Source organism: Cellulosimicrobium sp. NPDC055967, from assembly GCF_042269845.1.
Taxonomy (GTDB): Bacteria; Actinomycetota; Actinomycetes; order Actinomycetales; family Cellulomonadaceae; genus Cellulosimicrobium.
In genome coordinates, this window is record NZ_JBHJYJ010000002.1 from 381009 (window position 1) to 438679 (window position 57671).

Sequence of the window (57671 nt, forward strand, 5' to 3'; positions counted from 1 at the left end):
CGAGGCGCACGACCCCGTCCGCCCCGCGCCACGGCGCGCGCCACGCGAGCACGGCGGCACCGCGCAGCGCCACGACCAGCTCGGCCCCGGACGGGTGGTGCAGGCGCACCGCGGGGACGGCCGCAGCCTCGTCACCCGCCGCGCTGAAAGCGTTGCTGCAAACCGTTGCAGAAGTCACGAGGAGCGATCCTCCCGGTCGGCGCACGAAAAGACAACTCCGGCACGACGACGGGCGGGCCGGGACCCCCGAAGGTGTCCCGACCCGCCCGTCGTGCGTCGCGCCGGCGCGAGGGCCTCGTCAGCCCGCCGACGACTCGGTGTCGAGCGACTGCTCCGCGGCGAGCGCCGCCTCGAGCGCCTGCTGCAGCCGGTCCTGCGCCTCGCCGTACGCGGCGAAGTCGCCCTCCGCGAGCGCCGCCTGACCGTCCTCGATGGCCTGCTGCGCCTGGCGCAGCGCCTGGTCGAGCTCGGCGCGCGCACCGCCGTCGACCGTGCCGCCGTCGGCCGGCGGCGCCGGCTCCTCGGTCGCGGGAGGCTCCGTGCCCGGGTCGGTCGTCCCCGGGTCGGCGCTCTCGCCGTCGGCCGGCTGGTCCGGGACCTCGGTCTCGACCCCGCCGTCGGCGTCTCCCGCGTTCGCACCCGAGTCGCCGCCGAACACCTGGTCCAGCGCCTCGTCGAGCGTGTCGGCGAACCCGATCTCGTCGCCGAAGGACACGAGGACCTTGCGCAGCAGCGGGAACCGCGTGCCCTCGGTCGACTGCACGTAGACCGGCTGGACGTACAGCAGACCGCCGCCCACGGGGAGCGTGAGGAGGTTGCCGTTGATGACCGTCGAGTCACCGCGCCGCAGCGCCAGCAGGCCGTCGGCGGCCGTCGGGTCGGTGTTGAAGTTGTTCTGCACCTGGCCCGGTCCGGGCACCGTCGCGTTGCGCGGCAGCTCGAGGAGACGCAGCGTGCCGTAGTCCTCCGACCGCACCCCCGCCTCGTTGCCCGGCTCGGCGTCCACCGCGAGGAAGCCCGTGAGGATGTTGCGGTCCGAGCCACCACCCGGGATGTACGTCGACATGAGCGAGAACGTCGGGGCGTCCTGGCTCGGCATCTGGAGCGTGAGGTAGTACGGCGGCTGCAGCGGCTTGACCTGGCCGCTCGCCGTCGGGTCCTCCGGGCTGCGCCAGAAGTCCTGGCCCGAGAAGAACTCGTTGGCGTCGTCCACGTGGTAGCTCGCGAGCAGCGTGCGCTGCACCTTGAACAGGTCCTCGGGGTAGCGCAGGTGGCTCATGAGGTCGCCGGAGATCTCCGAGATCGGCTGGACCGAGGTCGGGAAGACCTGGGTCCACGCCTGGAGCACCGGGTCCTCCGCATCCCACGCGTACAGGTCGACGGACCCGTCGTACGCGTCCACGGTCGCCTTGACCGAGTTGCGGATGTAGTTCACCTGCTGCGGCGCGAGCGCCTCCACGGAGTTCGCCGCGACGAGCGAGTCGCGCGTGGAGTCCTCGAGCGACTCGGACGTCGAGTACGGGTACGCGTTCGACGTCGTGTAGCCGTCCACGATCCACTTGACCCGGCCGTCCACGACCGCCGGGTACACGCGCCCGTCGAGCGTGAGGTACGGGGCGACCTTCGCGACACGGTCGCGCGGGCTGCGGTCGTAGAGGATCTGCGACTCCTCCGTGACGCGGTCGGAGAACAGGATCTGCTCGGAGCCGAACTTCAGCGCGTACAGCACCTTGTTCATGAACGACCCGACGCTCGGGCCCGCCTCGATGTCCTGCGTCGGGAAGGTGTTGTTGACCTGGCCGCCCTCGTCGTCGACGGGGTAGTCGAGCTCCCACGCGTCGCGGCCCTCGGGGGCACCGACGATCGAGTACTGCGGCGCCTCCGGCGAGAAGTAGATGCGCGGCTCGTAGCCGCCCGCGTCGGTGAACGCGCCCGTCGACGGGATCGAGCCCTCGTAGAACGCGGGGCGGCCGTCGGGGCCGATCTGGTTGCCGTACGCGGCGACGACGCCGAAGCCGTGCGTGTACACCGTGTGGTCGTTGACCCAGTTGCGCTGGTCGGCGCCCAGGCCGTCCTGGTTGAGCTCGCGCACCGCGATGACCGTGTCGCGGCTCTCGTCGTCGATCGTGTACCGGTCGACCGACAGCGAGCTCGAGAACTGGTAGTACTGCTTGTTCTGCTGGAGCTGGCTGAACGACGGGCTGACGATCTCCGGGTCGAGCAGGCGGATCGACGCCGTGGTGTCGGCGTCCTCGCGCAGCGCGCCCGCCTCCGCCTCGGTCTTCGCGTTGTACTGCTCGGTCTCGACCTGGTCGATCCCGTACGCAGCCTTGGTCGCGTCGATGTTGCGCTGGATGTACTCCTCCTCGAAGTCCTGCGCGTTCGGCGTGACCTGGAAGCGCTGGACGACGCTCGGGTAGATGCCGCCGATGGCGATGGCCGACACGACCATCAGACCGACGCCGATCGCCGGGAGGCGCCAGTTGCCCCGCACCGCGGTCACGACGAACAGCGCCGCGACGAACAGGGCGACGACCGTGAGGATCGCCTTCGAGGGGATCACCGCGTGCACGTCCGCGTACGACGCACCGTCGAACTTGGCGCCGCCCGAGGTGAGGATCGAGTACCGGTCGAGCCAGTAGTTGGCCCCGATGAGGACCAGGAGGAGCGCGGCGGTCACCGAGAGCTGGACGCGCGCGGCCGTCGTCGTGCGCGGGCCCGCGTCGGAGCCGCCGCCGATGCGCAGCCCGCCGTACAGGTAGTGCGTCGCGACCGCCGCGATGCCCGCGATGATGACGACCGCCATGAGGAAGCTCACGACGAACCGGAGCGCGGGCAGCGTGAAGACGTAGAACGACAGGTCGATGCCCCACTGCGGGTCCGTCGTGCCGAACGGCACCGAGTTCAGCGCCAGCAGGACGGTCTGCCACTGCGACGCCGCCGCCGCGCCGGCGAAGAAGCCGACGAGCGCGGGCGCGACGATCATGACGACCTTGCGCAGCGGCTCGATCGCCTCGCGGTACTGGTCGAGCGTCGCCTGCTCGGGCGTCGAGGGCGCGTAGATCGGCCGCGACCGGTACGCGATCGAGAACGACAGGAAGACGAGACCGCCCATCACGAGGAACCCGCCGACGAAGAGGGCGATGCGCGCGCCCCACTGCGTCCACAGGACGTTCGCGAAGTCGAGCTGCCGGAACCACAGCACCTCGGTCCAGAACTGGGCGAGCAGGAGCAGGAGGACCACGAGGGCGCCGACGACGGCGATCGCGATCCCGATCGGGCTCCGGCGCCGGGCGGGCCGCCCCCCGGAGGACGGCCGGCGGGGCGCTGCGGCGAATGACACGGTGGGTATACCTCTTCGGTCGTGGCTCGGGCGTGCACCGGGGTCAACGCCCGGTCCTCCCCCAAGGTTCCCACGGTCCGCGGCCCCGTGGGGCACGGCACGGTCGGTGGCCGCCGTCCACCGCCCGTCGGCGCGCGATGGGGGACGATGGGGGCATGCCCCAGCCTGACGACGCAGCCCCCTCCGCCCTCCCCGCACCCGGCCCCGACCCGGTCGCGCCCGGCGGCCCGACGCCGCAGCACGCCCTCGCGCTCGCCGTCCACGAGATCGAGGTGCACGCGGCGGACGCCGGCTGGGACGCCTCGCCGCGGCTCTTCGCGCTCGTCGCGACGGCCGGCGCGCTCGCGGCGGACCCGACGCTCGCGGACCGCCTGCCGCCCGACGTCGTCGCCGCGGCCACCGCGGACCCGCACCACCTGCTCTCGATCGAGCAGGAGGGCTTCGCCGTGAACGGCGACCTCGAGGACGGGCTCGCGCGCGTGGCCTGGCCCGCGACGGTCGACGGCGCCGCGCTCGTCGTCGAGCGGATCGTCCTGCCCCCGGCCGCCGAGGAGGGCGTGCCCGAGGACCCGGACGCGGCGCTCGCCTACCTCACGTCGCACCCGGACCGGCAGGACGTGCGCCTCGCCGTCGGGGTGCTGCGGGACGGTCCGGCCTGGTGCGCCGTCCGGTCGCGCGCGCACGACTCGGCCACGGACGTCGCGGGCGGCCCCGACCTCGTCCCGGGCCTCGTCACCGCGCTGCGCGCGACGCTCGAGGACTGACGCGAGCGGTCGTCGTCAACGCGCCTCGCACGTCGCGAGCGAGTCGCCCTCGCCCGCGCCGATCGCCTCCATGGCCGCGCGGGCGTCGGCCAGCGTCGAGACCGCCGCGACGTGCAGGCCGTCGGGCACGTTGCCCACGACCTCCGGGCAGTTGGCCTGCGGCGCGAGGAACCACGTCGCGCCGTCGCGCAGGGCGCCGTACAGCTTCTGCTGGATGCCGCCGATCGGCCCGACGTCGCCCTCGACGCTCATGGTGCCGGTCCCCGCGATGACGACGCCGTTCGCCTCGTCCTCGGGCGTGAGCTGGTCGACGATGCCGAGCGCGAACATCGTCCCGGCGCTCGGGCCGCCGATGTCCTCGATCTGGATCGACACGTCGACGGGGAAGTCGAACGTCGGGTCGATGAACACGCCGAGCAGCGCGGTGTCGCCGCCGTCGGTCGTCGTCACCGTGAGGTCGGTCTCCGCGCCGTCGCGCAGGACGCCGAGCGTCACGTCGGCGCCCGGGTCGACGGCGGCCAGCCCGTCGATGAGGTCCTGGTACGTCGGGACCGGTGCGCCGTCGAGCGCGACGATGACGTCGCCCGGCTCGACGACCCCGTCCGACCCGCTGTCCGGGACCGCCGCCTCGACCGTGAGCGTCGCCGGCACCTCGTACCCGAGCTCGGTGAGCGCCGCGACCGTCGCGTTCTCCTGCGAGGAGATCATCTCGGCCTGCCCCTGCTGCTCCGTCTCCTCCTTGGTGCGCCCGGTCGGGAAGACCTCCTCGACGGGGCGCACGCTGCGCGACCGGTCGAACCAGCCCTGCACGACCTGGCCGAGGTTCACCGGATAACCGGGGCCGCCCGCGACGGAGACCGTCGTCAGGCGCAGCTCCCCCGTCGAGTCGAACGTCTCGGCACCCGTGATGGAGATGAGCGGCGTGCCGTCCTGCTCGCCGAGCGTGTCCTCCGTGGGCCCTGGCGACCGCACCGCGTAGGGCGCGGGCAGGATCGCGAGGCCCGCGACGAGCAGCGTCGTCGCGAGCAGGGAGATGCCGAACGTCAGGGACCGCCGGGTCACCGGCGGCGGGACGTGCTCGTCCTCCGTGAGGAGGGCGTCGAAGGAGGGGGCGTCGCTCACCGGGACATCATCCCCGAGGATGCTGGGATCTCCCTGCCGACCGCGCCCGCGCGCCGCAGGGGCCCCCGACCGCGGCCCGACGGCGGACGGTCAGGGACGGCGCGACCGCGCCTGCCGCCAGACCGCCGCGGTCCCCAGGACCGCGACCGCCGCGCCCGCGGCGCCGAGGGCCGCCGCGTCACGACCTCCGAACCGGAGCCCCGCGACGCCCACCCGGCCGCGCACCTCCGCGAGCAGCACCTCCAGCGCCGCCGCGCCCGACCAGGCCGGCGACCACCCGGCGTCGTGCAGGCGCCCGGCCGCGACCGACCAGGGGTGCACGACGAACGCGAGGTCGCTCGCCGGCGACGGCAGCACCCCCACCCGGTGCAGCCGCTCCGCGGCGCCGAACGCGGTCGCGGGCGGGAGCTGCACCGTGCGCAGCCCGGCCGCGGCCGCCACCGTCTCGGAGTCCAGCGCGTCGGGCAGCCCGTCCCGCAGCGGGCCGGCCGTCAGCCCGCCGACGAGGCCGCCGTCGAGCGCGACGCGGACCGCCGCGACGACGTCCTCGACGTGCACGAGGTGCCACGTGCGCTCCCCGCCGCGGACCGTGAGCAGGCGCGGGGCCTCGAAGTGCCGCGTCAGGAGCGTGTCGATCCCCGGCCCGACGACGACGGTCGGCCGCACGAGCCCCAACGGCACCCCGCCCAGCGCCTCGCGCAGCGCGTCCTCGAACGCGGCCACGTCCCCCGCGAAGCCGGGCCCGTCGTCGACGGCGACCGGGTCGTCGTCCTCGATCACCGCCCGGCCGGGCGCGGCCCCGTGCACCGCGGCCGACGTCACGGCGACGACGTGCTCGATCCCCGCGGAGACCGCGGCCTCGCCCGCGCGCCGCCCGAGGAGCGCCAGCCGGGCGCGCTGCTCGGCGTCGGTCTTCGCGCGCGGCGCCCCGAACTCCCCCGCCGGGGCGACCACGACGAGCCGGCGTGCGCCGGCGGGCCACCCCTCGGCGTCCACGGGCGACGCGTCCGCCGCGCCCAGCCCGCGACGCACCGCGCCGGCGACCTGCCCGACGCCGACGACCACGACGGGGTCTCCCGGCGGCCTCACGGGCTCGGACCGGGGGGCCTCCCCCGGGTCGCCCGGGGGCTGCCCCCCGGCGGGGACCGCGTCGCTGCGCCGTGAGCGAACCCGGCCCTCGGACATGGCCCAGCCCCCGTTCTCGGCGGTCGATCGTGGTTACGGTGATCACCGACGCTACCGTGAGGAGTCGCGATGAGCAGCCTTCCCCCCGACCGCACGCCCGGACCGGGCGACGACGACACGCCCTTCGACCCGCGGTTCGAGGAGCTGCTCCGCTCGATGCTCGGACCCGACGCGGACGAGGCGCTGCGCGAGCTGCGCGCCCGCGGCCTCGACCCCCAGGCGCTCGCCGCCGGGGGCGCGGCGGACCCCCAGCTGTTCCAGCACGTCCTCGCGCAGGTCCAGCGCCTGCTGTCGACGCCGAGCGACGGCCCGGTGAACACGGACGTCTCGCACGACGTCGCGCGCCAGGTCGCCGTGGCCGAGGGCGACCCCTCCGTCACGGCGGCGCAGCAGCGCGCCGTGACGGAGTCGCTGTCCGTCGCCGAGCTGTGGCTCGACGCCGTCACCGACCTCCCGCCGTCCGGCGGACGCGCCCAGGCCTGGAGCCGGTCCGAGTGGGTCGAGCACACGCTCCCCGCGTGGAACGAGCTCGTCGCGCCCGTCGCGGCGTCCGTCGCCGACGCGCTCGCGACGGTCCTGCGCGACCAGCTCCCGGAGGGACTCGGCGACGACCCGTCGGCGCTGCCCGGCGTCGGCTTCACGCTCCCGGGCCAGGTGCCCGGGCTCCCCGCCGGCGCGCTCGGGATGCCGGGCGACCCCGCGGCGCTCATGCAGCGCCTCGGTGCAGCCGTCTTCGGCATGCAGGTGGGCCAGGCGGCGGGGACGCTGTCGCGCGAGGTCTTCGGGGCCACCGACGTCGGGCTGCCGCTGCTCGACCAGCCCGGGACGGTCCTCCTGCCGACGAACGTCGAGGCGTTCGCCGCGGGGCTGGACGCCCCCGCGGACGAGGTCCGCCTGTTCCTCGCGCTCCGCGAGGCGGCCCACGCGCGCCTCTTCACGCACGTCTCGTGGCTGCGCGGCCACCTGCGCAGCCTGGTCGACGCGTACGCGCGCGGCATCACCATCGACCTGTCCGCGCTCGAGTCGCAGCTCTCCGACGTCGACCTCACCGACACGGACGCCCTCCAGCGCGCCCTGTCCGGCGGCGTCTTCGGGCTCCAGAACACGCCCGAGCAGCAGGCCACCCTCCTGCGGCTCGAGACGACGCTCGCGCTCGTCGAGGGCTGGGTCGACGAGGTGACGGCCGCCGCTGCCCTCCCCCACCTGCCGCACGCGGTCCCGCTGCGCGAGATGCTGCGACGCCGGCGCGCGGCGGGCGGCCCCGCCGAGCACACGTTCGCGACCCTGGTCGGCCTGGAGCTGCGCCCCCGGCGCTCGCGCGACGCGGCGGCCCTGTGGGCGCTCATCGCCGCGCAGTCCGGGGCGAGCGCGCGCGACGGCGTCTGGGACCACCCCGACCTCCTGCCCGACGCGACGGACCTCGACGACCCCGCGGGCTACGAGAGCCGGCGGGCCGTCACCCGCATCGAGGAGGCCGACGTCGACCGCGCGCTCGAGGAGATCTTCCGCGCCGCCGAGGGGACGGGCGGCGCCCAGCCCTCGACCGGCACGGCGGACGACGCGACGACGGACGACGCGACCGACGACGGGCCGACCGACGCGGGCGGCGGCACGCGCTGAGCCTCGGCGCCGTCCGTCAGGAGGCGCCCGACGACCCTCCGGCCGCGAGCCCGGCATCCTCCCCGGGGGCGTCGGACTCGTCGCCACCGGGCTCGAGCTCCGCGTCCCGCGCGAACGAGAAGCCCTCCAGGAAGCCGCGCGCCCGGTCGGTCCGCGGGTACGACTCGAGCAGCTTCCAGAACCCCGGGCCGTGGCCGGCGTGGAGCAGGTGCGCGAGCTCGTGCAGCAGCACGTAGTCGAGCACCCACGAGGGCATCCCCCGCACGCGGGTCGAGATACGGATCGTCCCGTCGATGAGGGTGCACGACCCCCACCGCCGGTCCTGGTTCCCGGACCAGCGCACGCTCGTCGGGCGCGCGCGGCCGTCGAGGTACTTCTCGGACAGCTCGACGGCGCGACGCTCGAGCTCGTCGTCGGAGGGGCGTCGCCGCCGCTCGGAGTCGGCCAGGCGGTCGAGCATGCGCTGGACCCACTCCCGCTCCTGCGCGCGGGTGAAGCGCGCCGGGATCGCGACGATGGTGCGCTCGCCGTCGCGGTAGGCGCTCACCGTGCTCTTGCGTCGGCGGCTGCGCCGAACCTCCACGATCGTCTCCCGGACCACGCTCAGACCGTAGTGGTTCTCGCCACGAAAAGGCAGGGGCCCACGCCGCGCGGCGCGGATTTCCGCGCCGACGGGTCGGGCAGACGTCGCGAGCAGCTGTGCTCCCGGTCAAGGAACCGCCTCGGAACCGCCGTCGAGGTCTTCCTGTGGACAACTCGGGTCGGGGGTCGCTCCCGTGCCACGCTGACCGGCGGGCGGCCGACCGCGCCGCCGGCCCCACGACCCGCGGAGGACACGTGCAGCGACGACGCGTGCTACGGCCCGAGGCCCCGCTGCTGCGGCGCGCCCCGGGCGAGGTGCAGGTCGGCACCGACCCACGGTGGTCGGTCCGGCTCGCCGGGCTCGAGCCCGGCGAGGAGGAGTGGCTGCGCGCGCTCGCGTCGCCAGCCGCCCGGCAGGGCGACGGGCACGAGGCCGGGCCGCCCGCGCCGCCCGCCCGCCGGGCCGCGCTCGTCCGGCTCCTCGAGGATGCGCACCTGCTCGTCCCTGCCCGCCGGCGACGGCCCGTCTCGCCCGCCCCGGCGAACGGCGCGGCGGACGTGGGCGTGCTCTCGGCGCTGCGGCCCGACGGCGCGGGTCACCGGGTCCTCGCGTCCCGCGCCCGCGCGACCGTCGCCGTCGTCGGGCTGGGACGGGTCGGTGCCGCGCTCGCCGTGCACCTCGCGACGGCCGGGGTCGGCACGGTCGTCCTGGAGGACCACGGCACGGTCCTCGCCACGGACGTCGGGGTGGGCGCGTACCGGCTGCGCGACGTCGGGACGCCCCGCGAGACCGCGGTGCGGCGGCTCGTCGAGGACGTGGCGCCCGGGGTCGTGGTCACCGCGGGCACCGGCGCGGGCGCGCGCCCGGGCACGGGTGCAGGTGTCCTGGCGGACGACCGGGCGGCCGGAGCACCGGGCCGGGTGCCGGACGTCGTGGTCGTGGTCGAGCACGGCGCGGCGGACCCGGAACGGGTCGGGCGGCTCGTGGGAGAGGGGGTGGCGCACCTGTCGGTCGTGGTGCGCGAGGCCGACGTCGTCGTCGGACCGTTCGTCCGGCCGGGGCTCGACCCGTGCCTGACGTGCGTGGACCTGCACCACGCCGATGCCGACCCGTGCTGGCCGCAGCTCGCGCGGCAGCTGCGCGAGCGGGGCGTGCGCTCGGCCGAGGAGTCGTCGCTCGCGGCGTCGGCGGCCGCGGTCGCGCTCGGTCAGGTCCTGGCAGCCCTGGACGGGCTGGTGCCCCGCGCAGCCACGGCCTGCATCGAGATCCCTGCTCCCGATGCGGTGCCGCGGCTGCGCGAGACGGGTCGCCACCCGCGCTGCGGGTGCGACGAGCTGGCGCGCACGCCCCCGGACGGGGCGTCGCTCACCATGTCAGGCCGCCGTCGAGGCGCCGACTGACGCCCCGGCCTCGACGCGCGACGCCTCCTGCGCCTGGCGCTCCGCCTCGCGGGCGAGCACCTCGGCCTTGCTCGGGCGGCCGCGGCCGCGCTTGCGCGCGACGACGACGCCGTCCACGAAGACCTCGCCGCCCCAGACGCCCCAGGGCTCGCGGCGCTCGATCGCGCCGGCGAGGCAGCCCTCGACGAGGGGGCACGTGCGGCACAGGGCCTTGGCCTCCTCGACCTCGGCGGACCGCTCGGCGAACCAGAGCTCCGGGTCGTTGGTGCGGCAGGGCAGCAGGCCCGCGAGCAGACGGTCGAACTCCGCGGAGTCCTGCTCGCCGAGCGGCGTGGCCAGCGGTTGGTGGGGGACCCAGGGGCCGGATCCGCCCTGGGCAGTGATGTTGTCGAGCAGCGCGGTGAGCCGCACGATGTCCTCCAGTGATGTCCTGTCGTGGGTGTGAACGTCGTCGTCACAGGACCTGAGGACAGCGGTCCCCGTCCGTAGGAAGGACGGGAGAGACCGGTGATCCTCATCGGCAGACGTGCTCTGGAGAACACGAAGGCCACGGGTCCGAGACGGACTCCGCGGCCTGGAAGGTTCTGGTCGGTCAGACCAGAGGTGTCCTGGAGGCGGAGTCGGGAGCGGGGCGGGTGACGAAGGTGCCGCCGCGGTGCGCGGCTGCACGCGGACGGAGCCCTCCTGGCGTGCCCGTGTAGACGGACGCGTTATCCAGCAGGTTCGCCATGGCGATCTGGTTCTTCATCAGCTTTCCCACCCCCTCTCTCCGTTCGAGGCCCGCCTCCCGGCGCGCCCCTCTCCATCAGGACTCGTCGACCATATGTCGCGCGTCGCAGGACGCACAACTTATTTACGAGAGTTTCTTCGACGAGTTTTCCCGGCCCTCCTCGCGGCCCAGGAACGGCTCGTCGTCACCGCTCCGCGCGGCCCACGATCTCCAGGATCGTCGCGCCGTACCGCTCGATCTTCGCCGGCCCGAGCCCGTTGATGCGGGCCAGGGCGGCGGTGCTGGTGGGCCGGGACTCCGCGATCGCCGCGAGCGCCGAGTCCACCAGCACGGTGAACGCGGGTTTGTCCGTCTCCTGCGCGACCTGGCGTCGCCACTCGCGCAGGTTCTCGAACAGCTCGCGGTCGTACTCCCCGGTGAGCCGCAGCTTCGCCTGCCCGGAGCGCGGACGACGCGTGCCGTGGGCGCCCGGCTCGTCGGGCCACAGCCCGTCGAGGAACCGGGTCCGGCGCCGCGTCGCGCGACCGCCGGGGTTCCGCGACCGGGCGAAGGACAGCTCCAGGTGCTCGCGGGCACGGGTGATGCCCACGTAGAGCAGCCGCCGTTCCTCCGCGATCGCCTCGTCCGTCTCGGCGAGGGAGATCGGCATGAGTCCCTCGCTCGTGCCCGCGAGGAACACCGCGTCCCACTCGAGGCCCTTGGCCGCGTGGAGCGACGCGAGCGTCACGCCCTCCACCGTCGGTGCGTGCTGTGCGGCGGCGCGCTCGTCGAGCTCGGCCACGAACGTCGCGACCGTCGGTGCCGGCCCCTCGGCCGCCTCCGCGAGCGCCGCGACGTCGTCGGCGAGCGCGACGAGCGCCTGCGTGGACTCCCACCGCTCGCGCGCCGCCCCCCGCGCGGCGGGAGGTGCCGGGGCCCACCCGGCGGCGGCGAGGACGTCCCGCACCGTCTCGGGCATCGCGACGTCGGGATCGGCCGACCGGGCCGCCCCGCGCAGGAGCACGATCGCGTCGCGCACCTCCTTGCGCTGGAAGAAGCGCTCGCCGCCCCGGACCAGGTAGCCGATCCCCGCGTCCGCGAGCGCCGACTCGAACGCCTCCGACTGCGCGTTGGTCCGGTACAGGACCGCGATCTCGCTCGCGCGCGTCCCCGCGGCGAGGAGCCGTGAGATCCGCTGCGCGATGCCGGCGGCCTCCGCCTCGTCGTCGTCGTACGTGGTGAACGCGACCGGCGGGCCGGCGGGCCGCTGGGCGACGAGCTCGAGCGCCTGGTGCGCGCCGCCCGCGCGCCCGGCGCGCGCGAGGAGCTGGTTCGCGAGGTTCACGACCTGCGGCGTCGAGCGGTAGTCGCGCACGAGCCGGATGACCTGGGCGTCCGGGTGCGTGCGCGAGAACGTGAGGAGGTGGTGCGGCGTCGCGCCCGTGAACGAGTAGATCGTCTGCGACGGGTCCCCGACGACGCACAGCTCCTCGCGTCCCCCGAGCCACTGGTCGAGGACGAACTGCTGGAGCGGCGAGACGTCCTGGTACTCGTCGACGACGAAGTGCCGGTACTGACGGCGCACCTCGTCCGCGACCCCGCCCTGCGTCGAGAGCATGTCGCCGAGCATGAGGAGCACGTCCTCGAAGTCGATGACGGAGCGCTCGGTCTTCACGTCCTCGTACGCCGTGATGAGGCGCGCGACCGTCTGGTGGTCGTACCCGGCGGGGGGCTCGCGGTCGATCGCCTCGCACGCCCGGACGTAGTCGTCCGCGGTGACGAGCGAGACCTTGGCCCACTCGACCTCGGACGACAGGTCGCGCACGGCGACGCGGTCGACGCCGACGCCGAGCCTGCGCGCCGACTCGGCGATGACCGGGGCCTTGTGCTCGAGGATGCGCGGCGGCGCCCCGCCGACGACCTGGGGCCAGAAGTAGCCGAGCTGCCGCAGCGCCGCGGCGTGGAACGTCCGCGCCTGGACGCCCGTCGCGCCGAGCTCGCGCAGCCGCGTGCGCATCTCTCCCGCGGCCCGCGCGGTGAACGTCACGGCGAGCACGCTCGTCGGGGCGTAGACGCCGGTGCGGACGCCGTAGGCGATGCGGTGCGTGATCGCCCGCGTCTTGCCGGTCCCCGCGCCCGCGAGCACGCAGACCGGGCCGCGCAGCGCGACCGCGACGTCGCGCTGGTCGGGGTCGAGCGCGTCGAGGATCTCGTCGGCGGTGCGCAGGGACGGCGGGCGTGAGACCGGTGGCGTGGACATCACCCGCGATTCTCGCAGGCGTCGCCGACACGCGGGAGCCGGCTCGCTCGGACGCCGGCCGGACGCTTGCCGGGGCCCGGGGCGGCCTCACGGCGGGAACAGCGCGCGGGCCGCCGGTGTTACCGTCACGACCGATCGCCCGCGGCACGCGCCGCCCGGACCAGCACCTGGAGAGCCCTCGATGAGCACCGCCCCGACCCTTCCCGACCCCGGCTCGATCGTCATGTACTCGACGAGCTGGTGCGGGTACTGCCGCCGCCTGAAGACGCAGCTCGACTCCGAGGGCATCGGCTACACCGAGGTGAACATCGAGGAGACGCCCGGCACGGCGGAGTTCGTGGAGTCGGTGAACGGCGGCAACCAGACGGTCCCGACCGTCGTCTTCCCCGACGGCTCGGCCGCCACCAACCCGTCGCTCGCGGAGGTCAAGGAGCGCCTCGCCGCCTGACCCCACCCCGTTGTGGGCATGAGATGGGCCCGGTTCGGACGTCCGGACCGGGCCCTTTTCATGCCCACAACGGCTGGGGCGCTCAGGCGTCGGGGAGGCGGTCGCCGAACCAGTCCTCGACCAGCGAGCGCGCGATCGACGCGCGGCCCGGGAGCAGCACCTCCTCCGCGCGCACCGCGGCGGCGAGCTCGGCGCGCGTGAACCACCGCGCGTCGGTGAGCTCGACGCCGTCGACGTGCAGGTCGGTCGTCAGCGCCCGGGCGGCGAACCCGAGCATGAGCGACGCCGGGAACGGCCAGGGCTGGCTCCCGCGGTAGGCGACCTCGCCGACGACGACGCCCGCCTCCTCCGCGACCTCCCGTCGCACCGCGCTCTCGAGCGACTCGCCGGGCTCGACGTACCCGGCGAGCGTCGAGAAGCGCCGCTCGGGCCAGTGCGCCGCGTGGCCCAGCAGCAGCCGCTCGTCGTCGCCCTCCCCGTGCACGACCGTCATGATGACGGCCGGGTCCGTGCGCGGGTACAGCTCCACGCCCTGCGCCACGCAGCGCCGCGTCCACCCGCCGTTCTCGACCGTCGTCCGGCCGCCGCAGCGCGGGCACCGGGTGTGGTTCGCGTGCCACGCCGCGAGCGCGACCGCCTCCGTCGCGAGACCCGCGAGCGGCGCGCCGAGCCCGCCGACGAGCTCGCGCAGCCCCGACCACGACCGCTCGCGCGCGAGCACGGCGAACGGGTCGGAGGCGTCGACGCCCTCGATGTCGACCTCCTCCGCGTCGGCGTCGTCGGGCAGGACGAGCGCCAGGTATGTCGTGCCGTCCCCCTCGCCGAGGAAGAGCCAGCGCGCCTGGTCCTCGTCGGCGGCGGCACCGACGTCGGCCAGGTCTGCCGGGTCGAGCAGCGCGACGCCGTCCGTCGGTCCCGGGCCGGCGAGCGCGAGGCGGCCCCGGTGGACGAGCACGACGCGCGTCGAGGCCTCGCCGCGCAGCACGCGCACGAGGTCCGGCTCGCCGCGGCGGTGGGCCGCGCGGTCCAGGACCGCGCCGTCGAGCGGGAGCGGGAGGTCGCGGAGGGTCGTCACGGGCAGCGTGCCCGACGACGGCGGGGTGGCGGGGGTGGTCACCCTCCGACCGTAGGCCACGCGACCGGCGTGGGTGCCCCGGGCGGCGGGCGGGGAGCGACTACCGTGGTCGGGTGCCTCGCTCTCCGCTGACCCTCGCCGCGCTCGCGACCGCCGCCGTGCCGGGTCTCGACGCCCGCAGCGCGCTGGCCGTCGAGGACCCTGGCGACTACGACACCGCCGTCGTGACCGACGCCGACGGCGCCCGGTGGACCGTGCGCGCCCCGCGCAGCCTCCAGGCCGGGGCCGCCCTCGAGGCGGAGGCGGAGCTGCTCACCTCGCTCCAGCTCTACGCCGACACCGGCGTGCTGTCCTTCTCGGTGCCCCGCATCAGCGGGACCGCGCTCCTGCCGGAGGGTGGTCGCGCGATCGTGCACCCGGCGCTCGACGGGACGACGCTCGACGTCGACGCGCTGCGCCCCGGACCCGGGCTCGCCGCCGACCTCGGTCGCGTCCTCGCGTCGATCCACGAGCTGCCCCGCACGATCGTCGACGACGCGGGGCTGCCCGGGTACGACGTCGAGGAGTACCGCGCCCGGCGGATGGCGGAGCTCGACGAGGCTGCCGCGACCGGCAAGGTGCCGACGACCCTCCTGCGCCGTTGGGAGACGGCGCTCGAGGACGTGTCGCTGTGGCGGTTCCAGCCGGTCGTCGTGCACGGGGACCTCGGCCCGGAGCAGGTCCTCGTCGCGCGCGGCCGCGTCGTCGCCGTGACGGACTGGGCGAGCGCGCGCGTCGCGGACCCCGCGGACGACCTCGCGTGGCTGCTCGTCTCCGCGCCGCCCGAGGCGATCGACTCGATCATGGAGGCGTACCAGCTGCGCCGCACCGAGCTCACCGACAAGAACCTCGTGGACCGCGCGCTCCTCGTCGGCGAGCTCGCGCTCGCCCGCTGGCTCCTGCACGGCGTCCGGCACGGGCTCGACGACGTCGTCGCCGACGCGCTGGACATGCTCGCCGACCTCGACGACGCCACGCAGGACACCGACGACTGACGCGTCGTCCTGGCGCTGGTCGGCCCCGGCCGGACCACGCCCACGTCCGCGCGGGCCGGTCCCACCGGTCAGCCCGCCAGCAGCGCCTCGATCTCCGCCTCGCCCAGGAGCCGGCGCGGGCGCACCGTCTCGTCGGACGCGACGTAGTAGAACGCGGCGTTCACCTTCTCCAGCGGCAGCCCTGTCCACCGCGACCACGCGAGCCGGTAGACGGCGAGCTGCACCTCGCGCACGCTGCGCGCGGCGGCGTCCGACGGTGCCCGTCCCGTCTTCCAGTCGACGACCACGACGGCGTCGCGCGCCCCGCCGGCGTGCTCCGGCCGTTCGGGGAACACCGCGTCGATGCGCGAGCGCAGCACCGTGCCGCCGACCGGGGTCTCGACGTCGACCTCGACCGCGACCGGGGTCCGGCTCGCCCACTCCGACGCGAGGAACGTCCGCTGCAGGGTCTCGAGGTCCGCGTCCGGGTCCAGGTCGTCGTCGTCCGCGCCGGGGAGGTCCTCGACGTCCAGGAGCGACGACGTCGTGAAGTAGCGCTCGGCCCACAGGTGGAACCGCGTGCCGCGGCGCGCGTGCACCGTGGGCTCGACCGGGACCGGGCGCCGCAGGTGCAGCGCGTACTCGTCGCGGTCGGCCGCGAGCCGCACGAGGCTCGACGCCGAGACGTGCGCGGGCAGCTCGACCTCCCGGCCCGAGCGCTCGGCCCGCTCCGCGAGCAGGACCCGGGCGAGCGCGACGAGGTCGCGCCCCTCGGCGTCGACGAGCACGCCCGCAGGCGCGGTGAGCCCCGCGGGACCGCTCCCGCCCGCGCGGACGAAGGCTGCGCGCTCGACCGCGGCCGCGGTGTCGCGCAGGAGGGCGCGGGCCGACCCGTCGGGGGCGTCGTCGGGCGCGGGCCACTCCCCCGTGACCTCGACGTCCTCCAGAGGGTTCGTGTCGTCGGGCCCGGGCGGGGCCGACCACCCGTCCGCCGCCACGACCCCGGACTCCACGAGCTCGAGGAGGAACGGCGAGAGCACGCGCGGGCGGGAGCCCGTCTGCCACCACGAGGCCATGAGGTACAGCTCGCGGCGCGCCCGGGTGAACGCGACGTAGGCGAGCCGGCGCTCCTCCGCGAGCTGGTGCTCGCCGCTCGCCGCGCGGAACTCGTCGCGCCGCACCACGAGCTCCTTGGTGTCGGACGCGAGGTCGAAGCGGAACTCCGGGAGGTCGGCGGCGTCGCCGCGCAGCGGGTACGGGAGCTGGCTCACGTCGGTGAGCCAGCCGCTGTCCGCGCGCACCCCCGAGGACGACTGCGCCGTCGTCGGGAACACGCCGTCGACGAGCCCCGGGACGACGACGACGTCCCACTCGAGCCCCTTCGCGGCGTGCGCGGTGATGACCTGCACGGCGTCCGGGTCGGGCTCGCGCACCGGCAGGTCCAGCCCGTTCTCGCGCGTCGACGCGACCCCGAGCCACGCCAGGAACGCACCCAGCGTCACGACGTCCGCCGTCTGGGTGAACGTCGCGGCCACGTCGCGGAACGCGTCGAGGTGCTCCCGCGCGCGGTCGCTCACGGCCTCCGGGTCCGCGAGCCGGCGCGACGCGAGCAGCGCCTCGTTCGTCACGGCCTCGACGTCGAGACCGAGCGCGCGCTCCGCCTCGACGACGAGCTCCGGCAGCGACAGGTACGTGAGCCCGCGCAGCGCGCGCAGGGTGCGGGCCAGCGCCGACAGGCGGGCGTGACCCTGCGGCGTGAGCGTGCGGCCGTCGGCGGCGGGCTCGCCCGGTTCCGGAAGGTCGTCGAGGGCGTCGACGATCGAGCGGTGGTCGGCCACGTCGCCCTCCACGACCACGAGCTCGGCACCGTCCGTCGGTCCCACCGCGCGACGGCGCGACCCGAGCGCGCCCTCGTGCCGCGCGAGGTCCGCGGCGCGGCTGCCCAGGGCGTGCAGGTCCGCCGACCCGAGGTTGAGCCGGGGACCCGTGAGGAGGCGGACGAGCGCGTCGCCGCGCGACGGGTCGTGCACCGCCTCGAGGAGCGCGACGACGTCGACGACCTCCGGCGTCGTCAGGAGACCGCCGAGGCCCACGACCTCCACCGGCAGGCCGCGGCGCCGCAGCGCCACCTCGACCGCGGCGAACTGGCTGCGCTTGCGGCACAGGACCGCGGCCGTGACGCGCCCACCGGGGGCGCTCGCCGGTCGCCAGCGCGCGGCGACGAGCTCCGCGACGGCCCCGGCCTCCTCCTCGGCGGTGGCCGCGACGTGCGCGGACACCGCGCCCGGCCCCGCGCCCGGGCGCAGCGCGAGCGCGGGCACCTCGACCCGGTCGCGGCCGCCCGCCCCCGCCGCCCGCAGCGGGCCCGCGGTGACGTTGGCCGCGGCCAGCACCGCGGCGTCGTTGCGCCACGACGTCGACAGGAAGCGCACCGCCGACCGGTCGCCCGTCGAGCGCGGAAACCGCTCGGGGAACCGCGCGAGGCCGCCCGCGCTCGCGCCGCGCCACCCGTAGATCGACTGGTGCGGGTCGCCGACGGCCGTCACGGGGTGCCCGCCGCCGAACAGGCCCGCGAGGAGCTCGACCTGCGCGTGCGACGTGTCCTGGTACTCGTCGAGCAGGACGACGCGGAACCGGGCGCGCTCCGTCTCCCCCACGACCGGGACCTCGCGCGCGAGCCGGGCCGCGAGCGCCACCTGGTCGCCGAAGTCAAGGGAGTCCGTGGCGCGCTTGCGGCGCCGGTACTCCGCGACGACGTCGAGCAGCCGGACGCGCTCGGCGACGTCGCCGACGAGCTTCTCGACCTCCTTGGTCCGGGCCTTCTGCCGCGGACCGAGCGGGAGCGCGTCGAGCTGCTCGACGATGCCGGCGAGGCGGTCGCGGGCGTCGGCGGGCTCGAGGAGGTGCTCGCCGAGCGCGCCCGACAGCCCGAGCACCGCCGCGACGACCGTGCTCAGCGCGCGGTCCGTGCCGAGGTCGTCGTCCCAGCCCTCCACGACCTCCGACGCGAGCTGCCACTGCTGCGCCTCGCCCAGCAGCCGCGCCCCGGGCTCGACGCCGACGCGCAGACCGTGGTCGCCGACGAGCGACGCGGCGTAGGCGTTGTAGGTGGCGACCGTCGGGCGGTCGAGCAGCGACAGGGCGGACGACGCGCCGCCGCGGGCGCGGGCGAGCTGCGCGAGCCGCACCTGGACGCGCTCGGACAGCTCGCCCGCGGCCTTGCGCGTGAAGGTCAGGCCGAGCACCGCGTCCGGCGCGACGAGCTCGTTCGCGATGAGCCAGACGACGCGCGCCGCCATGGTCTCCGTCTTGCCCGAGCCCGCCCCGGCGACGACGAGCGTCGGCTCGAGCGGCGCCTCGATCACCTCGACCTGCTCCGGCGTCGGGCGGGGCCGGCCCAGCAGGTCCGCGATGCGGGTCGCGGACAGCGTCGGACGGGGCGGCTCGACGGTGCCCGCCCCGGGCGCCGTCGCCTCGACCGCGACCCCGTCGGCCGCGACCAGCCGGACCGACCCACGCGTCGCGTCCGGTTCCGGGAGCTCGAACAGCTCGCTGCTCACGCCACGACCCTCCTGCCCTCGGGCTGCACGGGGCACGCGCGCCGCACCGGGCACATCTCGCACAGCCCGTTCTGGCGGGCCGTGAACGTCGCCGCCGACATCGTGCCGGCAGCCTCCTCCACGAGGTCGCGCGCCCAGCTCGAGCCGTCCGGCGCCGGGTCGAGCGCGGGCTGCGGGACGACGGCGGGGCCGACGTGCGTGCTGCCCACGTAGACGAGCTGCGCCCCCGCGCTCCGGGTCCCCTCGGGCACGTCGAGCGCACCTGCCTCGACCGCGAGCTGGTACGCGCCGAGCTGCGGGTGCTCGGCACCCTCGGCCTTGGTCGCGGTGCGCCGTCCGGTCTTGAGGTCGACGACGCGGACCTTGCCCTCGCCCGCGTCCTCGACCCGGTCGATCGTCCCGCGCAGGCGCGCCCGCCCGACGGTGACGTCGAACGTCGGCTCGACGAGCAGCGGCTCGCCCGCCTGCGCCACGTAGGCCGCGAGCTTCTCCATCATGCGGTCCGCACGACGGCGGAGCTGGCGCGTCGGCCAGCCCTCGGGCAGCGCGAGCTCGGCCCAGCGGCGGTCGAGCTCCGCGCGCAGCTCGGCGAGCGACCCCGACGGGTGGGACTCCGCGATCGAGTGCACGAGCGTGCCGAGGCTCTGGTGCGTCGCGTCCGGCGCGGTGCCGCCCGCGGCCTCGAGCGACCAGCGCAGCGGGCAGGTCGAGACGGTCTCGACCTTCGACGGCGACACCGTCACCATCTCCTCCGCGCCCCGCAGGGATGCGGTGCTCGACACCCCGGCGACCCCGTACCAGGTCTCGGGCCGCGCCTCCGCGACGCCGAGCTCGCCCAGGTCGGCCAGGAGCGTCGCCGCGGCGACCGCCCTCGCGTCCGGCGCCGCCCCGTGGCCGTCGTCCGGCTCGTGGCCGTGGCCGTCCTGCCGCGGAGCGGTCCACGGGTCACCTGCGGGCGGGCGCGCCTCGCGCGCCGCCGCCTCGACGAGGACGCCACGGGCGGCGGCGACGAGCCCGCGCAGGTCGAGCGGGGCCCCGACGCGCACGTGCCGCCGCCCCTCCGGGTCGGCGCCCGGGCCCGGGGACGGTCCGCCCGCCGCGGCGGGGCCCGGCGACCCGTCGTCCGGCCCGTGGCCGTCCGGGCCCTCGTCCGGACCGTCCGGACCGGCCGGCGGGACGACGAGGTCGCAGAACACCGACGGCGCCTCCTCCGCGTCCTGGACCGCCGTCACCACGAGCCGCCGGGTCGCGCGCGACGTCGCGACGACGAACGCGCGCAGCTCGTCCGCGAGCACCTGGGCCCGCGCCTGGGAGCCCACGCCGTGCGCGTCGTGCGCGCGGCCCGCGAGGAGCTCGACGAGCGCCTGCGACCCGAGCAGCGAGTCGCGCAGGCGCAGGTCGGGCCAGACGCCGTCCTGCACGCCCGCGACCACGACGACGTCCCACTCGCGCCCCGCGGCACCCGCGGGCGTCAGGGCCGCCACGGCGTCGGCGCCGCTCGCGCTCGCCGCGAGCGAGTCGGCCGGCAGGTCCTGCGACGCGAGGTACTCGACGAACGCCTCGGCCGGCGCCCCGGGCATGCGGTCGACGAACGTCTCCGCCGCGCGGAACAGGGCGAGCACCGCGTCGAGGTCACGGTCCGCACGCGCCCCGGCCGGGCCGCCGTCGAGCGCCGCCGACCGCCACCGCTCCGCGAGCCCGGTCGCCGCCCACACCGCCCACAGCACGGTCTGCGCCGTCGCACCGGGCTCGGCCGCTGCCGCCCGCCCCGCCGCGAGCGCCCGCGCGACCGCGACCGGCCCCCGGCGGACGGTCGGGGGCAGCGTCGCCGCGCGCGCCGGGTCCTGGAGCAGCTCGACGAGCAGCGCGTCGGACGAGCGCCCGCCCCCGCCCTCGAGCTCCTCGGCCCGCAGCGCGCGCCGCAGCCGCCGGAGCGCGACGACGTCGAGCGCGCCGACGGGCGAGGTGAGCAGGGCCGCCGCGGTGAACGGGTCCAGCGCCTCGGCGTCGTCCGGGTCCGCGACGCACACGCGGACCGCGGCGAGCAGCGGCGCGACGGCCGGCTCGTCGCGCAGCGGGACGTCGGAGCCGAGCAGCGTGACCGGCACCGAGGCGGCGACGAGCTCGCGGCGCAGCGCCGCGAGGCGTGTCCCGGTACGGGCGACGACCGCCATCCGGTGCCAGGGGGTGCCGTGCAGCAGGTGCTCGGCCCGCAGCTCGCGGGCCACGAACGCGGCCTCCTGCGCGACCGCGGAGAGCACGACGACCTGGACGGGCGCGGCGGCCCCGGGCTCGCCGCCCGAGCCGCTCCCCCGGGGCGCGTCCACCGGACCGGGCGCGTCCTGCGCGCCCGCGTCGACCGGTACGCCCCGGGGCGCTGCACCGCGGTGCACCGCGCCCGCGACGGTGCCGACCTGCGCCGCGACCCGGCGCGTCACGTCCCGCAGCGCGGCGTCCTGCCGCCACGCCGTGCCGAGCACGGCCACGCGCGCCCCGAGCTCGCCGCGCCGGGCACCGTCCCGGCGGACGGGCGCCGAGGCACGGCCGACGAGGCCCGGGCTCGCCCCGCGGAAGGTCTGCACCGCCGCGTCGGGGTCGCCGAGCAGCACGAGCCGTGCGCCGTCGTCGTGCAGCACGTGCAGGAGACGCGCGGTCGCGACCGTCGCCTCCTGGTAGTCGTCGACGACGACGAGGTCCCAGCGCGGCCGGGCGGCGTCGGGCACCTCGTCGTCCCACGCGAGCAGCGCCTCGGCCGCCTCGTCGACCACGATCGCCGGGTCGAACCGGGCGCCCGCGTCCGGCGTCCCCGAGCGCAGCGCGGTCACGTCGAGGTACTCCGCGAAGAGCTGGGCGCCCAGCGACCACTCCGGCCGCTCGTAGCGGTCGCCCAGCGCGGCCAGGTCGGCGGGCGTCAGGCCGCGCTCGGCCGCGCGCATGAGGAGGTCGCGGAGCTCCTGGCGCAGGCCCCGGAGCCCGAGCGCCTCCTCGGGCAGGCCGGGCGGCAGGACCAGGGGCGAGCCCAGGTGCGCGAGGTCGCCCTCCAGGTGGCCCTCCAGCAGCTCGGAGAGCACGAGGTCCTGCTCCGGGCCGGAGATGAGCGTCGGGACGGGCTCCCCCAGCGCGGCCGCGCGCTCGCGCAGGACCGCGAAGGCCGCCGAGGCCGCGGTGCGCACCATCGGCGCCCCGACGGTGCGGCGGGCGCGGGCCGACAGACGGTCGCGGAGCGACGCGGCCGCACGGCGCGACGCGGCGAGGAGCAGGACGCGCTCGGGGGCGAGGCCGTCGGCGAGCGCCGCGAGCACGACCTCCTGCGCGACGAGGGTCTTCCCCGTGCCCGGCGCCCCGACGACGAGCGTCGCGCCCGGCCCGGCCGCCGCGGCGAGCGCGGCGCGCTGGGAGTCGTCGAGCGTGACGTCGGCCTCGTGGTCGCGAGGCCGCGCGACGAGGCGAGGGGCGGTCGTCCGGGGCACGGACCCGATCCCATCACGCGCCACCCACACCGTCGGCATCGCCAACGGCGCGGCGCGACTACGGCACCGGCCACCCGTTGGTCAGGCAGCCCTGGGCCGAGATCGACTGCTGCACCATCACCGGCGCGACGGCGCCCGGGGCCGGGCAGTCCTCGTGGCCGTGCCCGAGGACGTGACCCACCTCGTGGTTCACGAGGTACTGGCGGTACGTCGCGACGTCGTCGCCGAAGTCGGGGGCGCCGAGCACCCAGCGCTCGAAGTTGAGCACCGCGACGCCGGACACGGAGTTGCCGCACGAGTACTTCCCCTCGGTCGCGAGGGGTGCGCACATCCGGTCGGTCGTCGCGGGGCTCGCGAGCACGACGCGGATCGACGCGTCGTCGGACGCCGTCCGGGAGAACGTCACCCCGTCGGGGCCGGACCACCCGCGCGGGTCGTTGAGCGTCGCGAGCACGGCCGTCGCGAGGACCTCGCCGTCCACGGGAAGGCCCTGCTCGACCTCGACCCGCACCGACCGGACGGTGCCCGCCCCCGGCGCCGGGGCCTCCCCCGGGACGACGTCGAGCGCACCCCCGAGGTCGGGCGCGACGACGACGTCGCCCACGAGCCCCGAGCCGGGCTCGGCGACCGGGACCGCGGGCGGCGGCGTGGGCTCCGGCACGGGGTCCGCGGCCGGAGCCGTCGGCGCGTCCGCGGGAGCGAGCGGCGCGACCACGTCCGGGCGCGGTGCGACGAGCTCGCGCAGCTCCGGGGCCCGCACGACGTCGCCCGCGCGCTCCGCGCCGGACCGGCTCGCCGCGTCGGGCTCGTCGCGGACCGGAGCGGGCGGGTCCTCGCGGTCCGCCGTGACCGGGACGGTCATGCCCGCGACGTCCCACACCTCCGCCGTCGCGGCGCCGCCGCCGAAGCCGACGACGAGGCAGGCGGCGACCGCCGCCCCGTGCCGCAGACCCCGCGAGGAGCGCTTCGCGCGAGCTGTCGACGGGCGGTTCGGGGGGGTATGTCTGTCGGGCACCCGCCCATCGTCCCACTCCTCGCGACGCCCGGTCGACAGCGGCCTCCGTTTCCGTATCCTCCCCCCATGACCGGAGCCAGCGAGGGACGCACGCGCGGCACGGCCGGGCCGCCCGTCGCCGCGCGCACCCGGATGCCCCGGGACGAGCGGCGCACGCAGCTCCTGACGATCGCCGAGGAGCTCTTCGCCTCCCACGGCTACCACCACATCTCGATGGACGACATCGCGGACCGCGCCGGGGTCGGCAAGCCCGTGCTCTACCGGCACTTCCCCTCGAAGCTGGACCTCTACCTCGCGCTCATCGACGACCAGGGCGACCGCCTCGTCCGCTCCGTCCACGTCACGCTCGACCCGTTCCGCGAGCCGGCCCCCGGGATCTCCGCGGGCGACGTCGACGCGCTCGCGGTCGACGGGCTCGCCGTCATCGAGGGCATCGTCCGGGCGTACGTCGCCTACGCGCGCACCGCCGGTCGGTCCGCGGCCCTGCTCTTCGAGTCGGACGTGATGCGCGACCCGGTGGTGCGGGCGCGCGTGCTCGCCCCTGACGCCCGCATCGCGGGGGCGTTCGCCGACGTGCTCGTCCGGATCACCGACCTCGACGCGGACGAGGCGCTCGTCGTCTCGCGGACGTGCACGGCCGTGGGCCGGGCGGCGGCGACCGAGGCCGTGCGGCCGGACGGGACCGCCTCGGCCGACGACGTCACCCGGCTCGTCCCGCGCCTCGTCTGGCGCGGCGTGCACGGGATGCTGCGCCGTCCGCGGGCCGGGACCCCGGGCGCGGCGGGGACGGCGTCGGCCGACGTCGTCCTCGGACCGGACGCGGACGCGGCGCTCGACGGGTCGACCGCGGGAATCTGACTACTATCGAACGCGTTGTCGCCGGTGGGACGCCCACGGGCGACCCGAGACCCGTCGTCGCTGCGCCTGGCGCAGCCGCTGTGAGGAGATGTACGTGGAAGTCACGATCGGTGTGCAGAACCTGGCCCGTGAGCTCGTCGTCGACACCGACCTGTCCGCCGACGCCGTGGCGACCGCCGTCGCCGACGCCCTCGGCGGTGCCCCCGCCCTCGAGCTCACCGACTCGCGCGGTCGCCGCGTGATCGTCCCGACGGCGTCGCTCGGCTACGTCGAGATCGGCACCGAGGAGCAGCGCAAGGTCGGCTTCGGCTCGCTCTGACCGCCACGACCTGACCGTCACGACGCCGCCGTCGCGCCCCCGGGCGCGGCGGCGGCTTCGTCATGCCGCCAGGCCCAGGCGGTCCATGCGCCGGGAGTGCTCCGCCGTCAGGCGCGAGAAGACCCACGACTGCGTCGCGGGCGCCGGGCCGCCCGCCGCGGCGTCGGCCGTCGCGTCCACGCCCGCCGCGACGAGCCGGGCGAGGGCGGGCCGCTCGGACAGGACGACGCCGACGACGCCCAGCGCCTCGCCGACAAGGCGTCGACCCCACAGCGCGAGGCGGGACGCGAGCACCGGGTCCGCCGCGGCGGCGTCCGCGATGACGGGGGCGTAGCGCTGCGACGGCGTGTCCTGCGTGAGGGCGTCGACGACGACCGCGCGCGAGCGCTCGTCGAGGCCCTGGGCCGCGAGCAGGCAGAAGTCGTCCGCGACGCCCTGCCCCACGTACCCCTTGAGGATCCCCTCCCACCAGGTGCTCGGGCGGGTGCGGGCGTCGAAGTCGTCGAAGAGGCCGTCGAACGCCGTCATGCAGTCGGCCGGGTCCCCGCCCAGCTCGTCCACGCGGACGAGGACGCGCTCCTGCCGGTCGAGCATCGCCGCCGCGAGCCGGGACAGGGCCTGGCGCTGGCGCAGCGTGGGCGCGTGCGCGGCGTCGCCCGCGAGCCGGCCGAAGCTCGCGAGCTCGGTGTAGGCGACGAGGCCGAGCAGCTCGACCGCGTCCGCGTGGTCCGCCGTGGGCAGGGTCAGGGGGCTCGCGTGCTCGGCGTCGCTCATCGGGCCAGGATAGTTCTCCGATATCATGGCCGACGTACATCGGTTGCCCGGTCGTCCAGACCTCACGCTCGTCACGCGAACGACGACGGCACGGCACGGTCCGCAGCGCGGGCCGGGCCACGACATCCCACGATCGGCTGCCGGCCACGAGGTGCGTACGACCGCGACCGGGAGCCTCCCGGGACCGGGCCCCGTCGGGCCCGCCGACGGTCGCGCGTGCCCGAACGAGACAGAGGCACCAGTGACCACCACAGACGCCACCAGCACCGACGCGACCCCGGACGTGAGCGCCGACGCGACGACCGTCGCCGCGAGCGTCCACGCGGACAACACCACCTTCGCCGACTTCGGCGTGCGCCAGGAGATCGTCGACGCGCTCTCCGACGCGGGGATCGTCCAGCCCTTCCCCATCCAGGCGATGACGCTGCCCGTCGCCATGTCCGGGCACGACATCATCGGCCAGGCCAAGACCGGTACCGGCAAGACGTTCGGCTTCGGCGTGCCGCTGCTGCACCGCGTGGTCGCCCCGGGCGAGCCCGGGTTCGACGAGCTGCCGTCGCCCGGCAAGCCCCAGGCCCTCGTGGTCGTGCCGACGCGCGAGCTCGCGGTGCAGGTCGCGAACGACCTCGGCACCGCCTCGAAGCGTCGTTCCGTGCGCATCGTGCAGCTCTACGGCGGCCGCGCGTACGAGCCGCAGGTCGAGGCGCTGACGCGCGGCGTCGAGGTCGTCGTCGGCACCCCGGGCCGCATGATCGACCTGATGAACCAGGGCCACCTCAACCTCACGCGGGCCGCGATCGTGGTCCTCGACGAGGCGGACGAGATGCTCGACCTGGGCTTCCTGCCCGACGTCGAGAAGATCCTGGCCCGCACGCCCGCGCAGCGCCACACGATGCTGTTCTCGGCGACCATGCCGGGTGCCGTCGTGTCGATGGCGCGCCGCTACATGAAGCAGCCGACGCACATCCGCGCGAACGACCCCGACGACGGCGGCCAGACGGTCAAGAACATCGAGCAGGTCGTCTACCGCGCGCACGCGCTGGACAAGGTCGAGATGCTCGCGCGCATCCTCCAGGCCGACGGCCGCGGCCGCACGATCGTGTTCGCCCGCACCAAGCGCACCGCGGCGAAGGTCGCCGACGAGCTCGTCGACCGCGGCTTCGCCGCCGGCTCGATCCACGGCGACCTCGGCCAGGGCGCGCGCGAGCAGGCGCTGCGCGCGTTCCGCAACGGCAAGATCGACGTGCTCGTCGCGACGGACGTCGCGGCGCGCGGCATCGACGTCGAGGACGTCACGCACGTCGTGAACTACCAGTGCCCCGAGGACGAGAAGACGTACCTGCACCGCACGGGCCGCACGGGCCGCGCGGGCAACAAGGGCACCGCGGTGACGTTCGTCGACTGGGACGACATCCCGCGCTGGTCGCTCATCGACAAGGCGCTCGGCCTCGGCATCCCCGAGCCGGTCGAGACGTACTCGAGCTCGCCGCACCTGTACACCGACCTGCACATCCCCGAGGGCACCAAGGGCCGCCTCCCCAAGGACCGGCGCACGCTCGCCGGGCTCGACGCGGAGGAGATCGAGGACCTCGGCGAGACCGGCAAGCGGCACACGCCGGCCGGCGGGTCGCGGGGTCGCCAGGGCGGCCGGTCGGACGGCGGTCGCAGCCGGGGCGAGCAGGGTGACCGCGGTCGCTCGGGCGGCCGGGGCCGTTCCGGCGGGCGTCGCGCGGAGGGCGAGCGCGCGGGCGGTCGTCCCGAGGGCGAGCAGACCGACGCCGCGGGCGCGCCGTCCGAGAACGCGCCGTCCGAGGGCGGCGAGCGCCGTCGTCGGTCCCGCAACCGTCGCCGCACGCGCGGCGGCCGCCCCGTCGAGCAGGGCGGCGCCGAGGCGACCCAGCCCGCCGAGTAGCCCACCGGGCACCCGCGGCGCCCCGTCTCAGGGCCCGACGACGAACCCCGGGTCGCTCCCCACGGTCACCACGCCGTGGGGAGCGGCCCGGGGTTCGTCGCGTCGAGTCGGTGCAGGTCGGCGCCGGTCAGTGCACGTGCGCGTCGCGGCCTGCGAACCACACCGCGACGCCCTGGACGGCGGCCGCCGCGACGAGCAGGAAGAGCGGCAGCGTCCACGCGCCCGTGGCGTCGTGCGCGAGCCCGAGACCGAGCGGTCCGGTCGCCGCGAGCAGGTACCCGGCGCTCTGCGCCATGCCGGAGAGCTCGGACGTGTGGGCGGCGTCGCGCGCCCGGAGCGCCATGAGAGTGAGCGCGAGGCTGATGCCGCCGCCCTGGCCGAGACCCACCAGCACGACCCAGAGCGCGGCGGCGCCGGGCGCGAGCGCGAGCCCGAGCAGCCCGGACCCGACGAGCGCGACGAGGACGACCCCGATGCCGCGCTGCCGGCGCATGCGCCCGGCGAGGACCGGGGTCACGAACGACCCGAGGATGCCCGCGAGGTTGCACAGCGCGAGGAGCCAGCCGCCCGCCTCCGGCGTCCGGCCGAGCGCGACCATGATCTCCGGGAGCCACGCGTTGACGGCGTAGAAGGACAGCGACTGCATGCCCATGACGACCGTGACCGCCCAGGCGAGCGGGCTCCGCCACACCGTGGAGCGCGCGACCCCGGCCCCCGCGCCGAACGCCGTCGCTCCGGCCGGGTCGGGCCGCAGCGCGCGCGGGACCCACACGAGCACGCCGAGGACGGCGAGCACGCCCCACGTCGCGAGCGCGCCGCGCCAGTCGAGACCGGCCGCGGTCGCGACCGGGATCGTCAGGCCCGCGGCGAGCGCGGCGCCGCCCGACAGCGCCATGGAGTACAGCCCCGTCATGAGGCCGATGCGGTCGGCGAAGTCGCGCTTGATGAGCGCGGGGAGCAGGACGTTCCCGAGGCCGATCGCGCACCCGGCGACGACGGTCCCGGCGAACAGGCCCCAGGTCTCGGGGACCAGCCGGAGCGCGAAGCCGACGCACAGCGCGACGAGGCTCACGAAGAGCGCGCGCTCGAGGCCCCACCGCCGCGCGAGCACGGGCGCGAGCGGCGCGAGGAGGCCGAAGCACAGGACGGGGAGCGTCGTGAGCACGCCGGCCGCCGTCGCGCTGAGCCCCAGGTCGGCGCGGATCTCGCCGAGCACCGGCGAGATCGAGACGACGGCGGGGCGCAGGTTCAGCGACGCGAGGACGATCGCGACGACCGCCCCCACCCCCAGCGGTCGGCGCAGCCCGCTCACGCGTCGGCCTCCGTCGCCCCGGCGTGCTCGGCGGCGGCCTCGACGAGGTGCGCGCGCACGACGTCGATCGTCGCGGCCACCGCGTCCTCGGCCGCGTCGGCGTCGCCGGCCCGGATCGCGGCCACGACCTCCTCGTGGCCGGGGACGTCGCGGTGGTGCACTCGCCGGTCCCCCGAGGGGAAGGTCCGGACGAGCGCGTGGTCGAGGCCGTCGTAGAGGTCCGCGAGCAGCGGGTTGCGGGCGGCGCGCACGACCTCGGCGTGGAACGCGACGTCGGCGGCCTGGAACGTGTCCTCGTCGGCACCGCGGGCCGCGGTCTGAGCCGCGAGCGCGGCGTCGAGCCGGGCGAGCGCGTCCGCGTCGTGCCGGACGGCCGCCGCGCGCGCGGCTCCGCGCTCGAGGATCCCGCGCACGTCGAGCACGTGGAAGGCGTCGGTGGTCCGCGCCCGGCGGGCCAGGGCCGCGTCGAGGCCGTCGGCCGCGCGGACGTAGGTGCCGTCGCCGCGCCGGGGCTCGAGGATCCCGGCGTGCTCGAGGGCCCGCACGGCCTCGCGCACGGTGTTGCGCCCGACGCCGAGCTCGGCCACGAGCTCGGGCTCGGGCGGGATGCGGGTGCCGACGGGCCACTCGCCGCGCGCGACGCGCTCGCTGAGCCGCTCGACGACGAGCTCGGACACCTTGCGGGGAGGGACGATCGGCCGGTTCACCGAAAGAACCTAACATCCCCTGTTTGGACGCGGCGACGGAGTCGCGCGGTACGGGGTCTCTCGTACGGGGATTGACCAGCACGCGCCGCTGGGAGGACCTTGCGCGAGACCGCTCCTCGACGACGAAAGCGAGACCCACCATGGCCCCCACCACCCCACGACGCCGACGGCTGAGCAGGCTGCTCGCGCTCGTCGCCTCGGGTCTCGTCGTCGAGCACGAAGGGCGCGGCGTCCGAGACCTCGACCGACGCCGGGAGGGGGACGAGCCCGAGGTTCTGGACGGTGGCCGTCGTGGCGGGCGGGGAGGTGCAGCCGGCGAGGCTCGCACATCCACCCGCCGCGACCAGGATGACGGCAGCGATCCTGCGCCGCGCCGAGCGTCCGGCCGTGCCTGCCCGTGGATTCATGAGGACCCCTGCCGAACTCGTCGCGCGAACGGCCTCGTCCACGCCGCTGCCGACCCTAGCGCGCCGCCGACGGCGACCGCGAAGCCTCTCGACAGCGCGGCGCCAGCCCGGGGAGCACCTCGCGCGCCGCGGCAGGGCTCGCGGGCCGGCGCGGCCTCAGGCGGCCTGGACGAACTGCGTGACGGCGTCGGCCACGAGCTGGACCGCGATGGCGGCGAGCAGCAGACCGGCGATGCGCGTCACGAGGATGGTCCCGGAGTCGCCGAGCACGCGGTTGATGACGTTCGCGAAGCGCATGGAGAGCCAGAGGCACACGTGCACCGCGACGACGCCCGCGACGATCGCGACCCACTCCGCGACGCCGCCCCCGCGCTCCCCCGCGCGCTGCACGAAGACCATGGTCGCGACGATCGCGCCGGGGCCGGCGAGGAGCGGCGTGCCGAGGGGCACGAGCGCGACGTTGACACCCTTGTTGCCCGACGGCTGCGGTTCCTCCATCTTGCCCGTGAGCAGCTCCATCGCGACGAGGAGCAGCAGCAGGCCGCCCGCGGTCTGCAGCGCGGGCAGCGAGATGTGCATGTAGCTGAGGATCTGCTGGCCGAACGCCGCGAACGCGACGATCACGCCGAACGCGACGAGGATCGCGGTGCGCGCCGCCTGGTTGCGCTGCTTGGCACCCATCGCGCTCGTCAGGCCCAGGAACACCGGCACGGTGCCGGGCGGGTCCATGATGACGAACAGGGTGACGAAGACCTCCGTGAAGAGCCGGACGTCGAAGACCTCGCTCATCGTCCGATCATCGGATCACGTCCAACTGTCCCAGCTCCTCGATCTGCTCCAGCACGGTCGGTGCTGTCGTGTTCTCCCCGAGCCGGTTCGGTTTGCCGGCCCCGTGGTAGTCGCTCGACCCGGTGACGAACAGGCCCAGGGTGCGGGCCAGGTCCTCGAGCCGTGCGCGCTGACGCTCGTCGTGGTCGCGGTGGAACACCTCGAGCCCGGCGAGCCCCGCCGCGGTCATCTCCTCGATCACCGCGTCGGACACGACGCGGCCTCGGCCGTCCGCGCCCGGGTGGGCGAAGACGGGCACACCCCCCGCGGCACGGATCCCCCGCACGGCCGCGACGGCGTCGGGCGCGTAGTGGGGCACGTAGTACGGGGTGTCGGTGGCGAGGATCGTCGCGAACGCCGCCGAGCGGTCGGGCGAGAGCCCTGCGGCGACGAGCGCGTCCGCGATGTGCGGCCGCCCGATCGTCGTGCCCTCGACGGTCTGCGCGAGCACATCATCCCACGTGATCGGGTAGTCCTCGGCGATCAGGTCGACCATCCTCCGCGCCCGGCTCGTGCGCGCGTCGCGCGTGCGGTCGAGCTCCGCGAGGAGCGCCGCGTGCGCCGGGTCGTGCAGGTAGGAGAGCAGGTGCACGCTGATGCCGCCCGAGCGGGCCGAGATCTCCGCGCCGCGCACGAGCACGACGCCGTGGCGCAGCGCGGCGTCCGTCGCCTGCGCCCAGCCGGCGGTCGTGTCGTGGTCCGTGAGCGCGACGACGTCGAGCCCGGCCGCGGCCGCGGCCTCGACGACCTCTCCCGGCGCGTCCGTGCCGTCCGACGCGGTCGAGTGGGTGTGGAGGTCGATGCGCACGGGACCCAGGATAGTGACGGGACACCCGGTCGGCGGCACGGGACCCGCACACGATGTCCACACGGGGCGCCGCCCCTCCCCACGGCCGTCCCAGGCTGGGGTGCCACAGTCGGGAGCGATGACCCCCACGACGCACGCCCCCGCCCCCTCCCCCGTCGCCCTCCGCACCCCGCCCGGCCACCGCACCGACGCGTCCGCCGACGGCTCGGAGCGCCAGCCCGCCGTCGTCTTCGTGCACGGCATGCGCACGTCCGGCGCGATCTGGGACCGCCAGGTGGCGCACGTGCGCGCGCTGGGGCACGACGCCGTCGCCGTGGACCTGCCCGCGCACGGCGTCCGCGCGCACGAGCGGTTCACGCTCGACCGGTCCTTCGAGGTGATCGACGAGGCCGCCGCCGCGTTCGGCCCCGGCCGCCGGGTCGTCCTGGTCGGGCTCTCGCTCGGCGGCTACACGTCGCTCGCCTGGGCGGCCCGCCGCCCGGCGAACCTCGCGGGGGTGGTCGCCGCGGCGTGCACGTCCGACCCCAAGGGCAAGCCCGTCGCGCTCTACCGCGACGTCGCGCGCCTCGTCGTGGCGGGCGGGGGCGCCGTCGGGCGCGGAGCCCGCTGGGCGGCGCGCACGAGCGCGAGCGCATGGGGCACGATCGCCCGGGGCGGGCGCTCGCTCCCGGGCGGCGCGGCGTCGTCGTACGCGCTCGCCGGCCCGGCCGACGCGGGCACGCGGCCCCCGGCCGCGCCGGGCTGGCACGTCGTCACCGACGCGCTGACCCAGCTCGCGGGCCGCTCGTGGCTCGCCCACGTGCGCGACGTCGACGTGCCGGTCTGGCTCGTCAACGGCGCCCGCGACCACATGCGCCTCGACGAGCAGCGCTACCTCGCGGCCGCCGCGGACGCCGCGCTCGTCGTCGTGCCGCGCGCCGGCCACGACGTCAACAGCGAGGCCCCCGAGGCCTTCAACCGCGTGCTCGGGCGCGCGCTCGCGGACTTCGGCCGCGTGCGCGGTGCGAGACTGGGGGCATGACCGACGCCACCCCCGTCACGCCCGAGCCCACGTCCGAGACGCCCGACCAGACCCCCGAGAACGCCGGCGACGGCCAGGACCTGGCCGCGCGCGGCAGCAACCGCTCCCAGCGCCCCGACTCCGACGCGTTCAAGGCCTTCATCACGAGCGGCTGGGCGCCGCGCGCGGAGCTCGACGTCGAGCCCCTGCCCGCCGCTCCCTTCACCGTCGCGCGCCGCGCCGCGCTGTCCTCCCGGTTCCCGGGCGTGCGCCTCGTGGTGCCCGCCGGTCCGCTGAAGACGCGCTCGAACGACACCGACTACCGGTTCCGCCCGCACTCGGCGTTCGCGCACCTGACGGGCTACGGCACCGACCAGGAGCCCGACGCCGTCCTCGTCCTGCACCCGGTCGAGCCCGGCACCGGCGACGGCGGCTCCGGCCATCACGCGGTGCTGTACGTGCGCCCGCTCGCCGCGCGCGACACGGAGGAGTTCTACGCCGACTCGCGCTACGGCGAGTTCTGGGTGGGCGCGCGCCCGTCGCTCGACGACGTCGCCACCGCGACGGGCGTCGAGGCACGGCACGTCGACGAGCTGCGCGACGCGCTCGCCAAGGACGTCGGCCCGGGCGGGGTGACGCTGCTCGTCGTCGCGGGCGCCGACGAGGCGGTGGAGGCGCTCGTGGAGGCGATCCGCGCCGAGGCCGGGGTCGACGACGTCGAGGCGGCCGCTGCCGACCAGCAGCTCTCGGAGGCCGAGTGGCTCGCCCGCGCGGAGGCCGCCTACCGGCGCACGGACGCCGCGCTCGTCGAGGCCGTCTCCGAGCTGCGGCTCGTCAAGGACGCGCACGAGGTCGAGCAGATGCGCGAGGCCGTCGCGGCGACGATCGCGGGCTTCGAGGAGGTCGTGCGGAACCTTCCGCGCGCGGTCGAGCACCGCCGCGGCGAGCGCGTCATCGAGACCACGTTCGACGCGCACGCGCGCCTCGAGGGCAACACTGTCGGCTACGAGACGATCGCCGCGGCGGGCGAGCACGCGACGACGCTGCACTGGATCCGCAACGACGGCGTCGTGCGCACCGGCGAGCTCGTGCTGCTCGACGCGGGCGTCGAGGTCGACTCGCTCTACACGGCGGACGTCACGCGCACGCTGCCCGTGGACGGCGAGTACACCGACGTCCAGCGTCGCGTCTACCAGGCGGTGCTCGACGCCGCGGACGCCGCGTTTGCCGTCGCCGTGCCGGGCGCGCGCTTCCGCGACGTGCACGCCGCCGCCATGGAGGTCGTCGCCGCGCGCCTGGAGGAGTGGGGGCTGCTCCCCGTGAGCGCGGCCGAGTCGCTCTCGCCCGAGGGCCAGCAGCACCGCCGCTGGATGGTGCACGGCACGAGCCACCACCTCGGCCTGGACGTGCACGACTGCGCGCAGGCGCGCCGCGAGCTCTACCTGGACGGGATCCTGGAGCCCGGCATGGTCTTCACGATCGAGCCCGGCCTGTACTTCAAGGCGGACGACCTGGCGGTCCCGGAGGAGTACCGCGGGATCGGCGTCCGCATCGAGGACGACGTGCTCGTGACCGCCGACGGCAACGAGAACCTCTCGGCCGCGCTCCCCCGCCGCCCCGAGGACGTCGAGGCCTGGATGGCGCGACTGCGCGGCTGAGTCGCGGCCGCCCTCGCCGTCAGGCGGGACGCTCGGGCTGGTCCGGCTGCTGCGCGCCGGGGGCGGGCTGCGCGTCGGGCTGCGCGTCGGCCGGCTGGTCCGACGTCGGGCGCATGGCGCCGTAGCGCGGCTCCCCCGTCGGCGTGGTCCAGCGGGGGTCGGGCGTCCGGGCGGGCGGCGCGACCGGGGGCGTGGGCGCGGGGGCGGCGCCCGACGGCGGCTCGGGCGCCGGGGCGGTCGGCGTGGGAGCGGCGGGGGGCGGGGTCGCCCCGGGCGTGCCCCACGTCGGGTTCGCCGGGGCGGCCGGCGCGCGGACCCCGCCCGCGCCCTCCGGCATCCGCGCCAGGAGCTGGCGCGCGTCGCCCGCGCGCTCGGGCGCGCAGAGGATCCCGTACGACGAGGCGACGATCTGGCTCTGCGACGTGAAGTCCCGCTTGCCCTGGGTGAGCGCGTACGACAGCACGGAGAAGAGCAGGCCGAACCCGGCGCCGATCGCGATGGCCGTGAGGACGAAGCCGCCCTGCCCGGAGAACATGAACAGCAGCAGGCCGACGAAGAGCCCGAACCACGCGCCGGACGCCGCTCCCGCGATCGCGACGCGCCCGTACGTGAGCCGGCCCGTCACGCGCTCGACCATCTTGAGGTCCGTGCCGACGATCGTCACGAGCTCGACCGCGAACTTGTTGTCGGAGAGGAAGTCGACCGCCTTCTGCGCCTCGAGGTAGGTCGCGTACGACGCGATCTCCTCACCACGGGGCGGGGTGGGGACACGGGGGACGGCACCCGGGCGTGACATGCTCATTCGCCCAGTCTGTCCTACTCGTGCGGACCGCGCGAGGGCCGCGTCCCCGCGCGTCCGCCGTTCCGTGCCGCCGGGCGACGCCACAGGTCGGAAGGAACGCGCGGCGACCGGGGCGCGTGCGTAGGCTGGCCGCGTGAGCGCAGCCACCACCGTCTTCGTCGCGCGCCTGGCCGGGACCAGCGTGTTCGACCCCATCGGCGACCAGGTCGGACGGGTGCGGGACGTCGTCGTGCTCATCCGCCCCAAGGGCGCACCCCGCGCCGTGGGCCTCGTCGTCGAGGTCCCCGGCAGGCGCCGGGTCTTCCTCCCTCTCACGCGCGTCACGAGCATCGACGCGGGCCAGGTCATCTCGACGGGCCTGGTGAACATGCGGCGGTTCGAGCAGCGCGCGATGGAGACGCTCGCCGTCGGCGAGCTCCTGGAGCGCACGGTCGAGCTCGTCGACGGGTCGGGCTCGGCGACGATCGAGGACCTCGCGATCGAGCGGCAGCGCACCGGCGACTGGCTCGTCACCAAGCTGTACGTGCGGCGCCGCGCGCAGCACAAGGGCACGCTCGGCCTGCGCCGGCGGGGCGACGCGATCGTCGTGGACGTGGGGGCGGTCACCGGCCTGGCGGGCAGCACGGAGGCGCAGGGCGCGGCCATGCTCCTGGCCGCCTACGACGACCTCAAGCCCGCCGACCTCGCGGACGTCATCCACGACCTGGGCGACACGCGCCGGCTCGAGGTCGCGGGCGCGCTCGACAACGAGCGCCTCGCCGACGTCCTGGAGGAGCTGCCCGAGGACGACCAGGTCGCGATCCTCTCCGGCCTCGACACCGACCGCGCCGCCGACGTCCTGGAGGCGATGCAGCCCGACGACGCGGCCGACCTGCTGCACGAGCTCCCCGAGGCGCAGGCGGCCCAGCTCCTCGAGCTCATGGAGCCGGAGGAGGCTCGCGACGTGCGACGCCTCCTCGCCTACGCGGAGGACACGGCGGGCGGCCTCATGACCTCCGAGCCGGTCGTGCTCGGCCCGGAGACGACCATCGCCACCGCGCTCGCGCAGATCCGGCGCAAGGACCTCGCCCCCGCGCTCGCGTCGATGGTGTTCGTCGCACGCCCCCCGCTCGAGACGCCGACGGGCCGGTTCCTCGGGGTCGCGCACTTCCAGCGGCTGCTGCGCGAGCCCCCGCACGCCGCCGTCGGCTCGGTGCTCGACTCCGACGTCGAGGGCGTCGCGCCCGACGCCCCGCTCGGGCGCGTCACGCGCATCCTCGCGACCTACGACCTCCTGTGCGTCCCCGTGCTCGACGCGGAGAAGCGCCTGCTCGGCGCGATCAGCGTCGACGACGTGCTCGACCACATGCTGCCGGACGACTGGCGCGAGAGCGACGACGACGTGGACACGGAGCACGCGCGCGCCGCGCTCGCGCCCGGGTCTCTGCCGCGCCCCGCGGCCCGTGGCGGCGCGACGGGGGTGACCCGTGGCTGACCGCCTCGACACGCCGAAGAGCGCGCGCCGCTCCCTCATCCCGCGGGTCAAGGTCGACCAGGACGCGGTCGGGCGCGCGACCGAGGGCATCGCCCGGTTCCTCGGCACGCCCCGGTTCCTCGTCTACCTCACCGTGTTCTGCGCGGTGTGGATCATCTGGAACTCGTGGGGCCCGGAGGGCCTGCGGTTCGACTCCGCGGAGTTCGGGTTCACCGCGCTCACCCTCATGCTCTCGCTCCAGGCGTCGTACGCCGCGCCGCTCATCCTGCTCGCGCAGAACCGCCAGGACGACCGCGACCGCGTCACCGCCGAGCAGGACCGGCAGCGCGCGGAGCGCAACCTCGCCGACACCGAGTACCTCGCGCGCGAGATGGCCGCCCTGCGCATCGCGCTGAGCGAGGTGGCGACGCGCGACTTCGTCCGCTCGGAGATCCGCAACCTGCTGGAGGAGCTGGAGGAGAAGTCGGCGCGCCAGCCCGACGACGAACCCTCCGACCGCTGACGCGAGATCGACCCGCCCGTCGCCAGATCGACCTCCCGAGGGTCGATCTCGGCCGCTCGGGTCGATCTCGGAGCCGTTACTGCGTGCCCTCGGCCGCGATGCGGCGCAGTCGCTCGGCGAGCGCCGGGTCGCCCTCGACGGTCAGGCCGTCGGCCGGGCCGCGGCCCCACAGCCACAGGTCGAGCGCCCACGCGGGGCCGGAGACCTGCGTCGTGGTCGAGCCCGGCAGGTCGACGAGCTGGGCGACGTCGAGGTCGTACGCGGTGCCGGACTCCGGTCCCGTCCCGGTGAAGCGACCGAAGGCGAGCTCCCAGCTCCGGGGCCGCTCCCCGAACCCGTCCACGACGACCGACACCGTCGCGCCGTCGGGCGTGAACACGCCCCAGCCGGGCACGCCGTCGACCATGACCGACAGCACCTCGTCCACGCCGTCCACCGCGACGTCCGGGTCGGCGGGGGTCACGTCGCGTCCGGCCGTGAGCTCGGCGTCGGCCCGGTGGATCAGCGCCTCGTGCGCCTGCCTGCGCACGACCCAGCCGACGTGCCGCCCGTCGTCGTGCCACGACCAGCACGGCTCGTCGGGGTCGCGACCCGTGAGGGCGGCGACGAGCCGGCTCGTCGAGCGCTGCAGCAGCGCGGGCAGCTCCGCGTCCGACGACGGCCGCGCGAGCGGGGTGACGTCGTCGCCGTCGAGGCCGTGCCCGGGGGACGGCCCGACGACGCGCGCCCAGAAGTCCTGCACCTCCGCGAGGTGGTAGAGCAGGTCCGCGCCGGTCCACTCGGGGCACGACGGCACGCGCGCGTCCGGGGGCGCGCTGCGCACGGCGTCGCCGAACAGCTCGCTGTCCCGTGCGAGGGAGGCCAGGGCGTCCATCCGTGCACCGTAGACCCGTTCGACGCACCACGGCGTGCGATGCGCCTCACGCCCGTGCCGGGACCTAGGTCCCGGCGGACCGCGCCGCGGGCGCGCCTACGATGGGTCCATGCCCGACCCTGTTGCAGACCCGCTCGAGCACGCCGTCCGGCAGGCCCTCACCACGGTCCTCGACCCGGAGATCCGCCGCCCCGTCACGGACCTCGGCATGATCCGCTCGGTCGCGGTCGCGCCCGGTGCGCCGGGCGCGGTCGTGACGGTGGGCGTGGACCTCACGGTCGCGACGTGCCCCATGCGCGACACCCTCTCGCGCGACGTCGCCGCCGCGGTCCGCGCGGTCGACGGCGTCGCGGACGTGCACGTGGACCTGGGCGTCATGAGCGCGGAGCAGCGCGCGGAGCTGCGCACGATGCTGCGCGGCGGCGTGGGCGAGCCCGAGATCCCCTTCGCGAAGCCGGGGTCGCTGACCAAGGTCTACGCGATCGCGTCCGGCAAGGGCGGCGTGGGCAAATCGTCCGTCACGGCGAACCTCGCGGTCGCGCTCGCGGCGCAGGGCCTGGAGGTCGGCGTCGTCGACGCGGACATCTACGGGTTCTCGATCCCGCGCATGCTGGGCGTCGACCGGCAGCCCACGCGGGTCGACAACATGCTCCTGCCGCCGATCGCGCACGGCGTGAAGGTCGTCTCGATCGGCATGTTCGTCCCGCCCGGCCAGCCGGTCGTGTGGCGGGGACCCATGCTGCACCGCGCGCTCCAGCAGTTCCTCGCGGACGTCTTCTGGGGCGACCTCGACGTGCTGCTGCTCGACCTGCCGCCCGGGACGGGCGACATCGCGATCTCCGTGGCGCAGCTCCTGCCGGGCAGCGAGATCGTCGTGGTCACGACGCCGCAGGTCGCGGCCGCCGAGGTCGCGGAGCGCGCGGGGTCGGTCGCCACGCAGACGCAGCAGGGCGTGGTCGGCGTCGTCGAGAACATGTCGTGGCTCGAGCAGCCCGACGGGTCGCGCCTGGAGGTCTTCGGCTCCGGCGGGGGCGAGCGCGTCGCGGCGAACCTGTCCCGCGCCACGGGGACCGACGTCCCGCTCCTGGGCCAGGTCCCGCTCGACGTGTCGCTGCGCGAGGCGGGCGACGGCGGCACCCCCGTGGTCCTCGCCGACCCCGGTTCGCCCGCGGCCGTCGCGCTGCACGACGTCGCGCTCGGGCTCGCGCGGAGGCCGCGCGGCCTCGCGGGACGCTCGCTCGGGGTCACGGTCGTCTGACGCCTCCCAGCCGGGGCCCCGGGCGCCGCGTGCCGGGGCGTCCGACCGGGGCGCCCGGGGCCGTGCCGGGCACCCGCCACGTCCTCCCGCAGGACCCCTGTCTTTTCTCCGCGCCACGGTATAGTCTCGCCCGCATCTCGTCAGGGGGACGGCCGTCGGGCCGGTGAGGGGGATCATTCCGTGGCGTCGTCGCCGCTCTGCCCTGCCCTCATACGCCTCGACACGCCCTCGTGCACTCCCGGTCGCCCTCTCAGGGCACGCTTCGCCCGTTACCGGGCGGTGACCTCCGGGTGGAGAGATCGCGACGGAACTCCTCCCCAGGGATGACGACACCCCCGTTCCGCACGCCCTAGCCTCGGGCCGGGCGTCCACGCCGCCCGCCGCCAGCAGCACCCGCTCGCCGACCGTCACCGTCGTCCCGCCACCGTCGCCCAGGAGCCCGCACGTGGGTATCACCCGCCGGATCGTCTTCCCCGCCCTCCGCATCGTCGTCTGGGGGGTCATCGCCGCCGCGCTCGCCGTGATCGCCTTCCGGTCGGCGCCCGAGCCACCCGCCGACCCGGCCGCGCCCTCCGCGGAGCTCGTCGAGCCGCGCGTCGCCGTGACCACGGGCGACGTCACCAACACCGTCACCCTGACCGGGCAGATCGTCGCCGACCCGGCCGCGCCGCAGAAGGTCACGCAGCGCGGCGTCGTGACGGCGGTGCACGCCAAGCCCGGCGACGTCGTCGAGGCCGGTGCGCCCCTGCTCGAGGTGACACTCACGGAGCCGCAGGAGCCGGTGACGAAGACCGACCCCGAGACCGGCGAGGTCACGGTCACCGAGCGTCGGCCGAAGGTGACGAAGGAGACCGTGACGGCCACCACCGCCGGCACGGTCGCCACGTTCACGGCCCTGAAGGACCAGGAGGTCGCCGTCGGTGAGGACTTCGCGTCGGTCTCCCCCGGGACGCTCTCCGTCACGGGCAGCATGGTCGCCGAGCAGCAGTTCCGCCTGCTCCAGATCCCGACCGAGGCGACGGTCACCGTCACCGGGGGGCCCGCGCCGTTCACCTGCACGAACCTGCGCATGGGCACCGCCGCGGCTCCCGCCGGGACGCCCGAGGAGGGCGCGAGCGACCCCGCCGCGGGTACGACCTCGGCGAGCGTCACGTGCGCCGTCCCGGGCGACGTCACCGTCTTCGCCGGGCTCGCCGCCGAGCTCGAGATCACCGCCGGCTCGGTCGAGGGCGCCCTCGTCGTGCCCGTGACGGCGGTGCTCGGCCGGGTCGAGCAGGGCAAGGTGTGGGTCGTCGGCACCGACGGCGAGCCCGAGGAGCGCGCGGTCACGCTCGGCATCACCGACGGCAGCGTCGTCCAGGTCACCGAGGGCCTCGCCGAGGGCGACGAGGTCCTGGAGTTCGTGCCCGGCCAGGACGTCGTGCCGGTCCTCGACCCGATGACCGGCGAGGTGATCGGGGGATGAGCCTCCTGGAGCTGCGCGGGGTCGCCCGCTCCGTCCTCCTCCCCGACGACCGCGAGCTGGAGATCCTGCGCGGCATCGACCTGACCGTCGACGCCGGCGAGCACGTCTCGATCGTCGGGCGGTCGGGCACCGGCAAGTCCACCCTGCTCAACATCCTCGGGCTCCTCGACACCCCGACCGGCGGCGAGTACCTGCTCGACGGCGTCCCCATCGGCCGGCTCTCCGGACGCGCCCGGGCGCGTCGCCGCGGGACGGACTTCGGGTTCGTCTTCCAGCAGTTCAACCTCCTCCAGGGCCGCACGGCGCTCGAGAACGTCGTCGCCCCGCTGCTGTACGCGCGCGGCCGGCAGTTCTGGCAGCGCAGGACGCTGGCCGCGGAGATGCTCGACCGCGTCGGCCTCGGCGACCGCCTCGACACCCGCCCGGAGAAGCTCTCGGGCGGCGAGCAGCAGCGCGTCGCCATCGCCCGCGCGCTCGTGCGCGTGCCCCGCGTGATCCTCGCCGACGAGCCCACGGGCGCGCTCGACGTCGACACGGGCAGCGAGGTGATGGACCTGCTCGACACGATCGCGCGCGAGAACGGGTCGGCCCTCATCGCCATCACGCACGACCTCGCGGTCGCGTCGCGCGCAGCCCGCCAGTTCCGGCTCGCCGACGGCGTGCTCACCCCGATCGCCATCAGCGCGCGCAGCGCCGGGTCGCTCGCGGCGCTCGACGCCCCGGGCGCGCGCCCCGGGACCGAGGACGCCGCAGGCCCCTACGGGCCCGGGGCGGACGGCGTCGCCGCGCCCGCGCTGGAGGCCGGCGACGACCAGGCGGAGCACGTCGCCCGCCCGCTGGTCGCCTCGCGCGGCTCCGTCCCGCGGGCAGGGGACGCGGCGTGACCGGGGTCGTCGGCGCCGTCCTCGAGGCGTGGGACGAGCTGCGGGTCCACAAGGTCCGCGTCCTGCTCGCGCTCGTCGGCGTCGCGGTCGCGGTCTGCGCGATCACGGCGATCTCCGCGGCCGGCGAGATGCTGCGCCAGGTCTCCGCCGAGCAGAACGACCGCTGGGGCGGTCGCGCCGCCACCCTCCAGGTGTCGGCCTGGCCGACCGGCGAGGGCGGGAGCGTCATGCCCGCGCCCGAGGAGTACGAGCGGGTGTTCGACGAGGTCGTCGAGCGCTACGCGATCGGCTACTCGTCGATGCTGCGCGACGCGCCCGCGCCCGTCCGCTTCCCCGACGGCACGCGCGAGGTGTACACGACCGGCGTCGAGGCCGACTGGGCCACGATGCACCGCTTCGAGGTGACGTCGGGCCGGTGGTTCACCGATGCCGACGCCGACCGCCTCGCGCCCGCGCTCGTCGTCAACCAGGCGTTCCTCGACGCGCTCGGCGGTGTGACCGTGGCCGAGCACCCGACCGTCACGATCGGGGGCGACAACCCGGTGGTCGCGACCGTCGTCGGGGCGTTCCCCGACGACTGGCCGCAGGCCGAACCGCAGGCCTACGTCCTCGTGGACGCCCAGTCGGCCTGGGTCACCCCGGAGTCCCTGGAGATGACCGGCCCGCCACGGCTCGAGCTGTGGGTCCCCGACGAGCTCGCCGACGGGCTCGTCGAGGCGATCCAGCGCGACGTCGCCGGGGCTCTCAGCGGCACGCAGGCCGAGGTCTACCGGTCGGACTCGGCGAGCTACGGCGTCGTCGACGGCGCGATCCGCTGGGTCGTGCTCGGCGTCAGCGTGATCGCGCTCCTGCTCGGCGGCCTCGGCCTCGTCAACATCGCGCTCGTCACCGTGCGGTACCGGATCCGCGAGATCGGGATCCGCCGCAGCTTCGGGGCGAGCTCGGGCCGCGTCTTCTTCTCCGTGATGATGGAGAGCGTCGTCGCGACGACCGTCGCGGGAGTGCTGGGCGTGACCGTCGCGGTCGTCGCGCTGCACAACCTCCCGCTCGACGCGCTCATGGGCTCGGCCGTCCAGGACGCCCCCGGCTTCCCGTTCTCCGCCGCGGTGACCGGGATGCTCGCCGCCGTCGGGATCGGCGCGCTCGCGGGCCTCCTCCCGGCGCTCGTCGCCGTCCGCGTCAAGGTGATCGACGCGATCCGCTACTGACCGACCGTCACGACGACGTCCGTCGTGCTCGACCGCTCCGCCCACAGCCAGGAACACCAGACAGGGGATGCAGGACATGACACGACGACTCACGGCTCGCGCCACCACCACCGCGATGGTGCTGGGGGGTGCGCTCCTGCTCGGGGCGTGCTCGTCGGGCGCCGACCCGTCGACCGCCGAGGCGGACAGCCCGCTGAACGCCTTCTTCGAGGACGTCTACGGGGACTGGGACGAGGAGAAGATGCAGGCGGAGCAGCGGGAGATCGAGGAGGCGACCGCCCGCTGCATGACCGAGCAGGGGTTCGAGTACCAGCCGGTCGACCAGACCGGGATGAGCTTCACGTCCGAGGAGGACGCCGAGCGCGACCCGGAGCAGTACGCGGCGGAGTACGGGTACGGCTTCACCCTCTACGAGGAGCCGTCCGCGGAGGAGCAGGCGGAGATGGACGCCTGGGTCGACCCGAACCAGGAGTACGTGGAGGCCATGTCCGAGTCGGAGCAGAACGCCTACTACGAGGCGCTCTACGGCGACATGGCGAGCATGGAGTACGACGAGGACGAGGAGATGCCGGAGTACGACCCGAGCCAGGCCGGCTGCCAGGGTGCCGCGCAGGAGGAGGTCTACGGCGACCAGAACGCCCTCTGGGAGAGCGAGGAGATGACGGCGTTCAACGAGGCGACGACCCAGCTCTACGAGGACATCGCCGCGGATCCGCGCCTCAAGGAGGTCGACACGGCGTGGGCCGGGTGCATGGCTGACGCGGGCTTCACCGGCTACGCCTCCCCGCAGGAGGCGATGGACGACATGATGGAGCGCTCGAACGCGCTGTGGGAGGGTTCCGACCCGGAGGGACCGAGCGAGGAGACCCTCGAGGCGGCCAAGACCCTCGAGCGGGACACCGCCGTCGCCGACGCTGCCTGCCAGAAGGAGGTCGGCTACCAGGAGGTGCACCTGGACGTCCAGGTCGACCTCGAGACGACCTTCGTCGAGGAGCACCAGGCGGAGCTGGAGACGATCCGCGACCTCATGGCGGAGGCGCAGCGGTGAGCGTGGACGACACCCGGCTCCTCGACCCGGCGACGAAGGACCCCGCGGATCCGGACCCGCAGGACGGTCTCGGGCGCCGTCGGCTCTCGCTGACGGGGCACCGCCTGGTGTGGTTCGTCGCGGGCGTCGCGGTCCTCAGCCTGGTGGCCGGCATCGTGCTCAGCCGGCTCGTCGTCTCGCCGGCGCAGGCGGCCGCCGACGCCGAGCCTCCCGAGGCGGGCCTCATCACCGTGCCCGTGGAGCGGCGGACGCTCGCGAACGACGTGACGCTGCGCGCGGACGCGACGTACGACGACGCGGTGTCGGTGAAGATCGAGACCGGCGACCTGGGTGGTCCCGCGGTCGTCACGGGGCAGGTCCCCGAGGTCGGCGCTGAGCTGGGCGCGGCGGGCGTCGCGCTGGAGATCGCGGGGCGCCCCGTGATCGTGCTCCCGGGCGAGCTCCCGGCGTACCGGTCGCTGCGCGTGGGGGTCTCCGGTCCTGACGTACTCCAGCTCAAGGCGGCGCTCGGTGCCGTGGGCATCGACCCGGGGCGCGCCGACAGCGACCTGTACGACGCCGCGACGGCCACCGCCGTCGAGAAGCTCTACGCGCAGGTCGGCTACCCGGCGCCGTCGGCCGCGGAGGAGGCCGCGCTCGCGCTGTCGAGCGCGCGCGAGGGCGTGCGCGCGGCGGAGGACGCGCTCGAGGGGGCGCGCGCCGCGCTCGCGGCGGCGCAGACCGGGGCGAGCGACGTGGAGAAGCTGCAGGCCGACAACGCAGTCCGTGCCGCGGAGCGCGCGGTGGCGGCGGCGCAGGCCGAGGGCGGCGACGTCGCGGGCGCGCAGGACGAGCTCCGGCTCGCCCAGGCGCAGCGGGCCGAGCTCGACCGCCCGCGCCAGACGGCGGCGGAGAGCGCGGGCGTCGAGTCGGCGCGGCGGCAGCTCGCCGACGCGCAGGAGGCCCTCGAGGAGGCGCGGACCCAGACCCTCACGGCGCTGCCGGCGAGCGAGGTCCTCTTCCTCGCCGGTCTGCCCCGCCGCGTGGACGAGGTGCAGGTCGAGCGGGGCAGCACGATCGAGGGGCCGGTCATGTCCGTGTCCGGGGCGACGCTCGTGCTCGAGGCGTCGGCGGCGGCGTCCGACGCCGAGCTGCTCGAGGTGGGAGCCGCAGCGACGCTCACGCTGCCGGACGACTCCGAGGCGACGGCGACCGTGACGGCCGTCGAGCCCGCGTCGGCCGCGAAGGACGGCGAGGGCGAGGGCGAGGAGAAGAGCGGCGGCGCCGGTCGCTTCACCGTCTCGCTGGCGCCCGACGCCCTCACGCCCGAGCAGGTCACCGCCCTGCAGGGCCAGAACGTGCGCATCCGCGTCCCGGTCAGCTCGACCGGGGGCGAGGTGCTCGCCGTCCCGCTCGCGGCGCTCACCGCGGGGCCGGGGGGCGAGTCGCGCGTCGAGGTCCGGCGCGGGTCGGGCGACGACGCGACGACCGAGCTCGTGGACGTCGAGACGGGGCTCGCGGCGCAGGGGTTCGTCGAGATCGTCTCCGCCGACGGCGAGCTCGACGAGGGCGACCTGGTGGTGGTCGGCGAGTGACCTGGACCGAGCTGGGGCTCCCGGGGACCGACCCCGGCGGCGGCCCCGACGCGGTGGCCCCGGGAGCGCCCGACGGCACGAGGTCGACGGACGCGGCCGCGGACGGTGCCGACGCCGGGAGCGCGCCCGCCGCGGTCGTCGACCTCGTCGACGTGTCGCGCAGCTTCCCGGGCCCGCCCCGGGTGGACGCGCTGCGCGGCGTGAGCCTGCGCGTGGACCCCGGCGAGTACGTGTCGATCATCGGCCCGTCGGGCTCGGGCAAGTCCACGCTGCTCAACATCCTGGGCCTCCTCGACCGCCCGACGTCGGGCGAGTACCTGCTCGACGGCGTCCCGACCGGGAGCGCGTCGGAGTCGGTGCGCTCGGGCCTGCGCGGCGGTCGGATCGGCTTCGTCTTCCAGTCCTTCCACCTGCTGCCGCAGCGCACCGTGCTCGACAACGTCCTGCTCGCGACCCTGTACAGCGGCGTGCCGCGCGGGGAGCGGGAGGAGCGGGCCCGCACGGCGCTCGAACGAGTGCACCTCACGCACCGGACGACGTTCCACCCGACCACCCTCTCCGGCGGCGAGCGCCAGCGGGTCGCGGTCGCCCGGGCGATCGTGGCCGCGCCGCACCTGCTGCTCGCGGACGAGCCCACGGGCAACCTCGACTCGACGAACTCGGCGGAGGTCATGGACCTGTTCGACGAGCTCCACGGGGACGGGCTCACGCTGGCCGTCATCACGCACGACCCGGTCGTCTCCGCGCGCGCCCAGCGGCGCGTGCGGATCGCGGACGGCCGGCTCGAGGAGCTGGACCGGTGAGGGCGCCGTGGGACCGGGTCCGGCACGCCCGTCGACGGGGCGCGGAGCGTCCCGGGCGCGACGTCCGGCTGCGCGTGCGCGGGCGCGACCGCTTCGGCGCGCGCGACCTGTTCTCCGAGGCGGCGCACGGGATCGCCGCGCGGCCCGGCCGGCTCCTGCTCACCGTGCTCGGGACCGTCCTGGGGATCGCGTCCGTCGTCGTGACGGTCGGCCTCGCGCAGACCGCCGCCGGGCAGATCAGCAAGCAGTTCGACGCGGTCGCGGCGACGCAGGTCGTCGTCGAGCCGAAGACGACGACGCTCATGTCGGGCGAGGAGCGCGCCGTCGCGCAGCTTCCGTGGGACGGCCCCGAGCGCGTGCTGCGCCTCGCGGGCGTCGAGGAGGCGGGGGCGGTCGCGGCCGTGGACGTCGCGGGGGCCTCCGTCACGGCGGTGCCCGTCAACGACCCGTCGGTCGCCGCCCAGGCGAGCCCGGACGTCGTCGCCGCGACGCCGGGGCTCCTGGGCGCCGTGCGGGGCGAGGTCGTCACCGGTCGGTTCTTCGACGCCGGGCACGACGCGCGCGCCGACCGCGTCGCGGTCCTCGGTGCCCGGGCGGCCGAGCGGCTCGGGATCAACCGCGTGGACCGCCAGCCGTCGGTCTTCGTGGGCGAGCGGTCGTACACGGTGATGGGGATCGTCGACGACGTGCAGCGCCGTACCGACCTGCTGGACGCCGTGATCCTCCCCGCCGGCACGGCGCGTGCCGACTTCGGGGTCGGCGCCCCGGAGGAGCTGCAGCTGCGGATCGCGACGGGCGCGGGGAGCGTCGTGGCCCGGCAGGCGCCCGTCGCGCTGGACCCCAACGCCCCGGAGGGCTTCGTGGTCAAGGCGCCCACGTCGGGCTCGGCGCTGCGGGAGAACGTCCAGGCGGACGTCAACGCGATCTTCCTCGCGCTCGGCGGCATCGCGCTCCTCGTCGGCGGGGTGGGGATCGCCAACATCACGCTGCTCTCCGTCATGGAGCGGGTCGGCGAGATCGGGCTGCGGCGCGCCCTGGGGGCGACCCGGCGCGACATCGGCGCGCAGTTCGTCGTGGAGTCGGTCGTCGTCGGGCTGCTGGGCGGCCTCGTCGGGGCCGCGCTGGGCGTGATCGCGGTGGTCGTCGTCTCCGTGGTGCAGGAGTGGACGCCGATCCTCGACGTCCGCATGGCCGTCGGGGCGGCGCTCCTCGGCGGCGTGGTCGGCCTCCTCGCCGGCACCTACCCCGCGCTCAAGGCCGCGGCGATCGAGCCGATCGCGGCGCTCCGCGGCGGGACCTGACCGCACGGGTCGCCCGAGTGGTCGCCCGGGTCGCCCGGTCGGGACGAGTGCCTGACCGGGCGTCCCGCCGGGCGATCCGTCGTCGTCAGCCTGCGCGCAAGCAACACGATGTTTGGTCGTGTTTGATCGTGTTGGATTTCTCGGCGATGTGGACAATACTGTTCGCATGCTCGCCTCACAGCGCCAGGAGCGCATCCTCGCGGAGATCCGGGACCACGGCGCGGTCCGCATCGGCGACCTGACCCGAGAGCTCGGGGTGTCGGACATGACGATCCGGCGCGACCTCGTCGAGCTCGCCGACCAGGGCCTCGTCCGCAAGGTCCACGGGGGCGCCGTCGCCCCGCACACGACCGCGCACGAGCCGGGCTTCGCCGCCAAGAGCTCGCGCGAGGCCGCGGAGAAGGAGGCCATCGCGACGGCCGCCGCCCGGCTCATCACCGCGAACGCGTCGGTGGCGCTCAGCGCCGGCACGACGACGCACCTGCTCGCGGCCCGCATCGCCGCGGACCCCGCGCTGCGCCCCCTGACGGTGGTCACGAACTCGCTCCCGGTCGCCGAGATCCTGCACCGGGCGAACGACCCGCGCCTGGAGACGATCCTCACCGGCGGCAGCCGCACCCCGTCCGACGCGCTCGTCGGCCCGCTCGCCGAGTCCGCGCTCGCGGGCCTGCGCGTCGACCTCGCGTTCGTCGGCGCGCACGGCGTGGACCCGGAGATCGGGCTCACGACCCCGAACCTGGACGAGGCCGCGACCAACCGCGCGCTCATCGAGTCCGCGGGGCGCACCGTCGTCCTCGCCGACCACACGAAGTGGCACACGACCGGGCTGCGCGTCTTCGCGACGTTCGCCGACGTGGACGTCCTCATCACCGACGCCGGGCTCGCCGAGGACCAGCGCGCGCGGGTCCAGGACCTCGTCGAGCAGCTCGTCGTCACCTGACGGCGGACCGCAGCCGCCTCCTCCCCCACCGCACCGCGATCGGAACACCGCACGCATGAACCCGCACCTGCGCCGCACCTCGACCCACCTCGCCGACGGCCGCGAGCTCGTCTACTTCGACGACTCGCCCGCGTACGTCTCGGGTGAACGCTCACGTCGGCTCGACGACCCGCGGCCGCTGCCCGACCGGTTCGCCCCGGTGCCCGGCCCCGACGGGACCCCGCGCCCGTACGTCGGCCCCGAGATGCGCCGCGACCCCCTCACGGGCGACTGGGTCCCGCTCGCCGCGCACCGGATGAACCGCACGTTCCTCCCCGCGGCCGACTCGTGCCCGCTGTGCCCCGCGCGCCCCGGCGCCGCGTACTCCGACGGCGAGGTCCCGGACACCGACTACGACGTCGTCGTCTTCGAGAACCGCTTCCCGTCGCTGCAGCGGGTCCCCGGGGTCGAGGACGCCGTCGTCGCGGACGCGCCGCTCCAGCTCCACGCCCCGGCTGCGGGCCGGTGCGAGGTCGTGTGTTTCTCGAGCGACCACCGCACGTCGTTCGGCGCGCTCTCGCCGCAGCGCGTGCGCACGATCATCGACGCGTGGGCCGACCGTACCGCCGCCCTCGGGGCCGAGCCGGGCGTGGAGCAGGTCTTCTGCTTCGAGAACCGGGGCCAGGAGATCGGCGTCACGCTGCACCACCCGCACGGGCAGATCTACGGCTACCCCTACGTCACGCCCCGCACGCGGGCGCTGCTCGACGAGGCGCGCGAGCACCACCGCAGCACGGGCCGAAGCCTGCTGCGCGACGTCCTCGACTCCGAGCTCGCGGACGGGCGCCGCGTCGTGCTCGAGACCGAGCACTGGGTCGCCTACGTGCCGTTCGCGGCGCGCTGGCCCGTCGAGGTCCACCTCGCCCCGCGACGCGACGTGCCCGACCTTCCGGCCCTCACCGACGCCGAGCGCGACGACCTCGCGACCGCCTACCTCGAGCTCCTGCGCCGCCTCGACCGGTTCTTCGAGACGGCCGACGGCGACCCCATCCCGCTCCCCTACATCGCCGCGTGGCACCAGGCGCCGGCGCACGAGGGCCGCTCCGTCGCGGACGGGGGCACGGACGACGTGACGCTCGCCCGGCTGCACCTCCAGGTCTTCTCCGTCCTGCGCGCGCCGGGCAAGCTCAAGTACCTCGCCGGCTCGGAGTCCGGCATGGGCGCGTGGATCAGCGACACGACGCCCGAGCGGATCGCGGCGCGGCTCCAGGAGCTCGCCCCGTCGAGCGCGGCGCGCGGGTGGGTCCGCTCGTGGTCCGACGACGACGGCGCGGCCCGGGCTCGCGCGGTCTTCGCCACCGCGTTCGGGGCCGACGCGGCCGCCCCCCGTGCCGAGACCGCCCGCGAGCACGAGGACGACGTCCACGTCTGGGCGGCGCCCGGCCGCGTCAACCTCATCGGCGAGCACACCGACTACAACGCGGGCCTGTGCCTGCCGATCGCGCTCCCCCACCGCACGTTCGTCGCGCTGCGCCCGCGCACGGACTCGGTCATCCGGCTCGCGTCGGCCCAGGCGCCCGGCGAGACGTGGACGACGACGCTCGACGACGTCGCGCCGGGCACGGTCGCGGGCTGGGGCTCGTACGTCGCGGGCGTCGCCTGGGCCCTGCGGGAGCACCTCGTCGCCCAGGGCGCCGACCCCGGCGCGATCACGGGCTTCGACGCGGCGGTCGACTCGAGCGTCCCGTTCGGCGCCGGGCTCTCCTCGTCGGCCGCGCTCGAGTGCGCGGTCGCGGTCGCGCTCGACGACGTCGCCGGGCTGGGCCTGGCCGCGACCGACGCCGGCCGCGCCGCCCTGGCCGCCGCGAGCGTCCGCGCCGAGAACGAGATCGCGGGCGCGCCGACGGGCGGCATGGACCAGTCCGCGTCCCTGCGCGCGCACGCCGGGCACGCGCTCCTCCTCGACTGCCGGCCCGGGCTCGACCCGGTCGAGTCCGCCGAGCAGGTCCCGTTCGACCTCGACGCCGCGGGCCTCGCCCTGCTCGTCGTCGACACGCGCGCCGAGCACCGGCTCGTCGACGGCCAGTACGCGGCGCGGCGCGCGACGTGCGAGGACGCCGCCCGCACGCTCGGGCTGGGCTCCCTGCGCGAGCTCGCGGACGCCGTCGCCGCGAGCGACGACCCCACCGGCACCCTCGCCGTCGCCCTGGAGAAGCTGGCCGACGGCGTCGCGCGCCGCCGCGTGCGTCACGTCGTCACGGAGATCGGCCGCGTGCGCGATCTCGTCGCGCTCCTGCGCGACGGCCGCCCCGACGCCGTCGGGCCGCTCATGAACGCGTCGCACGCGTCGCTGCGCGACGACTACGAGGTCTCGAGCGTCGAGCTCGACGTCGCCGTGGACGCCGCGCGCGTCGCCGGCGCCCTCGGTGCGCGCATGACCGGCGGCGGGTTCGGCGGCTCCGCGATCGCGCTCGTCCGCGCCGACCAGGTCGAGGCCGTCGCCGACGCCGTCCGCGCGGCGTTCGAGCGTGAGGGCCTCGGCGCCCCCGGCTTCCTCCTCGCGACCCCGTCCGCACCGGCCGAGCGCGTCGCCTGACCCGACACGACCTCACGCACCGCCGAGCACGACATGAGGGTCGCCATGTGCCGCAGGACGACCCTCGTGTCGTGCTCGGCGGGGCCGGGACGTCTCAGAGGTCGTAGGTGACGACGAGCGGGGCGTGGTCGCTCCAGCGCTCGTCGTGCGACGGCGCGCGGTCGACCTCGACCTTGACGGCGCGCTCGGCGAGCGACGGCGTGGCGAGCTGGTAGTCGATGCGCCAGCCCGAGTCGTTGTCGAACGCGCGCCCGCGCCACGACCACCACGTGAACGGGCCGGGGCCCTCGCCGCCGTGGACGCGGCCGAGGTCGACGAGGCCGATCTGGCCGAGCCAGGTGTCGACGTACGCGCGCTCCTCCGGCAGGAAGCCGGCGCTCTTGAGGTTGCCGCGCCAGTTCTTGATGTCGACGTTGTGGTGCGCGATGTTGAGGTCGCCCGCCAGGACCACCTTCTCCCCCGTGGCCGCGAGCTCGCGCAGGCGCGCAGTGACCTTCTCGAGGTAGGCGTACTTCGCGACCATCGTCTCCGGCTGGCTCACGGTGCCGGAGTGGATGTACGCGGAGATCACGGTGAGGCGACCGCCGTCGGGCAGCTCGAGGTCCGCCTCGACCCAGCGGCCCGTGTCGACGGGCGGCTCCGGCTCGCCGGCGCCCAGCCCGACGCGCACCGCCGAGACGGGCAGCCGGGACGCGACGGCGACGCCGGCCCGGCCCTTGATGTCGCACGCCTGGTGCGCGACGTGCCACCCGTCGAGGAAGTCGTTCACGATCGAGTCGGGGGCGCGGACCTCCTGGAGCAGGAGGACGTCGGGCGTCCGGGACGCGATCCAGGCGTCCATCCCGCGGCGGTAGGCGGCACGGATGCCGTTGACGTTGGCGGTGGCGATGGTGAGCAAGTGGGCTCGTCCTCCCTCGATGACGGTCGCGCGCGGCTGCCAGGACGGCCGCGGCACGCCGGCCATCCCATCACACGCCACCGACAGGACGGCTCCCTCTCGTCACGCGGGCGGCGTGGTCTCGCTCACGCTCACGAGGGCGACGCGGGCGGGCCGGAACGCGCCGGCGAGCACCGCCGACACCGCGGCGAGCACGGCGAGGACGACGAACCCGACCCGGAGGTGGTGGGCGGTCGCGAAGACGCCCGTGAGCACGCCGCCGAGCACCGCGCCCGCGTAGGTGAAGACGTTGAGGCGCGCGACCGCACGGTCCGTGACCGTCGCGACGATCCCGGCGGAAGGTTCGACCGGAGCCACGCCCGCGTCCACGTCGACGAGCACGTCCTCGACGACCCGGTCGACCCCGACGGCGTCCTCGACGCGACCGCCCGAGGTCGCGGGCCCGGTGCTCACCGAGCCTGCCGCCACCGCCTCGCGGGCCCGGTCCCCGATCGCCGAGAAGGCGAGGGGCGCGACGACGCCGAGCCCGAGCCCGGTCGCCGCGAGGCCGAGCACCGCGACGGGCCAGGCGGGGGCCGCCGCCACCGCGACGAACCCGAGGGCGCCGAGCGTGCCGCCCAGCCGCACGACACGCACCCGGCCGAGACGCTCGACGAGGCCGTCGCCGACGAGCCGCTACACGATGAGGGCCGCCTGGTACGCCGCGTACCCCAGGGGTGCGGCGGCGGCGCTCGCCGCGAGGACGTCGCGCAGGAACGTCGCGCTCCAGCTCGACACGGCCGAGTCGGCGACGGGGAACGCGAGCATCCCCGCGCCGAGCAGCGCGATCGTGCCCGCCGCGACCCACGGCACGGTCCCGAGCGCTGCCACGCCGCGGCCGTCGTCCGCGACCCCGACCGCTACCGGGCCCGCCTCGGTCGGCCGCTCGGTGCCCGGAGTCCCGCCCGGGGCCACGGCGCCCGGGACGGTGGTGCCGCCGTCGGGCAGCCGTAGCGCGAGCCAGACGGCGCCCGCGGCCACGAGGAGCGCCACGAGCGGGAGCGCGACCGGCTGGCCGAGCCCGACGAGCGCGCTGCCCGACACGGCGAGCGCGCCGAGCACGCCGCCGGCGGCGTTCGCGGCGAAGAACGACGCGAGCAGGCTGCGCCCGTGCGCGCGCTCGACGTCGATCCCGAGCATGTTCATCGCGGCGTCGACGGCGCCGAGCGCAAGCCCGTAGAGCCCGATCGCCACGAAGAACGCCGGCCACGACGGCGCGAGCCCGACGCCCGCCACCGCGAGCGCCGCGAGCAACAGGCCGCCCACGACCACGGCGCGCGCGCCGCGCAGCGCCGCCACGACGCCGGACAGCGCGCTGCCCAGCCCGGCGAAGACGCAGACGCCCAGCACGACGAGCGTGACGACGTCGTCGCCCATGCCGAGCCGTTCCTTGTACCCGGGGATGCTGGTGAGCACCACGGCGAACCCGAAGCCCTGCACGGCGTACGCCGCCGTCGTCGCGATGCGCGCCCTCGTCACCCGCGCAGACTAGCGCCTGCGAGCCGCCCCGGGAACGCCGCAGGGCGCGGCCGTGGTGATCCACGACCGCGCCCTGGGAGAGGTCAGACGGAGGCGCGCTCCGCCGCGTCGACGACGTTCGCGAGGAGCATCGCGCGCGTCATGGGCCCGACCCCGCCGGGGTTCGGCGAGATCCAGCCCGCGACCTCGGCGACGTCGGGCGCGGCGTCCCCGACGACCCGGCTCTTGCCCGTCTCGGGGTCGACCTCGCGCGAGACGCCGACGTCGATGACGACCGCGCCCGGCTTGACCATGTCGCGCGTGATGATGCCCTGGACGCCCGCCGCCGCGACGACGACGTCGGCGCGGCGCACGAGCTCCGCGAGGTCGGTCGTCCCGGTGTGCGTGAGCGTCACGGTCGCGTTGACGGCCCGGCGCGTGAGCAGCAGGCCGATCGAGCGGCCGACCGTCACGCCGCGGCCCACGACCACGACCTCCTTGCCCGCGAGGGAGATCCCGTGCCGCTCGATGAGCTCGATGATCCCGCGCGGCGTGCACGGGAGCGGCGAGGTCACCTCCTCGTTGACGCGCAGGACGAGGCGCCCGAGGTTGGTCGGGTGCAGTCCGTCGGCGTCCTTGGCCGGGTCGATGAGCTCGAGCACGCGGTTGGTGTCGATGCCCTTCGGGAGCGGGAGCTGCACGATGTACCCCGTGCAGGCCGGGTCCTCGTTGAGGCGGCGGACCGCGGCCTCGATCTCCTCCTGCGTCGCGTCGCCGGGCAGGTCCTCGCGGATCGAGGACAGGCCGACCTCGGCGCAGTCACGGTGCTTGCCCGCGACGTACCACTGCGAGCCCGGGTCGTCACCGACCAGGAGCGTGCCCAGGCCGGGCACGACGCCCTTCCCGGCGAGGACCGCGAGGCGGTCCTTGAGCTCGGCCTTGATGGTGGCGGCGGTCGCCTTGCCGTCGAGGATCTGCGCGGTCACTGGTGGAGGCCCGGGTACAGCGGGAAGTCGGCCGTGAGCTTCTGCACGCGGGCGCGCAGCGTGTCGGCGTCGGCCGCGGCACCCTCGCGCAGGGCGATCGCGATGATGTCGGCGACCTCGGTGAACTCGGCGTCGCCGAAGCCGCGGGTCGCGAGCGCGGGCGTGCCGATGCGCAGGCCGGACGTGACGCGCGGGGGGCGCGGGTCGAACGGCACGGCGTTGCGGTTCACGGTGATGCCGACCTCGTGCAGGAGGTCCTCGGCCTGCTGGCCGTCGAGCGCGGAGTGGCGCAGGTCGACGAGCACGAGGTGCACGTCGGTGCCGCCCGTGAGGACGGAGACGCCGGCCTGGGCCACGTCGGCCTGGGCGAGGCGGTCGGCGATGATGCTCGCGCCGCGCAGCGTGCGCTCCTGGCGGTCGCGGAAGTCGTCCGAGCCCGCGATCTTGAACGACACGGCCTTGGCGGCGACGACGTGCATGAGCGGGCCGCCCTGCTGGCCCGGGAACACGGCGGAGTCGATCTTCTTGGCGTACTCCTCCTTGCTCAGGATGAAGCCGGAGCGCGGGCCGCCGATCGTCTTGTGGACCGTGGAGGAGACGACGTCGGCGTACGGCACCGGGGACGGGTGCAGGCCCGCGGCCACGAGGCCCGCGAAGTGCGCCATGTCCACCCAGAGCTTCGCGCCGACCTCGTCGGCGATCTCGCGGAACGCCGCGAAGTCGAGGTGACGGGGGTACGCGGACCAGCCGCCGATGATGACGTCGGGACGCGTCTCGAGGGCCTGCTTGCGCACCTCGTCCATCTCGATGCGGTACGACTGCGGGTCCACGCCGTACGCCGCGACGTCGTAGAGCTTGCCGGAGAAGTTGATCTTCATGCCGTGCGTGAGGTGGCCGCCGTGCGCCAGCTCGAGGCCGAGGATCTTGTCGCCCTTGTTGATGAGCGCGTGGAGGACGGCTGCGTTGGCCGTGGCGCCCGAGTGCGGCTGGACGTTGGCGTGCTCGGCGCCGAACAGCTCCTTGGCGCGCGCGATCGCGAGGTTCTCCGCGATGTCGACCTGCTCGCAGCCGCCGTAGTAGCGGCGGCCCGGGTAGCCCTCGGCGTACTTGTTGGTGAGCACGGAGCCCTGCGCCTGCAGGACGGCGCGGGGCACGAAGTTCTCGGACGCGATCATCTCGAGGGTGTCGCGCTGGCGCGCGAGCTCCCCGTCGAGGACGGCCGCGATCTCGGGGTCGAGCTCGGCGAGCGGGGTGTCGAGGACGTTGTCGGCTGGCTGGGCGCTCATGGCGTCTCCTCCGCGGGTGCTTGGCAGTGTGTCGTCGGTGGTCACGTTCCCGGCTCGCCGGGTACGCCCCACCAGGGGGTGACCCGGGGCCCAGGCGAACGACCCGTCGTCTGCACAGCGTGTCGCTCCCCGGTGGTGATCCACCCTGCCCGGGCGGAGATCCACCGGGCGGCGCCAGTCGCGACGCGTCGATCCTAGCGCACGGCCCGCGGGCGAGCCCCGGGCTCTCGCCCGTCGCCCGCTACTCCTGCCCGACGGCGTCGGACTCGTTGCGCGCCTCGGCCTCGCCGAGGATGCGGCGCAGGTAGGTGTAGGTGAGGTCGCCGGCGGCCTTGTCGTACTGCTCCTCGTACCCGTGCTTGGTGTACATCGCGAGGTTCTGCTTGGAGTCCTTGCCCGTGAAGACCCAGATCTCCGTGGTCTGCTCCGGGAGGTACGGCAGCACCTCGAAGAGCATCTGCGTACCGATGCCGCGGCCCTGCATGTCCGGCGCGACCGCGAGCCGCCCGAGCGTCGCCTTGCTGTCCTCGATCTCGACGCGGACCGAGCCGACCAGGCGCGGGCCGAGCCACGCCCCGATCGTCACGACGTCCTCGCGCGCGAGGTCCTCGCGCAGCTCGTGGAGGGTCTGGGTCAGCGGGGGGATGTTGGGGTCCTGGTAGAGCTGCGCCTCGGTGACGAACGCCGCCCGCCGCAGGGTCAGGAGCTCACCGGCCTCCGCGTCGTCGACGAGGCGGGTCGTGATCTGCGCGTCGTTCATGGGGACATGGTGTCAGACATCGCACGGCGCGACCGCGCGTGCCCGGATGATGTCCGGCCGAACGGCGGCCTCCTCGCCGCCGAGACGCGGCTACCCTCTGAGGGGTGTCCACGACAGATCCCCGTGGCGCCGACGTCCCCGACACCTCGGCGCTCCGCACCGCGCAGCCCCCGACCGGCGACCCCACGCACTGGGTCCTCACGCTCTCGTGCCCGGACGGGCCGGGGATCGTCCACGCCGTCGCCGGCGCGCTCGCCCGGCTCGGGGGCAACATCACGGAGTCGCAGCAGTTCGGCGACCCGCTCTCGGGGCTGTTCTTCATGCGCGTGCAGGTCGAGGCCGCCGCGGAGCGCGCCGAGATCGAGCGCGCGGTCGAGGAGGTCGCGGCGCGGTTTGCGATGACGTGGCAGCTCGACGCCGTCGGGCGTCGCGTCCGCACGCTGCTCATGGTCTCCAAGGCGCCGCACTGCCTCGTCGACCTGCTCTACCGCGAGCGCTCGCAGGGCATGCCCATCGAGGTCGTCGGCGTCGTCGGCAACCACCGCGACCTCGAGGACATCGCGACGTTCTACGGCAAGCCGTTCCACCACGTCCCCGTGACCCGGGACACCAAGGCCGACGCCGAGGCGCGCCTGCGCGGGCTCGTGACGGAGCTCGACGTCGAGCTCGTCGTCCTCGCGCGCTACATGCAGATCCTCTCGGACGAGCTGTGCCGCGAGATGCCGGGGCGCATCATCAACATCCACCACTCGTTCCTGCCGAGCTTCAAGGGCGCCCGCCCGTACGCGCAGGCGCACGACCGGGGCGTCAAGCTCATCGGTGCGACGTCGCACTACGTGACGGGCGACCTCGACGAGGGCCCGATCATCGAGCAGGACGTCGAGCGCGTCGACCACTCGCGCCGGGTCGAGGACCTCGTCGCGATCGGCGAGGACGTCGAGCGCCAGACGCTGGCGCGCGCGGTGCGCTGGCACGCGGAGCACCGCGTGCTCCTGGACGGGCACCGCACCGTCGTCTTCCGCTGAGCCGTCGCCGCCCCGGGCTCCCCGGCGACCGGCACCGCTCCCCTGCACGACGGCGGCCCCTGCCACGTCCGAGGACGTGACGGGGGCCGTCGCGCGGCGGCGTGCCGGTACGCCGCCGTCTCCCGGTCGCTCAGAGCGAACGGGTCACTTGGTGAGCTCCTCGAGGGTGGGGTCACCCGCGTAGACCTCGGCCGCGTTCTCCTGCGTGACGATGATCGGCTCGAGGAGGAAGGCCGGGACGACCTTGACGCCGTTGTCGTAGGACTCGGTGTCGTTGATCTCCGGCTCCTCGCCCGCCTGGAGCGCCTTCACCGCGTTGATCGACTCCTCGACGAGCTTGCGCGTGTCCTTGTAGATCGTC

The 57671-nt window shown here is 75.5% G+C and carries 49 protein-coding genes, 1 pseudogene and 1 riboswitch (2 of these 51 cut by a window edge); of the genes and pseudogenes, 24 read left to right on the plus strand and 26 right to left on the minus strand.

From position 1 onward, the window contains the following. Both ACFC2L_RS04510 and ACFC2L_RS04515 read right to left on the minus strand, forming a co-directional pair. Nucleotides 1-178 carry the 5' portion of an aldose 1-epimerase gene (locus tag ACFC2L_RS04510; RefSeq protein WP_375823102.1) on the minus strand. It extends 863 nt beyond the left edge of the window, so only the first 178 of its 1041 coding nucleotides appear in the window; its start codon is at nt 176-178; the stop codon falls past the left edge of the window. A 120-nt stretch (nt 179-298) separates the two neighbouring features. Beyond that, entirely contained in the window at nt 299-3343 is a 3045-nt protein-coding gene (locus ACFC2L_RS04515) for a UPF0182 family protein (protein ID WP_375823103.1), read from the minus strand. Nucleotides 3344-3498: 155 nt separating this feature from the next. On the opposite strand from ACFC2L_RS04515, the gene ACFC2L_RS04520 reads away from it, so the two are divergent. After that, on the plus strand, nt 3499-4107 hold the full coding sequence (locus ACFC2L_RS04520) for a PPA1309 family protein (protein ID WP_375823104.1): 609 nt from the start codon (nt 3499-3501) through the stop codon (nt 4105-4107). Between the two features lie 15 nt (nt 4108-4122). Here the strand turns inward: ACFC2L_RS04520 and ACFC2L_RS04525 are convergent, their stop codons facing one another. Beyond that, on the minus strand, nt 4123-5229 hold the full coding sequence (locus ACFC2L_RS04525) for a PDZ domain-containing protein (protein WP_375823105.1): 1107 nt from the start codon (nt 5227-5229) through the stop codon (nt 4123-4125). A gap of 90 nt (nt 5230-5319) precedes the next feature. Next, entirely contained in the window at nt 5320-6318 is a 999-nt protein-coding gene (locus ACFC2L_RS04530; RefSeq protein ID WP_375823106.1) for an NAD-dependent epimerase/dehydratase family protein, read from the minus strand. Between the two features lie 165 nt (nt 6319-6483). On the opposite strand from ACFC2L_RS04530, the gene ACFC2L_RS04535 reads away from it, so the two are divergent. Beyond that, nucleotides 6484-8034 (plus strand): zinc-dependent metalloprotease, encoded by a 1551-nt coding sequence (locus ACFC2L_RS04535; protein ID WP_375823107.1) that lies wholly within the window; start codon nt 6484-6486, stop codon nt 8032-8034. Between the two features lie 16 nt (nt 8035-8050). On the opposite strand, the gene ACFC2L_RS04540 is transcribed toward ACFC2L_RS04535, so the two are convergent. Further along, the gene (locus tag ACFC2L_RS04540; protein ID WP_375823108.1) at nt 8051-8635 is read right to left on the minus strand and encodes a YgjP-like metallopeptidase domain-containing protein; all 585 of its coding nucleotides are present in this window, start codon (nt 8633-8635) and stop codon (nt 8051-8053) included. A 236-nt stretch (nt 8636-8871) separates the two neighbouring features. On the opposite strand from ACFC2L_RS04540, the gene ACFC2L_RS04545 reads away from it, so the two are divergent. Next, on the plus strand, nt 8872-10017 hold the full coding sequence (locus tag ACFC2L_RS04545; protein WP_375823109.1) for a ThiF family adenylyltransferase: 1146 nt from the start codon (nt 8872-8874) through the stop codon (nt 10015-10017). Here ACFC2L_RS04545 and ACFC2L_RS04550 read toward each other — a convergent pair. The 3 genes from ACFC2L_RS04550 to ACFC2L_RS04560 form a co-directional block, all read right to left on the minus strand. Next, on the minus strand, nt 9991-10428 hold the full coding sequence (locus ACFC2L_RS04550) for a WhiB family transcriptional regulator (RefSeq protein WP_374614382.1): 438 nt from the start codon (nt 10426-10428) through the stop codon (nt 9991-9993). The two genes, ACFC2L_RS04545 and ACFC2L_RS04550, sit on opposite strands and share 27 nt — an antisense overlap. 181 nt (nt 10429-10609) lie before the next feature. After that, a complete protein-coding gene (locus ACFC2L_RS04555) occupies nt 10610-10765 on the minus strand; it encodes a hypothetical protein (RefSeq protein WP_375823110.1) in 156 nt (51 codons plus the stop codon). Nucleotides 10766-10931: 166 nt separating this feature from the next. Further along, entirely contained in the window at nt 10932-12986 is a 2055-nt protein-coding gene (locus ACFC2L_RS04560; protein WP_375823111.1) for an ATP-dependent helicase, read from the minus strand. A 181-nt stretch (nt 12987-13167) separates the two neighbouring features. Here ACFC2L_RS04560 and ACFC2L_RS04565 point away from each other — a divergent pair, with 181 nt between their 5' ends. Continuing rightward, entirely contained in the window at nt 13168-13434 is a 267-nt protein-coding gene (locus ACFC2L_RS04565) for a mycoredoxin (RefSeq protein WP_375823112.1), read from the plus strand. An 82-nt stretch (nt 13435-13516) separates the two neighbouring features. Here ACFC2L_RS04565 and nudC read toward each other — a convergent pair whose 3' ends face one another. Then, on the minus strand, nt 13517-14551 hold the full coding sequence (gene nudC, locus ACFC2L_RS04570; RefSeq protein WP_375823113.1) for an NAD(+) diphosphatase: 1035 nt from the start codon (nt 14549-14551) through the stop codon (nt 13517-13519). Between the two features lie 71 nt (nt 14552-14622). On the opposite strand from nudC, the gene ACFC2L_RS04575 reads away from it, so the two are divergent. After that, a complete protein-coding gene (locus ACFC2L_RS04575) occupies nt 14623-15543 on the plus strand; it encodes a phosphotransferase (protein ID WP_375823114.1) in 921 nt (306 codons plus the stop codon). Between the two features lie 68 nt (nt 15544-15611). Here ACFC2L_RS04575 and ACFC2L_RS04580 read toward each other — a convergent pair whose 3' ends face one another. The 3 genes from ACFC2L_RS04580 to ACFC2L_RS04590 are packed head-to-tail and all read right to left on the minus strand — an operon-like array spanning nt 15612 to nt 23567. Continuing rightward, nucleotides 15612-19082 carry a UvrD-helicase domain-containing protein gene (locus ACFC2L_RS04580; protein WP_375823115.1) on the minus strand — a complete coding sequence of 1157 codons (3471 nt, stop codon included), beginning with the start codon at nt 19080-19082 and terminating at the stop codon, nt 15612-15614. Continuing rightward, nucleotides 19079-22552: a PD-(D/E)XK nuclease family protein gene (locus tag ACFC2L_RS04585; protein ID WP_375823116.1), complete on the minus strand. Its 3474-nt coding sequence runs from the start codon at nt 22550-22552 to the stop codon at nt 19079-19081. Before ACFC2L_RS04585 ends, ACFC2L_RS04580 begins: the two co-directional genes overlap by 4 nt. Nucleotides 22553-22610: 58 nt before the next feature. After that, the gene (locus ACFC2L_RS04590) at nt 22611-23567 is read right to left on the minus strand and encodes a DUF3152 domain-containing protein (protein ID WP_375823117.1); all 957 of its coding nucleotides are present in this window, start codon (nt 23565-23567) and stop codon (nt 22611-22613) included. A gap of 66 nt (nt 23568-23633) precedes the next feature. Between ACFC2L_RS04590 and ACFC2L_RS04595 the strand changes: the two genes are divergently transcribed. Together ACFC2L_RS04595 and ACFC2L_RS04600 are read left to right on the plus strand one after the other, a co-directional pair. Continuing rightward, nucleotides 23634-24425, plus strand: a complete 792-nt coding sequence (locus ACFC2L_RS04595; RefSeq protein ID WP_375823118.1) for a TetR/AcrR family transcriptional regulator — start codon at nt 23634-23636, stop codon at nt 24423-24425. A 94-nt stretch (nt 24426-24519) separates the two neighbouring features. Next, nucleotides 24520-24744: a DUF3107 domain-containing protein gene (locus ACFC2L_RS04600; RefSeq protein WP_205205335.1), complete on the plus strand. Its 225-nt coding sequence runs from the start codon at nt 24520-24522 to the stop codon at nt 24742-24744. A gap of 60 nt (nt 24745-24804) precedes the next feature. Here ACFC2L_RS04600 and ACFC2L_RS04605 read toward each other — a convergent pair whose 3' ends face one another. Beyond that, entirely contained in the window at nt 24805-25518 is a 714-nt protein-coding gene (locus ACFC2L_RS04605) for a ferritin-like fold-containing protein (RefSeq protein ID WP_375823119.1), read from the minus strand. Between the two features lie 241 nt (nt 25519-25759). Between ACFC2L_RS04605 and ACFC2L_RS04610 the strand changes: the two genes are divergently transcribed. After that, the gene (locus ACFC2L_RS04610) at nt 25760-27430 is read left to right on the plus strand and encodes a DEAD/DEAH box helicase (RefSeq protein ID WP_375823120.1); all 1671 of its coding nucleotides are present in this window, start codon (nt 25760-25762) and stop codon (nt 27428-27430) included. 127 nt (nt 27431-27557) lie between these two features. Here ACFC2L_RS04610 and ACFC2L_RS04615 read toward each other — a convergent pair whose 3' ends face one another. From ACFC2L_RS04615 to ACFC2L_RS04630, 4 genes are all read right to left on the minus strand, one after another. Then, nucleotides 27558-28742 carry a CynX/NimT family MFS transporter gene (locus ACFC2L_RS04615; protein WP_375823121.1) on the minus strand — a complete coding sequence of 395 codons (1185 nt, stop codon included), beginning with the start codon at nt 28740-28742 and terminating at the stop codon, nt 27558-27560. Then, entirely contained in the window at nt 28739-29449 is a 711-nt protein-coding gene (locus tag ACFC2L_RS04620; RefSeq protein WP_375823122.1) for a FadR/GntR family transcriptional regulator, read from the minus strand. The genes ACFC2L_RS04615 and ACFC2L_RS04620 overlap by 4 nt, the downstream gene beginning before the upstream one ends. Before the next feature lie 563 nt (nt 29450-30012). Further along, entirely contained in the window at nt 30013-30645 is a 633-nt protein-coding gene (locus tag ACFC2L_RS04625) for a MarC family protein (RefSeq protein ID WP_336722006.1), read from the minus strand. A 7-nt stretch (nt 30646-30652) separates the two neighbouring features. Beyond that, nucleotides 30653-31492: a PHP domain-containing protein gene (locus ACFC2L_RS04630; RefSeq protein WP_375823123.1), complete on the minus strand. Its 840-nt coding sequence runs from the start codon at nt 31490-31492 to the stop codon at nt 30653-30655. Nucleotides 31493-31610: 118 nt separating this feature from the next. Between ACFC2L_RS04630 and ACFC2L_RS04635 the strand changes: the two genes are divergently transcribed. Further along, nucleotides 31611-32513, plus strand: coding sequence for an alpha/beta fold hydrolase (locus tag ACFC2L_RS04635; RefSeq protein WP_375823124.1), 903 nt, complete (start codon nt 31611-31613; stop codon nt 32511-32513). Then, entirely contained in the window at nt 32510-34150 is a 1641-nt protein-coding gene (locus ACFC2L_RS04640; protein ID WP_375823125.1) for an aminopeptidase P family protein, read from the plus strand. Before ACFC2L_RS04635 ends, ACFC2L_RS04640 begins: the two co-directional genes overlap by 4 nt. Before the next feature lie 19 nt (nt 34151-34169). Here ACFC2L_RS04640 and ACFC2L_RS04645 read toward each other — a convergent pair whose 3' ends face one another. Continuing rightward, nucleotides 34170-34952, minus strand: a complete 783-nt coding sequence (locus ACFC2L_RS04645) for a general stress protein (protein WP_375823126.1) — start codon at nt 34950-34952, stop codon at nt 34170-34172. 133 nt (nt 34953-35085) lie between these two features. Here ACFC2L_RS04645 and ACFC2L_RS04650 point away from each other — a divergent pair, with 133 nt between their 5' ends. Continuing rightward, nucleotides 35086-36426 (plus strand): magnesium transporter MgtE N-terminal domain-containing protein, encoded by a 1341-nt coding sequence (locus ACFC2L_RS04650; RefSeq protein ID WP_375823127.1) that lies wholly within the window; start codon nt 35086-35088, stop codon nt 36424-36426. Continuing rightward, the gene (locus ACFC2L_RS04655; protein ID WP_253050923.1) at nt 36419-36928 is read left to right on the plus strand and encodes a DUF1003 domain-containing protein; all 510 of its coding nucleotides are present in this window, start codon (nt 36419-36421) and stop codon (nt 36926-36928) included. The genes ACFC2L_RS04650 and ACFC2L_RS04655 overlap by 8 nt, the downstream gene beginning before the upstream one ends. 76 nt (nt 36929-37004) lie before the next feature. On the opposite strand, the gene ACFC2L_RS04660 is transcribed toward ACFC2L_RS04655, so the two are convergent. After that, nucleotides 37005-37802, minus strand: a complete 798-nt coding sequence (locus tag ACFC2L_RS04660; protein ID WP_375823128.1) for a maleylpyruvate isomerase N-terminal domain-containing protein — start codon at nt 37800-37802, stop codon at nt 37005-37007. 109 nt (nt 37803-37911) lie between these two features. Between ACFC2L_RS04660 and ACFC2L_RS04665 the strand changes: the two genes are divergently transcribed. The 11 genes and pseudogenes from ACFC2L_RS04665 to galK all read left to right on the plus strand — a co-directional run bounded on the left by ACFC2L_RS04665 (nt 37912) and on the right by galK (nt 50858). After that, the gene (locus ACFC2L_RS04665) at nt 37912-39060 is read left to right on the plus strand and encodes an Mrp/NBP35 family ATP-binding protein (RefSeq protein WP_375823129.1); all 1149 of its coding nucleotides are present in this window, start codon (nt 37912-37914) and stop codon (nt 39058-39060) included. A 445-nt stretch (nt 39061-39505) separates the two neighbouring features. Then, nucleotides 39506-40525, plus strand: coding sequence for a secretion protein HlyD (locus tag ACFC2L_RS04670; protein WP_375823130.1), 1020 nt, complete (start codon nt 39506-39508; stop codon nt 40523-40525). Continuing rightward, nucleotides 40522-41409, plus strand: a complete 888-nt coding sequence (locus ACFC2L_RS04675) for an ABC transporter ATP-binding protein (protein ID WP_375823131.1) — start codon at nt 40522-40524, stop codon at nt 41407-41409. The genes ACFC2L_RS04670 and ACFC2L_RS04675 overlap by 4 nt, the downstream gene beginning before the upstream one ends. Further along, complete coding sequence (locus ACFC2L_RS04680; protein ID WP_375823132.1) at nt 41406-42617, plus strand: ABC transporter permease; 1212 nt, start codon at nt 41406-41408, stop codon at nt 42615-42617. The genes ACFC2L_RS04675 and ACFC2L_RS04680 overlap by 4 nt, the downstream gene beginning before the upstream one ends. Before the next feature lie 76 nt (nt 42618-42693). Beyond that, a complete protein-coding gene (locus ACFC2L_RS04685) occupies nt 42694-43665 on the plus strand; it encodes a hypothetical protein (protein ID WP_375823133.1) in 972 nt (323 codons plus the stop codon). Then, entirely contained in the window at nt 43662-45239 is a 1578-nt protein-coding gene (locus ACFC2L_RS04690) for a hypothetical protein (protein WP_375823134.1), read from the plus strand. Before ACFC2L_RS04685 ends, ACFC2L_RS04690 begins: the two co-directional genes overlap by 4 nt. 152 nt (nt 45240-45391) lie before the next feature. Beyond that, on the plus strand, nt 45392-46042 hold the full coding sequence (locus ACFC2L_RS04695) for an ABC transporter ATP-binding protein (RefSeq protein WP_375823175.1): 651 nt from the start codon (nt 45392-45394) through the stop codon (nt 46040-46042). A 68-nt stretch (nt 46043-46110) separates the two neighbouring features. Continuing rightward, entirely contained in the window at nt 46111-47343 is a 1233-nt protein-coding gene (locus ACFC2L_RS04700) for an ABC transporter permease (RefSeq protein WP_375823176.1), read from the plus strand. Nucleotides 47344-47509: 166 nt separating this feature from the next. Further along, a complete protein-coding gene (locus ACFC2L_RS04705; RefSeq protein ID WP_375823135.1) occupies nt 47510-48283 on the plus strand; it encodes a DeoR/GlpR family DNA-binding transcription regulator in 774 nt (257 codons plus the stop codon). Nucleotides 48284-48338: 55 nt separating this feature from the next. Further along, nucleotides 48339-49541 (plus strand): annotated as a pseudogene (galT, locus tag ACFC2L_RS04710) (galactose-1-phosphate uridylyltransferase); the annotation flags it as partial. Continuing rightward, nucleotides 49515-50858: a galactokinase gene (gene galK / locus ACFC2L_RS04715; RefSeq protein WP_375823177.1), complete on the plus strand. Its 1344-nt coding sequence runs from the start codon at nt 49515-49517 to the stop codon at nt 50856-50858. The pseudogene galT and the gene galK, both read left to right, overlap by 27 nt. A 94-nt stretch (nt 50859-50952) precedes the next feature. Here galK and ACFC2L_RS04720 read toward each other — a convergent pair whose 3' ends face one another. From ACFC2L_RS04720 to ACFC2L_RS04745, 6 genes are all read right to left on the minus strand, one after another. Further along, nucleotides 50953-51756, minus strand: a complete 804-nt coding sequence (locus ACFC2L_RS04720; protein ID WP_375823136.1) for an exodeoxyribonuclease III — start codon at nt 51754-51756, stop codon at nt 50953-50955. A 102-nt stretch (nt 51757-51858) separates the two neighbouring features. Next, nucleotides 51859-52392, minus strand: a complete 534-nt coding sequence (locus ACFC2L_RS04725; protein ID WP_375823137.1) for a hypothetical protein — start codon at nt 52390-52392, stop codon at nt 51859-51861. Nucleotides 52393-52431: 39 nt separating this feature from the next. After that, nucleotides 52432-53274: an MFS transporter gene (locus ACFC2L_RS04730; protein ID WP_375823138.1), complete on the minus strand. Its 843-nt coding sequence runs from the start codon at nt 53272-53274 to the stop codon at nt 52432-52434. Nucleotides 53275-53357: 83 nt separating this feature from the next. Beyond that, nucleotides 53358-54239 (minus strand): bifunctional methylenetetrahydrofolate dehydrogenase/methenyltetrahydrofolate cyclohydrolase, encoded by an 882-nt coding sequence (locus tag ACFC2L_RS04735; protein WP_375823139.1) that lies wholly within the window; start codon nt 54237-54239, stop codon nt 53358-53360. After that, the gene (gene glyA, locus ACFC2L_RS04740) at nt 54236-55525 is read right to left on the minus strand and encodes a serine hydroxymethyltransferase (protein WP_375823140.1); all 1290 of its coding nucleotides are present in this window, start codon (nt 55523-55525) and stop codon (nt 54236-54238) included. The genes ACFC2L_RS04735 and glyA overlap by 4 nt, the downstream gene beginning before the upstream one ends. Before the next feature lie 81 nt (nt 55526-55606). Further along, nucleotides 55607-55717: riboswitch (ZMP/ZTP riboswitch) on the minus strand. Nucleotides 55718-55766: 49 nt separating this feature from the next. Further along, nucleotides 55767-56285 (minus strand): GNAT family N-acetyltransferase, encoded by a 519-nt coding sequence (locus ACFC2L_RS04745; protein ID WP_205205356.1) that lies wholly within the window; start codon nt 56283-56285, stop codon nt 55767-55769. A 104-nt stretch (nt 56286-56389) separates the two neighbouring features. On the opposite strand from ACFC2L_RS04745, the gene purU reads away from it, so the two are divergent. Beyond that, nucleotides 56390-57310, plus strand: a complete 921-nt coding sequence (gene purU / locus ACFC2L_RS04750) for a formyltetrahydrofolate deformylase (protein WP_375823141.1) — start codon at nt 56390-56392, stop codon at nt 57308-57310. Between the two features lie 144 nt (nt 57311-57454). On the opposite strand, the gene ACFC2L_RS04755 is transcribed toward purU, so the two are convergent. Then, nucleotides 57455-57671: the end of a substrate-binding domain-containing protein gene (locus tag ACFC2L_RS04755; protein ID WP_375823142.1), read on the minus strand. Its footprint extends 896 nt past the window's final position; 217 of the gene's 1113 nt are visible here — the last part of the coding sequence; its start codon lies beyond the right edge, outside the window — the gene reads right to left on this strand; the stop codon is at nt 57455-57457.

Coding starts and splice junctions, on each gene's coding strand:
- ACFC2L_RS04640 (WP_375823125.1), top strand. CDS start 32,510: ATGACCGACGCCACCCCCGTCACGCCCGAGCCCACGTCCGAGACGCCC.
- ACFC2L_RS04535 (WP_375823107.1), top strand. CDS start 6,484: ATGAGCAGCCTTCCCCCCGACCGCACGCCCGGACCGGGCGACGACGAC.
- ACFC2L_RS04665 (WP_375823129.1), top strand. CDS start 37,912: ATGCCCGACCCTGTTGCAGACCCGCTCGAGCACGCCGTCCGGCAGGCC.
- ACFC2L_RS04705 (WP_375823135.1), top strand. CDS start 47,510: ATGCTCGCCTCACAGCGCCAGGAGCGCATCCTCGCGGAGATCCGGGAC.
- ACFC2L_RS04685 (WP_375823133.1), top strand. CDS start 42,694: ATGACACGACGACTCACGGCTCGCGCCACCACCACCGCGATGGTGCTG.
- ACFC2L_RS04745 (WP_205205356.1), bottom strand. CDS start 56,285: ATGAACGACGCGCAGATCACGACCCGCCTCGTCGACGACGCGGAGGCC.
- ACFC2L_RS04595 (WP_375823118.1), top strand. CDS start 23,634: ATGACCGGAGCCAGCGAGGGACGCACGCGCGGCACGGCCGGGCCGCCC.
- ACFC2L_RS04605 (WP_375823119.1), bottom strand. CDS start 25,518: ATGAGCGACGCCGAGCACGCGAGCCCCCTGACCCTGCCCACGGCGGAC.
- ACFC2L_RS04635 (WP_375823124.1), top strand. CDS start 31,611: ATGACCCCCACGACGCACGCCCCCGCCCCCTCCCCCGTCGCCCTCCGC.
- ACFC2L_RS04625 (WP_336722006.1), bottom strand. CDS start 30,645: ATGAGCGAGGTCTTCGACGTCCGGCTCTTCACGGAGGTCTTCGTCACC.
- glyA (WP_375823140.1), bottom strand. CDS start 55,525: ATGAGCGCCCAGCCAGCCGACAACGTCCTCGACACCCCGCTCGCCGAG.
- ACFC2L_RS04555 (WP_375823110.1), bottom strand. CDS start 10,765: ATGAAGAACCAGATCGCCATGGCGAACCTGCTGGATAACGCGTCCGTC.
- ACFC2L_RS04645 (WP_375823126.1), bottom strand. CDS start 34,952: ATGAGCATGTCACGCCCGGGTGCCGTCCCCCGTGTCCCCACCCCGCCC.
- ACFC2L_RS04520 (WP_375823104.1), top strand. CDS start 3,499: ATGCCCCAGCCTGACGACGCAGCCCCCTCCGCCCTCCCCGCACCCGGC.
- ACFC2L_RS04560 (WP_375823111.1), bottom strand. CDS start 12,986: ATGTCCACGCCACCGGTCTCACGCCCGCCGTCCCTGCGCACCGCCGAC.
- ACFC2L_RS04565 (WP_375823112.1), top strand. CDS start 13,168: ATGAGCACCGCCCCGACCCTTCCCGACCCCGGCTCGATCGTCATGTAC.
- ACFC2L_RS04660 (WP_375823128.1), bottom strand. CDS start 37,802: ATGGACGCCCTGGCCTCCCTCGCACGGGACAGCGAGCTGTTCGGCGAC.
- ACFC2L_RS04675 (WP_375823131.1), top strand. CDS start 40,522: ATGAGCCTCCTGGAGCTGCGCGGGGTCGCCCGCTCCGTCCTCCTCCCC.